The sequence below is a fragment of the Paraburkholderia sp. Clong3 genome, from assembly GCF_050436485.1.
GTDB classification, from domain to species: Bacteria; Pseudomonadota; Gammaproteobacteria; order Burkholderiales; family Burkholderiaceae; genus Paraburkholderia; species Paraburkholderia tuberum.
The window spans coordinates 3,039,005-3,095,649 of sequence record NZ_JBNDMH010000003.1 but is presented as its reverse complement, the minus strand read 5'-3'; the positions used below and the strand labels follow the sequence as shown (position 1 = coordinate 3,095,649).

Annotated in this window: 54 protein-coding genes and 2 pseudogenes (2 of these 56 running past the window's edge); 32 read left to right on the top strand and 24 right to left on the bottom strand. The window is 64.1% G+C overall.

What is annotated here, in order from left to right; translation table 11 throughout:
- The 3 genes and pseudogenes from OKW30_RS37670 to OKW30_RS37660 all read left to right on the top strand — a co-directional run.
- A protein-coding gene (locus tag OKW30_RS37670) for an MFS transporter (RefSeq protein ID WP_187630036.1) crosses the window boundary here: on the top strand, positions 1-643 show its 3' portion. The gene continues 683 nt to the left of window position 1, outside the view; only the last 643 of its 1,326 coding nucleotides appear in the window; the start codon falls outside the window, past its left edge; it ends in the stop codon at positions 641-643.
- A 485-nt stretch (positions 644-1,128) separates the two neighbouring features.
- Positions 1,129-1,683 carry a hypothetical protein gene (locus OKW30_RS37665; protein WP_429349140.1) on the top strand — a complete coding sequence of 185 codons (555 nt, stop codon included), beginning with the start codon at positions 1,129-1,131 and terminating at the stop codon, positions 1,681-1,683.
- A 26-nt stretch (positions 1,684-1,709) separates the two neighbouring features.
- Positions 1,710-2,993: pseudogene (locus tag OKW30_RS37660) on the top strand (glycoside hydrolase family 3 C-terminal domain-containing protein); the annotation flags it as partial.
- Positions 2,994-3,073: 80 nt separating this feature from the next.
- On the opposite strand, the gene OKW30_RS37655 reads toward OKW30_RS37660, so the two are convergent.
- Positions 3,074-3,478, bottom strand: coding sequence for a DUF3224 domain-containing protein (locus OKW30_RS37655; RefSeq protein WP_090808016.1), 405 nt, complete (start codon positions 3,476-3,478; stop codon positions 3,074-3,076).
- Between the two features lie 83 nt (positions 3,479-3,561).
- On the bottom strand, positions 3,562-4,512 hold the full coding sequence (locus OKW30_RS37650) for a LysR family transcriptional regulator (protein ID WP_429349139.1): 951 nt from the start codon (positions 4,510-4,512) through the stop codon (positions 3,562-3,564).
- 82 nt (positions 4,513-4,594) lie between these two features.
- Between OKW30_RS37650 and OKW30_RS37645 the strand changes: the two genes are divergently transcribed.
- Positions 4,595-5,314: an SDR family oxidoreductase gene (locus OKW30_RS37645; RefSeq protein WP_429349138.1), complete on the top strand. Its 720-nt coding sequence runs from the start codon at positions 4,595-4,597 to the stop codon at positions 5,312-5,314.
- A gap of 23 nt (positions 5,315-5,337) precedes the next feature.
- Here the strand turns inward: OKW30_RS37645 and OKW30_RS37640 are convergent, their stop codons facing one another.
- The 3 genes from OKW30_RS37640 to OKW30_RS37630 all read right to left on the bottom strand — a co-directional run bounded on the left by OKW30_RS37640 (position 5,338) and on the right by OKW30_RS37630 (position 8,411).
- Positions 5,338-6,738, bottom strand: coding sequence for a DHA2 family efflux MFS transporter permease subunit (locus tag OKW30_RS37640; protein WP_429349137.1), 1,401 nt, complete (start codon positions 6,736-6,738; stop codon positions 5,338-5,340).
- 64 nt (positions 6,739-6,802) lie between these two features.
- Positions 6,803-8,065, bottom strand: coding sequence for a multidrug effflux MFS transporter (locus OKW30_RS37635; protein WP_184073506.1), 1,263 nt, complete (start codon positions 8,063-8,065; stop codon positions 6,803-6,805).
- Between the two features lie 187 nt (positions 8,066-8,252).
- Positions 8,253-8,411: a hypothetical protein gene (locus tag OKW30_RS37630; protein ID WP_429349243.1), complete on the bottom strand. Its 159-nt coding sequence runs from the start codon at positions 8,409-8,411 to the stop codon at positions 8,253-8,255.
- Positions 8,412-8,516: 105 nt separating this feature from the next.
- Between OKW30_RS37630 and OKW30_RS37625 the strand changes: the two are divergent.
- Positions 8,517-8,795: pseudogene (locus OKW30_RS37625) on the top strand (LysR family transcriptional regulator substrate-binding protein); the annotation flags it as partial.
- A 131-nt stretch (positions 8,796-8,926) separates the two neighbouring features.
- Here OKW30_RS37625 and OKW30_RS37620 read toward each other — a convergent pair.
- Genes OKW30_RS37620 through metC form a run of 4 tightly spaced genes read right to left on the bottom strand, consistent with a single transcriptional unit; the run spans position 8,927 to position 12,330 of the window.
- The gene (locus OKW30_RS37620) at positions 8,927-9,697 is read right to left on the bottom strand and encodes an amino acid ABC transporter ATP-binding protein (RefSeq protein ID WP_429291889.1); all 771 of its coding nucleotides are present in this window, start codon (positions 9,695-9,697) and stop codon (positions 8,927-8,929) included.
- The gene (locus OKW30_RS37615) at positions 9,694-10,344 is read right to left on the bottom strand and encodes an amino acid ABC transporter permease (RefSeq protein ID WP_090808002.1); all 651 of its coding nucleotides are present in this window, start codon (positions 10,342-10,344) and stop codon (positions 9,694-9,696) included. Before OKW30_RS37615 ends, OKW30_RS37620 begins: the two co-directional genes overlap by 4 nt.
- Before the next feature lie 2 nt (positions 10,345-10,346).
- Entirely contained in the window at positions 10,347-11,186 is an 840-nt protein-coding gene (locus OKW30_RS37610) for an ABC transporter substrate-binding protein (protein ID WP_262421566.1), read from the bottom strand.
- A 37-nt stretch (positions 11,187-11,223) separates the two neighbouring features.
- A complete protein-coding gene (gene metC, locus OKW30_RS37605; protein WP_429349177.1) occupies positions 11,224-12,330 on the bottom strand; it encodes a cystathionine beta-lyase in 1,107 nt (368 codons plus the stop codon).
- Positions 12,331-12,523: 193 nt separating this feature from the next.
- Here metC and OKW30_RS37600 point away from each other — a divergent pair, with 193 nt between their 5' ends.
- From OKW30_RS37600 to OKW30_RS37570, 7 genes are all read left to right on the top strand, one after another.
- Complete coding sequence (locus tag OKW30_RS37600) at positions 12,524-12,688, top strand: helix-turn-helix domain-containing protein (RefSeq protein ID WP_429349136.1); 165 nt, start codon at positions 12,524-12,526, stop codon at positions 12,686-12,688.
- Positions 12,689-12,764: 76 nt separating this feature from the next.
- Positions 12,765-13,403 carry a LysR substrate-binding domain-containing protein gene (locus OKW30_RS37595; protein WP_429349135.1) on the top strand — a complete coding sequence of 213 codons (639 nt, stop codon included), beginning with the start codon at positions 12,765-12,767 and terminating at the stop codon, positions 13,401-13,403.
- Between the two features lie 357 nt (positions 13,404-13,760).
- Positions 13,761-14,360 (top strand): cytochrome b, encoded by a 600-nt coding sequence (locus OKW30_RS37590; RefSeq protein WP_090807993.1) that lies wholly within the window; start codon positions 13,761-13,763, stop codon positions 14,358-14,360.
- A gap of 79 nt (positions 14,361-14,439) precedes the next feature.
- Positions 14,440-15,891: a glycosyltransferase family 2 protein gene (locus OKW30_RS37585; protein WP_429349134.1), complete on the top strand. Its 1,452-nt coding sequence runs from the start codon at positions 14,440-14,442 to the stop codon at positions 15,889-15,891.
- Between the two features lie 213 nt (positions 15,892-16,104).
- Complete coding sequence (locus tag OKW30_RS37580; protein ID WP_090807989.1) at positions 16,105-17,295, top strand: aromatic ring-hydroxylating oxygenase subunit alpha; 1,191 nt, start codon at positions 16,105-16,107, stop codon at positions 17,293-17,295.
- A 220-nt stretch (positions 17,296-17,515) separates the two neighbouring features.
- Positions 17,516-17,641, top strand: coding sequence for a hypothetical protein (locus tag OKW30_RS37575; protein ID WP_429349133.1), 126 nt, complete (start codon positions 17,516-17,518; stop codon positions 17,639-17,641).
- Between the two features lie 72 nt (positions 17,642-17,713).
- Positions 17,714-18,148 (top strand): rubredoxin, encoded by a 435-nt coding sequence (locus OKW30_RS37570; protein WP_429349132.1) that lies wholly within the window; start codon positions 17,714-17,716, stop codon positions 18,146-18,148.
- Between the two features lie 33 nt (positions 18,149-18,181).
- Here OKW30_RS37570 and OKW30_RS37565 read toward each other — a convergent pair whose 3' ends face one another.
- The gene (locus OKW30_RS37565; RefSeq protein WP_187630024.1) at positions 18,182-19,036 is read right to left on the bottom strand and encodes an oxidoreductase; all 855 of its coding nucleotides are present in this window, start codon (positions 19,034-19,036) and stop codon (positions 18,182-18,184) included.
- A gap of 229 nt (positions 19,037-19,265) precedes the next feature.
- The gene (locus OKW30_RS37560; RefSeq protein WP_429349131.1) at positions 19,266-20,204 is read right to left on the bottom strand and encodes a LysR family transcriptional regulator; all 939 of its coding nucleotides are present in this window, start codon (positions 20,202-20,204) and stop codon (positions 19,266-19,268) included.
- Positions 20,205-20,324: 120 nt separating this feature from the next.
- On the opposite strand from OKW30_RS37560, the gene lysA reads away from it, so the two are divergent.
- Positions 20,325-21,581 (top strand): diaminopimelate decarboxylase, encoded by a 1,257-nt coding sequence (gene lysA, locus OKW30_RS37555; RefSeq protein WP_429349130.1) that lies wholly within the window; start codon positions 20,325-20,327, stop codon positions 21,579-21,581.
- A 57-nt stretch (positions 21,582-21,638) separates the two neighbouring features.
- Here lysA and OKW30_RS37550 read toward each other — a convergent pair whose 3' ends face one another.
- Positions 21,639-22,559 carry a LysR substrate-binding domain-containing protein gene (locus OKW30_RS37550; RefSeq protein ID WP_429349129.1) on the bottom strand — a complete coding sequence of 307 codons (921 nt, stop codon included), beginning with the start codon at positions 22,557-22,559 and terminating at the stop codon, positions 21,639-21,641.
- Between the two features lie 114 nt (positions 22,560-22,673).
- Between OKW30_RS37550 and OKW30_RS37545 the strand changes: the two genes are divergently transcribed.
- The 3 genes from OKW30_RS37545 (at position 22,674) to OKW30_RS37535 (ending at position 25,769) form a co-directional block, all read left to right on the top strand.
- Positions 22,674-23,441, top strand: coding sequence for a transporter substrate-binding domain-containing protein (locus OKW30_RS37545; RefSeq protein WP_184030587.1), 768 nt, complete (start codon positions 22,674-22,676; stop codon positions 23,439-23,441).
- Positions 23,442-23,478: 37 nt separating this feature from the next.
- Positions 23,479-24,594: a succinylglutamate desuccinylase/aspartoacylase family protein gene (locus tag OKW30_RS37540; RefSeq protein ID WP_429349128.1), complete on the top strand. Its 1,116-nt coding sequence runs from the start codon at positions 23,479-23,481 to the stop codon at positions 24,592-24,594.
- Between the two features lie 257 nt (positions 24,595-24,851).
- On the top strand, positions 24,852-25,769 hold the full coding sequence (locus tag OKW30_RS37535) for a dihydrodipicolinate synthase family protein (protein WP_429349127.1): 918 nt from the start codon (positions 24,852-24,854) through the stop codon (positions 25,767-25,769).
- 109 nt (positions 25,770-25,878) lie between these two features.
- On the opposite strand, the gene OKW30_RS37530 is transcribed toward OKW30_RS37535, so the two are convergent.
- Both OKW30_RS37530 and OKW30_RS37525 read right to left on the bottom strand, forming a co-directional pair.
- Entirely contained in the window at positions 25,879-28,035 is a 2,157-nt protein-coding gene (locus OKW30_RS37530) for a phosphocholine-specific phospholipase C (protein WP_429349126.1), read from the bottom strand.
- Between the two features lie 99 nt (positions 28,036-28,134).
- The gene (locus tag OKW30_RS37525; protein WP_429349125.1) at positions 28,135-28,482 is read right to left on the bottom strand and encodes a hypothetical protein; all 348 of its coding nucleotides are present in this window, start codon (positions 28,480-28,482) and stop codon (positions 28,135-28,137) included.
- Between the two features lie 200 nt (positions 28,483-28,682).
- Here OKW30_RS37525 and OKW30_RS37520 point away from each other — a divergent pair, with 200 nt between their 5' ends.
- The 4 genes from OKW30_RS37520 (at position 28,683) to OKW30_RS37505 (ending at position 36,133) form a co-directional block, all read left to right on the top strand.
- Positions 28,683-30,653, top strand: a complete 1,971-nt coding sequence (locus OKW30_RS37520; protein WP_429349124.1) for an amylo-alpha-1,6-glucosidase — start codon at positions 28,683-28,685, stop codon at positions 30,651-30,653.
- A 51-nt stretch (positions 30,654-30,704) separates the two neighbouring features.
- The gene (locus OKW30_RS37515; RefSeq protein WP_429349123.1) at positions 30,705-33,515 is read left to right on the top strand and encodes an MGH1-like glycoside hydrolase domain-containing protein; all 2,811 of its coding nucleotides are present in this window, start codon (positions 30,705-30,707) and stop codon (positions 33,513-33,515) included.
- Between the two features lie 110 nt (positions 33,516-33,625).
- A complete protein-coding gene (gene zwf, locus OKW30_RS37510; RefSeq protein WP_429349122.1) occupies positions 33,626-35,245 on the top strand; it encodes a glucose-6-phosphate dehydrogenase in 1,620 nt (539 codons plus the stop codon).
- Between the two features lie 63 nt (positions 35,246-35,308).
- A complete protein-coding gene (locus OKW30_RS37505) occupies positions 35,309-36,133 on the top strand; it encodes an ROK family protein (protein WP_187630014.1) in 825 nt (274 codons plus the stop codon).
- Between the two features lie 137 nt (positions 36,134-36,270).
- On the opposite strand, the gene OKW30_RS37500 is transcribed toward OKW30_RS37505, so the two are convergent.
- A complete protein-coding gene (locus OKW30_RS37500) occupies positions 36,271-36,681 on the bottom strand; it encodes a type VI secretion system amidase immunity protein Tai4 (protein WP_429349233.1) in 411 nt (136 codons plus the stop codon).
- 339 nt (positions 36,682-37,020) lie between these two features.
- Positions 37,021-37,590: a hypothetical protein gene (locus tag OKW30_RS37495; RefSeq protein ID WP_429349121.1), complete on the bottom strand. Its 570-nt coding sequence runs from the start codon at positions 37,588-37,590 to the stop codon at positions 37,021-37,023.
- 78 nt (positions 37,591-37,668) lie between these two features.
- On the opposite strand from OKW30_RS37495, the gene OKW30_RS37490 reads away from it, so the two are divergent.
- Positions 37,669-38,235, top strand: a complete 567-nt coding sequence (locus OKW30_RS37490) for a YbhB/YbcL family Raf kinase inhibitor-like protein (RefSeq protein WP_429349120.1) — start codon at positions 37,669-37,671, stop codon at positions 38,233-38,235.
- Between the two features lie 47 nt (positions 38,236-38,282).
- Here the strand turns inward: OKW30_RS37490 and OKW30_RS37485 are convergent, their stop codons facing one another.
- Positions 38,283-39,278, bottom strand: coding sequence for an aldo/keto reductase (locus OKW30_RS37485; protein WP_184057878.1), 996 nt, complete (start codon positions 39,276-39,278; stop codon positions 38,283-38,285).
- Between the two features lie 277 nt (positions 39,279-39,555).
- Between OKW30_RS37485 and OKW30_RS37480 the strand changes: the two genes are divergently transcribed.
- The 5 genes from OKW30_RS37480 (at position 39,556) to OKW30_RS37460 (ending at position 44,370) form a co-directional block, all read left to right on the top strand.
- Positions 39,556-41,736, top strand: a complete 2,181-nt coding sequence (locus OKW30_RS37480; protein ID WP_429349119.1) for a TonB-dependent receptor — start codon at positions 39,556-39,558, stop codon at positions 41,734-41,736.
- 80 nt (positions 41,737-41,816) lie between these two features.
- The gene (locus OKW30_RS37475; protein ID WP_184070451.1) at positions 41,817-42,500 is read left to right on the top strand and encodes a Fe2+-dependent dioxygenase; all 684 of its coding nucleotides are present in this window, start codon (positions 41,817-41,819) and stop codon (positions 42,498-42,500) included.
- Positions 42,497-43,219 (top strand): PepSY-associated TM helix domain-containing protein, encoded by a 723-nt coding sequence (locus tag OKW30_RS37470; RefSeq protein ID WP_429349118.1) that lies wholly within the window; start codon positions 42,497-42,499, stop codon positions 43,217-43,219. The genes OKW30_RS37475 and OKW30_RS37470 overlap by 4 nt, the downstream gene beginning before the upstream one ends.
- A gap of 110 nt (positions 43,220-43,329) precedes the next feature.
- Positions 43,330-44,019 carry a nitroreductase gene (locus OKW30_RS37465; protein ID WP_429349117.1) on the top strand — a complete coding sequence of 230 codons (690 nt, stop codon included), beginning with the start codon at positions 43,330-43,332 and terminating at the stop codon, positions 44,017-44,019.
- Positions 44,020-44,055: 36 nt separating this feature from the next.
- On the top strand, positions 44,056-44,370 hold the full coding sequence (locus OKW30_RS37460; RefSeq protein ID WP_187616160.1) for a high-potential iron-sulfur protein: 315 nt from the start codon (positions 44,056-44,058) through the stop codon (positions 44,368-44,370).
- Between the two features lie 28 nt (positions 44,371-44,398).
- Here OKW30_RS37460 and OKW30_RS37455 read toward each other — a convergent pair whose 3' ends face one another.
- The gene (locus OKW30_RS37455) at positions 44,399-44,749 is read right to left on the bottom strand and encodes a DOPA 4,5-dioxygenase family protein (RefSeq protein WP_090810310.1); all 351 of its coding nucleotides are present in this window, start codon (positions 44,747-44,749) and stop codon (positions 44,399-44,401) included.
- 30 nt (positions 44,750-44,779) lie between these two features.
- Positions 44,780-45,283 (bottom strand): N-acetyltransferase family protein, encoded by a 504-nt coding sequence (locus OKW30_RS37450; protein WP_429349116.1) that lies wholly within the window; start codon positions 45,281-45,283, stop codon positions 44,780-44,782.
- A gap of 292 nt (positions 45,284-45,575) precedes the next feature.
- On the opposite strand from OKW30_RS37450, the gene OKW30_RS37445 reads away from it, so the two are divergent.
- The 6 genes from OKW30_RS37445 (at position 45,576) to OKW30_RS37420 (ending at position 50,199) form a co-directional block, all read left to right on the top strand.
- Positions 45,576-45,848 (top strand): DUF1488 domain-containing protein, encoded by a 273-nt coding sequence (locus OKW30_RS37445; protein WP_090807933.1) that lies wholly within the window; start codon positions 45,576-45,578, stop codon positions 45,846-45,848.
- An 889-nt stretch (positions 45,849-46,737) separates the two neighbouring features.
- Positions 46,738-47,211 (top strand): hypothetical protein, encoded by a 474-nt coding sequence (locus tag OKW30_RS37440; protein WP_184070444.1) that lies wholly within the window; start codon positions 46,738-46,740, stop codon positions 47,209-47,211.
- Positions 47,208-47,333 carry a hypothetical protein gene (locus tag OKW30_RS37435; RefSeq protein ID WP_260336546.1) on the top strand — a complete coding sequence of 42 codons (126 nt, stop codon included), beginning with the start codon at positions 47,208-47,210 and terminating at the stop codon, positions 47,331-47,333. Before OKW30_RS37440 ends, OKW30_RS37435 begins: the two co-directional genes overlap by 4 nt.
- Positions 47,334-47,612: 279 nt before the next feature.
- The gene (locus OKW30_RS37430) at positions 47,613-47,966 is read left to right on the top strand and encodes a YciI family protein (RefSeq protein WP_090807928.1); all 354 of its coding nucleotides are present in this window, start codon (positions 47,613-47,615) and stop codon (positions 47,964-47,966) included.
- Positions 47,967-48,433: 467 nt separating this feature from the next.
- Entirely contained in the window at positions 48,434-48,847 is a 414-nt protein-coding gene (locus tag OKW30_RS37425) for a YciI family protein (RefSeq protein ID WP_018423912.1), read from the top strand.
- A 77-nt stretch (positions 48,848-48,924) separates the two neighbouring features.
- Complete coding sequence (locus tag OKW30_RS37420; RefSeq protein WP_429349115.1) at positions 48,925-50,199, top strand: RNA polymerase sigma factor; 1,275 nt, start codon at positions 48,925-48,927, stop codon at positions 50,197-50,199.
- Between the two features lie 81 nt (positions 50,200-50,280).
- Here the strand turns inward: OKW30_RS37420 and OKW30_RS37415 are convergent, their stop codons facing one another.
- The 5 genes from OKW30_RS37415 to OKW30_RS37395 all read right to left on the bottom strand — a co-directional run.
- Positions 50,281-50,898 (bottom strand): LysE family translocator, encoded by a 618-nt coding sequence (locus OKW30_RS37415; RefSeq protein WP_429349114.1) that lies wholly within the window; start codon positions 50,896-50,898, stop codon positions 50,281-50,283.
- Between the two features lie 52 nt (positions 50,899-50,950).
- Positions 50,951-51,538 carry a DUF4337 domain-containing protein gene (locus OKW30_RS37410; RefSeq protein WP_184030515.1) on the bottom strand — a complete coding sequence of 196 codons (588 nt, stop codon included), beginning with the start codon at positions 51,536-51,538 and terminating at the stop codon, positions 50,951-50,953.
- 124 nt (positions 51,539-51,662) lie between these two features.
- Positions 51,663-52,631 carry a quinone oxidoreductase family protein gene (locus OKW30_RS37405; protein WP_429349113.1) on the bottom strand — a complete coding sequence of 323 codons (969 nt, stop codon included), beginning with the start codon at positions 52,629-52,631 and terminating at the stop codon, positions 51,663-51,665.
- Between the two features lie 140 nt (positions 52,632-52,771).
- Positions 52,772-55,840, bottom strand: coding sequence for an efflux RND transporter permease subunit (locus OKW30_RS37400; protein ID WP_184070436.1), 3,069 nt, complete (start codon positions 55,838-55,840; stop codon positions 52,772-52,774).
- Between the two features lie 16 nt (positions 55,841-55,856).
- On the bottom strand, positions 55,857-56,645 hold the 3' portion of the coding sequence (locus tag OKW30_RS37395; protein ID WP_184070434.1) for an efflux RND transporter periplasmic adaptor subunit. Its footprint extends 363 nt past the window's final position; the window shows 789 of its 1,152 coding nt (coding positions 364-1,152); its start codon lies off the right edge, out of view; it ends in the stop codon at positions 55,857-55,859.

Here is a 56,645-nt window from a genome sequence, read left to right as displayed (position 1 = left end):
GCATGCGGGCCACACGGCCGGCGCGCTCAGCGCGTTGCGCGATCCGCGCGTGCTCGCGCTCGCGCTGATCTACTTCGGCACCTCGGCGGGGCTTTATACGCTCGGCTTGTGGGCGCCGCTGATCATCCGCCAATACGGTTTCGGCACGTTCGAAACCGGGCTGCTCGCCGGCGTGCCGAGCGTGCTCGCGGTGATCGCGATGGTGCTATGGGCGAAGCACTCGGATCGCACCGACGAACGTACGTGGCACGTCGTGATTCCGTGCGCGCTTGCGTGCCTCGGCTTCGTGTTCGCCGGTAATGCGACCACCGCGTTGATGATCGTGCTTGCGCTCGTCGTCGTGAACGTCGGAATCAGCGCCGCGAAGGCGCCGCTGTGGGCGATGCCGAGCATGTTCCTGTCGGGCGCCGGAGCGGCGGCGGGCATTGCCATGATCAACTCGATCGGCAATCTCGGCGGCTTCGTCGGGCCGTTTGCGATCGGCTGGCTCAAGCACGTGACGGGCGGCTATGCGGCGGGGCTTTATGTGGTCGGGGCGACGTTGGCGGTGTCGGCGGTCGTGACGCTGATGTTGAGCCGGCAGACGAAGTCTGCACCTGCCGCGGTGGGCGAACGGCACGGGCATTCGAACGCGCGCAGATAGCAGAGCTTGCGCGTCAGGTCCAGCAGGTAACGGGGCCGACGCTTGAGGTCTAATACACGCTAGCGATAATCCGCCGCGCCTTTGTCCGACATTACCGGTCTCCCGGCCTATACTGAACCGTGCGGCGCACCATTCGCGCTGCTGACTCACAAAGTCACCTCTGTGCGGATTTCCGCGCGAACGCTTTGCGCGTGTCCGCCGACACCTCGCTGCAAATCCAGCCCGGTGCAGCAACTCTCAATGCGAATGTCGGTCTCCGGCGTGCCACCTCCGCGCGCTGATCGAACACCGACGCCAGCCCGCCACCTTTTCGAAGGACGATTGGTCCTAACCGGCCTATCGTCCGTCCTCCGCTCGTTGCATGAGCAGGAATGGCTACGCATGGCTGTATCTGTCAGATCGCTGTAAATGATGTTTTCTCTTAACTTGGGATGTCGAAAGACGGTGCGTACCTGCGCACCTCATTTGATTACAAGGAGACGAACATGAATAGCAAGCGTTTAAGCATGTTGTCGGCAACGGCTATTGCCCTTCTTTCGCTCAATGGTGCGGCTCACGCCGGCAGCGCATGTTCAGCCTCTCTGCTGAACGGCGCATACGGTTTCAGTGCCGTGGGGCAGGTCATCGGACTGATCGACTCAGCGGGGGTGCATCAATTTGTGACCCAATTGGCGCTTAACAATGTCTCCCTGGTGACGTTCGACGGTTCCAAACATTTCACGCGAATTGACGTCGGCACGATCAATGGTGCGCCGAAGAACGGAGTGACCAGTTTCACCGGGGCCCAGAGTGGCGCCTACACCGTGAACCCCGATTGCACCGGAACGATGACTATCAAATACGACAGCGGGGTGGTGCTAGGCCTTGAAATAGTTGTGACCGATGATGCCAGATTGATCAAGGCCATCATCATCAGCGAGACGGTGCCGTCAGTCGGCCCGACCGTCGATGGCGTGAACTGTACTACGACTTCTTGTAGCGAAGCAGTGCAGGTCAGCCTTGAGGGGCGCAAGGTAGAGGCCTTCGGCTTCCGTCATTAGTCTGCGGGAGGGGCGTGACGTCTCACTCGGTGTCGGCAGACACGTGCAGAAGGAGGCTCCAGCGCAAGCTTCGAACGATGATCTGCTACGGCGTCTTCGATTCGCCGCCCACCACCGGCGGCAGCGTCGATCAAACCGCGGGCAATGCGCTCGCGCTGCAGGTCGCGCAACAATCGTCGGTATTGCTGAAGAACGCGGTGGCGAGCGGCGATTCGCAGCCGGTGCTGCCGTTGAACGCGGCGGGGCTGTCGTCGATCGTGGTGATCGGCGGTCACGCGGATGCGGGCGTGCTGTCGGGCGGCGGCTCGGGCGCGGTGCCGGCGGCCGCGGGCAACGCGGTGTCCGGTTGCGTGTCGCCGTCGCCGCTGTTGAGCACCTGCGCGACGTGGTACAAGTCGGCACCGCTGGCCGCGATCCAGGCGAAGGCGCCGAACGCGAGCGTGACCTTCGTCGACGGCACGAACGCGGCGGCAGCGGCTACCGCCGCCGCGAAGGCGGATGTGGCGATCGTGTTCGCGACGTAATGGGAAAGCGAGGGCGCGGATCTGCCGAGCCTGAGCCTGCCGAGCAATACGACCGACACCTATAACCAGAGCTACGATCAGAACGCGCTGATCAGCGCGGTCGCGGCGCAAGCGAAGCGCGTGATCGTCGTGCTCGAGAACGGCAGCCCGGTCCTGATGCCGTGGCTATCCAACGTGCACGGCGTACTCGAAGCGTGGTGTCCGGGCGTGCAGGGCGGCCAGGCGATTGCCGATCTGCTGTTCGGCGCCGTGAACCCGTCCGGCAAATTGCCGATCACGTTCCCGATGCAGGACGCGGATCTTCCGCAACCGACGATCTCGGCCACCGATACCACCGTTACCTACAGCGAAGGGCTCTTCATGGGTTATCGCTGGTATGACGGCAAGCAGATCGCGCCGCTGTTCCCGTTCGGTTATGGGCTGTCCTACACGAGCTACAGCTACTCGGGCCTCAACGCGCAAGTGGATGCGAGCGGCAACGTGAGCGTGACCTTTACCGTCAAGAATACGGGATCGCGCGCGGGCGCGGAAATCGCCGAAGTTTATGCCGCGTTGCCGAGCGGTCTGGGCGAACCGCCGAAGCGTCTGGTCGGCTGGCAAAAGGTCGCGCTGCAGGCGGGGGAGTCGCAGCAGGTCAGCGTATCGATTGCGCCGAAGCTGCTGTCGACGTGGGACGCGACCAACCACGTGTGGAAGCTCAACGGCGGCGTCTATCAGATGATCGCGGGGGCTTCTTCGCGCGATCCGAATGCGTTGACGGCGTCGGTGACGATCGCGGGGCATTGAGCGCTGAGGTTTTGAACTGGAAAGCCTGGTAGCGGGGTACGGGGTCGAGCGCCGTATCCCGCCGGCACGCGTTCGGCATGTCAGTCGCCGGGCAGACGATAAGCGAACTCGTACGAATGCGCGCCGTCGACGATGTCGATCCTGAACTCGCCTTCAATGCCGCTCAGCTCGCCCGTGCCTGAATCCGGCACGACCGTCACCGCCAGCGCCGCTGCGCCGCGATTCATCACGCCGATATGCTGCAGCACGAACGTGCCCTGCTTGCCCGCCAGCGTGCCAGTGACCTGTTCGAGCGCGACATAGCCGGCCGAGCCTTTGACGTTCGTCATCGCGCTCAGCATTTGCCCTTGGGTGGTCGCGGCGAGATCGCCGGAGATCTGCTTGTCGATCGACATGCGGCCGAGCTTCGATTCGGCCTCCGCGTTTTCGAACGGCATCGGTTGAAGGGAGACGATGAAGGTGCCTTTTGCGACGTGGTGAGTCATCGGGATTTCCTCCGGGCTTGAACGGGCGACGGCGAAGCGGCGAAACGAAACGTGACCCTTCCGAACCGTAGCACACGTCGCTGTCAGGGCGCTGCACGCGCAGTGCCGTCGCTCGTGCCGAACGCGTCCGCGAACTCGCACTTCAACCACGCGAGCGCCGGATCCTGGTCGTGCGCCGCGGCCCACATCAGCGAAACCTCGTAGCCCGGCACCTCGAATGGCAGCGGACTCAGCGCGAGACCGAGCGTATCGCGCCAGACGCGGCCGATGAACTCCGGCACCGTCGCGATCGCCGCCGTGCGTTGCACGATGAACGGACTGGTCGCGAAGTTCGAGCTCGAAAACACGACGTCGCGCCTCAGTCCCTGCATCTCGAGTCGTTCATCGATGAAGCCGCGCAGCTCGGCGCTGAACGAAGTCAGCACATGGCGGTGGCGCAGAAACTCGTCCATCGACAAATGCTTGCGGCGCGTCCTGACGAGCCGGGGGTTGTAGACGCTCACGAAGCGCCATGAAAACAGCGGCGTGAGTCGCTGCCACGGCACGCATTCGCGGAATACACCGACCGCGAGTTCGATCGCGCCATCGTCGAGCATCGCAACGGCGCGCGTCGAATCTGTGGAGCGCGCGATCAGCTTCACGCCGGGTGCGGTGTCGGCGAGGCGCGCAATGATCTCGGGCATCAGCAGCAGTTCGAGCGAATCGCTGAGGCCGATGCGGAACACGCGCTGCGCGCGGGCCGGATCGAAGACGGACGGCTGCGTGAGCGCCTGATGCAGCGATTGCAGGAACGGCTCGATCTGCCGCGCGAGTTCGAGCGCGCGCGGCGTCGGCGTCATGCCTTGCGGCGTGCGCACGAACAACTCGTCGCCGAACGTCTCGCGCAAGCGCTTGAGCGCGCCGCTGACGGCCGGTTGCCCAAGAAACAGCCGCTGCGCGGCCCGCGTGACGCTGCGCTCTTCCAGCAGCGCGCGGAAGGTCAGCAGCAGGTTCAGGTCGAAGCGCCGAAAATCATTTTCAATGATGTTCGCCATGACATTAAACGATTTGAGTGATGGGCTCGCACCGCGCATTCTACTGCCACGGGGTCTTCCGTTCACACTCAGGAGCAATGACATGGACTGGCAAAATCAGAAGGTCGTGGTGCTAGGTGGCTCGTCGGGCATTGGGCTCGCGCTGGTGAAGCGGCTCGTGACGGCTGGCGCGAGCGTCGTCGCGGTGGGGCGCGACCGCGCCAAACTGGACGATGCGCTGATTGGCATCGGTGGACAGGTGACGAGCGAGGCGCTCGATTGCGCCGATCGCGCGGCGCTCGAACACTTTTTCGGCGGCCTCGGCCGGGTCGATCATCTGGTGATGACGCTGTCGGGCGGCGAAGGCGCGGGGCCGTTTGCCGAACTGGATCTGGCCGCGCTGCGGCGTGGCTTCGAGGCCAAGTTCTGGCCGCAGCTCGAAGCCGCGCAGACCGCGCTACCCACGCTGCGTCGCGACGGCAGCCTGACGTTTCTGACCGCGATTTCGGCGCGCATCGCGAATCCGGGCACGGCGGGTCTGGGTGCGATCAACGGCGCGCTCGAAAGCATGATCGGCACGCTGGCGCGCGAGCTTGCGCCGCTGCGCGTGAACGCGGTGTCGCCGGGTGTGATCGATACGCCGTGGTGGGACAGATTTCCCGCGAGCGTGAAGAGTGAGCTGTTTCGGCAGCAGAGCGAAACGTTACCGGTGCGGCGCGTCGGGCAGGCCGACGATGTCGCGCACGCGCTGCAGTTTCTGCTGGAGAACACGTTTATGACGGGGGCGGTGATCGAGTGTGATGGCGGCTTGCGGCTACTGTGAAGCACGGGCGCGGGAATGCGTGGTCAGGCGTTCTTCGCCCGCTGAACGCGAACCGGCAGAAACATCGCCGCCGCGAAGCACAACAAATGCAGCCCGGCCAGCAGCACGAACGTCGGCAGAAAGCGGCCGGGCTGTGCACCCGAAACACCGTGCAACGTCGACGCCATCACCATCGAAAGCAGCGTCGTCGCGAACGGACCGCCCACTCTCTGCGCGATGTTCAACGCAGTATTCGCAACCGCGAGCCTTTCTCTCCCGATCGACGAATACGCGGCCGAGATCGACGGCACGCTGATCGTCCCCTGACCGACGCCCGCAAAGAACAGACCGACCGCGGCCCATCCGGCGGAGAACGAATCAACGCTCAGCCACAGAAACACGAGCGTGCTCAGAAACGCCAGCAGTGCGCCGCTCGCCGCGAGCGCGCGGCAGCCGAGCCGCTCGGTCAACCATCCGAGCAGCGGAAACGAGCACATCATGCCGACGCCGGTTGCCGCGAGCAGGCCGCCCGCGTGCGCGGCCGACAAACCGCAGCCCGCGATCAGAAAAAGCGGCACGGCGAGCTGCCGTCCATACATGATCCCGTTCGCGAAGAACTGGGCGAGTGCGGCGACCGAGAACGTACGTGTCGCAAACATGCGCACGTCGATCAGCGCGGTATGGCCTTTGCGCGCCGCGTACAGCACGAAGCCGGCGAGAAACGCGACGCCCGCGAGCAGACACGCCAAGCCCACCGCTCGCGACGCGTCCTGAAGTCCATAGACAAGCGCGACGAGCCCAGGGGAGATCAACGCAAAGCCGGTGAAATCGAACGGTCGCTTCTGCGACTCGGCGGCATCGCGCGGCAGCAGCAACACCGCCGTCGCGACGCCGAAAGCGCCCACCGGAACATTGATGAAGAACAGCCAGGGCCAGCTCGCGTGCGCGAGCACAAGGCCGGCCAGCACCGGGCCGAGAATCGGACCGAGCAGAATGGGTAGCGCGGTGTAGCCCATCACCCGCTCGAGGTTCTTGCCGGCCACGCGTCCGATCATCATTTGTGCCATCGGCGCGAGCACACCGGCAACGAGGCCCTGGAAGATGCGCGCGCCGATCAGCTCGCCGATCGTCTGCGCCGCGCCGCACAGCATCGACGCTATCGTGAACGTCGAAAAGCAGAACAGGTACAGCCGCTTCGCGCCGATGCGGTCGACCAGCCAGCCGTTGAGCGGCAACATCAACGCCATCGCGAGCAGGTAGCCGCTGACGATCCACTGCGCGGTAGCGATCGACGCATCGAGCGTATGGCCGATCGCCGACAGCGACACGTTGACCAGCGTCGAGTCCATCTGCGACATGAACGAGCCGATCGACACGACCGCCGCGACTTTCCACACGGTCGGATCGATCCGCGTGGAAGCGGATGCGGAGGCGTGCTCGCGCATGCCGTTCATCGGTCCGCGCGTGTACAGATGAAGGTCTGGCGTTCGGTCGAGCTCATGTGCCGGCTCACGCCGCCTTGCCGCTCGCGCTCGCCGCGGCCGCAGGCTGTACCTGCTCGAGATGGCGCAGCAGCTTCGTCACCATCACGACGACGACGAACGCGAGGACCACGAAGAACAGCGCGAGCGGTGTGAGCACCTGTACCGACACGAAGCCGGCCAACCCCATCATCGCCGATGAAACCAGCAGCAGCGCGCAGCCGAGAATCGCGCTCGTCAGACCCGCGATGTGCGGGAACAGCGAGTTGCCCTTCGCCATCAGCGTCGGATACATTGCGCCGGCGCAGAAGCCCATCACGAGCACAGGCGTCGCGAGCGTCCACACGCGCAGACCGACCGTCAGCGCGAGCAGCAGCATCGCAAGCGACGCGGCCGCCATCAGCCGTGCGCCGATGCGCAGCCGCTGCTCGGCGCTCGGCAGACCCGGACCGTGCAGGCGATTCGACAGACCGCCAAGAAAGTACATCATGCCGATGCCGAGCGCGAGGTAGCCGAAGAAGGTCGGCGGCTTGTGCAGCGTGGTCTGCACCATGAACGGCCCGACGATGTTGAACACCAGCAGGATGCTGTAGCACAGGCCCTGCGCGAGGAAGCAGCTCTGGAACACGGGGCTCGCGAGCACTTTGCGCGCGTTCGCGGTCAGCGTGCGCGGTTCGAGATGGACGGGCTTCGGCAAGGTCTCGCGATAACGCCACAGCAGCGCCCACATCACCAGCGAATAGATCAGCAGAAACACGAGGCACGCGCGCCAGCCGAACGCGGTCTGCAGATGCGCGCCGATCACCGGCGCGACGATCGGCGCGAGCCCCCACGCGATCGACATGTACGTGAACGCATGCAGCAAGGCCTGACCCGCGAACGAATCGGTGATGATCGCCTTCGCCAGCAGGTTCGTGCTCGCGATGCCGAAGCCCTGCAGTGCGCGGGCGAGGATGAACGTCTCGAGATTGGGCGCCGCGAGCGACAGCAGGCAGCCTACCGTGTAGACCGTCAGACCGAACGCGAGCACGCGCTTGCGGCCATACGCGTCGGCGATCGGACCGAAGATCAGCTGACCGAACGCGTAGGCGGCCATGTAGCCGGTGACGCTGGTCTGGATCGCTTGCGGCGAGGTGCCGAAGTAGCGCGCCATCGCGGGCAGCGCGGGCACGTAGATGTCGATGGCGAGCTGTCCGGCGGACGCGAACAGGCAGATCAGGAATAGCAGGAAGCGCGGCGAGTTCGGGGCGGAGTCGGCGGAAGCGGGGTGGTCGGCGGTGGCGTGGCTCATGGGTGCATCGAAAGGGAACACTGGCGGCGCGGGCATCGGTGCGTTCGGATATCGAACGGAAAAGGCGCGAATGCCCCCGGCATTATCGCCGGGTATTGTGCCCGTGGTATGGCAGGAAATGGGATAGTCCCTGGCGGGGGTGTGGGATGGCGCGGCCGACGAGCGCGCTATCCCGCCGCAACGAGGCTCAGTTCGCGCAGTCCTCGATCGACCGCAGCAACGCGCCCTGGTCTGCCGGGTCCTGGAAGAACGCGACGAAGCTCGCATGCTCGTCGTTTGCGATGCGGCCGGAGCAGTCCTTGCCTTTGAGCGGGGGGCGAGACGCCGTCCAGATCATCGCCGTCACGGCGAGAGCCAGCACGACGCCTGTAAAGACGAGCCCGAGCAGTAACGACCTGGCGTCGTCCGATATTGCGTCTAGCCGATGCGAAGCCTCCCGCGGCTCGCAACTTCTGGTTTGACGACGGAATGGTTCAGCGCGGCGGGGCAGCACCCCACGCCGCGCATCCAGCTCAACTACTCGGATGCGATCAAGAGTCTCGTCGCAGCGGGATACGGCGCCGCGCTGCTGCCGCGGGAACCGAGCCGCTCGTCGGCCGACGCGCGCATCGTCACACGTGCGCTGCGCCCGGCGTTATGGCGACAGCTGGGCCTGGCCTTTCGCGCGGGTCCCGTGGAGCGTCCGACTCAGTATGTGCTCGACGTATTGCGGAGTTTGCGGTTGAGCTAGCGGGCTGTGTTACGTCGCCGACGCTTTCCGCCTCTCCTGCTCCTTGCGATAAAGCACGAACTCTTCCGCCAACGCTTTTGCAACGGAAGCCCTATGCGTGATTCGAGGCGGTGTCGCGGCGTATTCAATACTCAGGTCTCGATCAGATGCAGAAACTGCCTTACCCGTGGACTGCTGCCTTCACCAAAGAAGGCTTGCGGTGTCGTGTCTTCGGCAACCACGCCGCCGTCCATAAAAACAACCCGATCCGCTACATCTCGCGCAAACCGCACTTCGTGCGTGACGATCAGCATCGTCATGCCCGCTTTGGCAACGTCGCGCATGACGGTCAGGACATCCTCCCGCAGCGCTGGATCGAGAGCAGACGTGGGCTCGTCGAAGAAGATGACCTCTGGATCCATCGCGAGCGCCCGCGCGATCGCTACGCGCTGCTTCTGACCGCCGGACAGCCGTGCCGGATATTCGTTGGCTTTTGCGGCCAGGCCAACCCGTGTCAGCAGGTGAATTGCGCGCTCCGACGCTTGCGCACGAGGGACACCCTTGACGCTGACCGGACCTTCCATCACGTTTTCCAGTGCTGTCCTATGCGGAAAGAGGTTAAACGACTGGAACACCATCGCGGTGCGCTGGCGGATCGCGCGGATCTTCTTCTGATTCTGGCGTGACGGTTTTGACAAACCGTTGCATTCGACATCAATGCCGCATACTGTCACGCTGCCGGCATCCGGTACCTCGAGGAAGTTCAGCGAGCGCAGCAGCGTGGTCTTGCCCGACCCGGAGGGACCCATTACAACGACAACCTCGCCTTTCGATACGCTGAAATCGACGCCGCGCAAGACCTGGTTGTCGCCAAATGCCTTCGAAAGTCCACGGACCTCAATCGTCCTGATATCAGTATTCATACAAAACGCCTCGAAATGCGATTCTCGAGGACGGTCTGGACTATCGTGAGAATCTGGTTGATGCCCCAGTAGATCAGGCCGACCATCAGGAACATTTCCATGTAGCGGAAGGTGGAGGCGCCGACCTGGTCGGCGACGCGGGTCAGTTCTACCACCGTAATTGTCGAAGCGAGGGATGTATCTTTGATGAGTGCAATCATGCGGCTGCCGACAGGCGGAATGGCGATGCGTAGTCCTTGGGGAAGAATAACCCGCGACATGGCTTTCCAGTAACCCATGCCCAGCGACATCGCAGCTTCCCACTGGCCCTTGTCCACCGCGTTGATGCCGGAACGGAAGTTCTCGCTCAGATACGCGGCCGAAAACAGCGTGAGCGCGAGGAGCGCGGCGGGAACCGGGTCAAGTGTCAGACCGTACCGGGGCAAACCGAAATAGATCAGCAGTATCTGCACGAGCAGCGGCGTGCCACGGAAGATGGATACATATGCGAATGCGAACGCGCGTAGTGCACCTATGCTGGAGATACGAGCCAATGCGACCAGCAACCCTAGCGTCGAACCGAGCACAAACGACAACAAACCGAGAAAGAGTGTCATCAGCACCGCACTCTTTAACAGCGGAAGCGAGCGCATGAAAAGCTCGATCATGACTACTCCTTGTGCGCCTTCGCTTTGGTGATCGTGCCGGCCATATCGTAATCTTGCCCAACCCACTTCCTGGCAATGGCCTCGATCGTCCCGTCAGCCATCATGTCTGCAATCGCCTTATCGACCGCTGCGAGCAGGGCCGGTTGGCCTTTCTGCAAAGCCGGCGCTGATAGCTGGTAGATCAAGGGTTCGCCCACTTCCTTGACCGGTAAATGGTTGACGTTGGCGTACTTCATGCCGCCGAAGTGCGAGATGATGACTGCGTCGATACGTCCATTGCCCAGATCGCTGAAGACGAGTCCCCCGTTATCGTACGAACGGATGTCGGAGTCATGCAGGTGTGCTCGTGCCCATGTTTCATTGCTCGAGCCAGTGACCACTCCCACTCGCTTGCCTTTAAGGGTTTCCTTGCCCTTGATGTCTGTGTTGCCGGCGGGTACGAAAATGCGGAAATCCTCCACGCCGTATGGAACGCCGAAATCAACCTGTTGTTCCCTTTCAGGTGTAGGTGTGAGATCGTTCATCACAAGGTCGTACTTGCCCGTCTTCAACCCTTCCACGAAGTTCTTGAACGAATCGGCGACGAATACTACGTTCGGCACGCCAATGCGCTTGCCGACTTCCTTTGCAATTGCAACGTCATAGCCGACAGGTTGATTGTTTTCGTCAAGCATGCTCCATGGGGGACTACTCTGGGTGTTGGCCACGCGCAATGTGCCATTCGCCTTCACCTGCGCGAGAAGATCCGCTGCCTGCACAGTAGCGGGTGAACTGAATGCCGCGGAAAGCGTCACGAAACTCGCTACCGTGGCAAAGCGTCTCCATCCCTTGATTGATTTCATCTCGTACTCGCTCCTCCAGGTAAATTGAATTAAAAATCTACGCAGCGGTTGCCCGGGCGCGTCCGAATGCGTCAAGACCGGCATTCAGATCCGCAAGCAGCATCGCCGGGTCCTCCAGCCCGATCGAAAGGCGCACGACAGGCTGGTCGGTAAGCGGGAACGCACGCTCGGCCTGCAACGGGGCCGGGTAGTAGGCAGCGAGGCTATGCACGCCTCCCCAGCTCGCCCCGATGGGGAAATACTGGAGCGTATCGAAGAATGCGTTGAACGCGTCCTCCGCCGCGGGCTGGAGGATCAGGGAGAAGAGACACCCGCTGCTCGCAAAATCCCGCTTCCAGATGGCATGACCGGCATCGGACGGCAGTGCCGGGAACAGCACCTTGCTCACTTCCGGGTGACGTTCGAGTTCCCTCGCAATCTGCAGCGTTGAGGCGCTCTGGGCAGCGAAGCGGACCTTCAGGGTTTGCAGGCCGCGCATGACGAGGAAGCAGTCATCAGGGCTGGTCTGCTGGCCGAGAACGCTCTGCGTCTCGCGCAAGGTCGCGTAGTAATCCGCGTCGTTCATGCTGATGCAGCCCGCCAGTAGATCCGAATGACCACCAAAAAATTTCGTCGCGGCTTCGACGCTGAAATCCACACCATGTTCGAGCGGTTTGAAAGCGAGCGGGCTTGCCCAGGTGTTGTCCATCATCGTCAATACGCCGTGACGTTTCGCGACTTCGACGATCGCCGGAATGTCGGGCATCTCCATCGTCACCGTCCCCGGCGACTCCATGCAGATCATGCGGGTGTTGGGCTTGATGTACTTTTGAATCGCAGCCCCGATTGCCGGCGGATACAGTTCGACCTCGACGTCGAAGTGCGCCAGCCACTTATGCGCGAATGTCTTGAGCGCGCCGTAGCAGGCAGCGGACACCAGCAGGTGATCGCCGCCGCGCACGAAGCCCATCACGGTCGTCATCAGCGCGGATTGACCGGAAGGCGTCACCACGCAATGCGCGCCACCTTCGAGCTCGGCGATGCGGTGCTCCAGTTCACGAGCCGTTGGCGTTCCGGTGATGCCATAGCTGTAACCGTCCGGTTGCCGCTCCTTGCGGCGCGAAAACTCGGCCAGAGAATCGAATACAACCGTCGATGCCCGCATGACGGATGGGGACAGGCTGCGGAACGGCTGCGGCGCTTTCTGGGGATTGCTTGTCATCTTGCTCCCGGCGATGCCTCGTGGTGGATTGGTGATCGAAGTTTACTTTCACCCGGGATTGCATCAACATCGGAAATAATTAGCTCGATAAGTCTAGGTTATGCGAATCAGGGATATTGAAGTGTTCAGGGCGGTCATGAACGCAGGAAGCACGAGCAAGGCGGCGGCCCTGCTCGGCATTTCGCAACCGGCTGTCAGTCAGGCCATCAGGCGTCTGGAAACCATGGCGGACTTCAGCCTGTTCGAGCGGATACGCAGCCGGCTCGTTCCCACCCCAGGAAGCCGTCGCCCTGATGCGTGAGGTTGACCAGTACTTTCGCGGATTCGAGGTCATCGAGCATCGAATCCGTAGTTTGCGGTCCTACGGATTGGGCCGGATGGCGATCGCCTCTCTGCCGGCACTGGGCACAGGCTTTCTGCCACGTGTCATTGCGGCGTTCGATGCCCCGTCCAGAAACGTGCAAATTTCGCTACAGGTGATGAGTTCGCGCGAAGTGCATGAGAAGGTCTCGGCTGGACAGGTGGATTTCGGCCTGATGTCCGACGAGATGTCGATGGCCGGCCTCGAACACTCGGTGTTCGCGCGTATGCGGGCTGTCGCAGTGATGAACTCGCATCATCCTTTGGCCACGCGCCCTGTCATCGCTGTTGCGGACCTGCCTGAATTTCCTTTCATCGCGCTGAATCCCGAAGACAGCACCAGGCTACGCCTGGAAACGCAACTCACGGCACGCGAAATCCGTCTCAAGCCGGTCGTCGAGACGCCGTATTCGCACACGATCTGCGAACTGGCGCTCGCGGGAGTCGGTATAGGAATCGCTCATCCGCTCGTGACGTTGGACTTCGCAGAGCGGGGACTCGTCGTGAAGCCGATCGACATCGAGGTCATGTTCACAGGAGTGCTGGTGTTTCGCCCTGGTACCCCACTCACGGAAACCGCGAGGCAGTTCATGCGGCACATGAGAATGCAGCTCGAACGTGACCAGAAGGCGCTCAAAAGGGCGCTGGCGAATTGATCGGATAGAAATCGGACACGCTTGATCGCTACATCGCGCCTGGCCTCGTCACGTTCGACACCGCGTTCGAGCGACGGCTCGAACGCGCGCAAGCGCAAGGTGAACTCGATGCTGCCGGGCGTCCCGCGCTGATCTGCGGGACGCCCGGCAGAACATGGGCCAAAACACCAGCTAAAAGGCAGCCACGCGAGTGCGATTTGCGCGCGTGTCGTGCCTCCAAAGCCCGAAACATACTGAAACACGCAGGTTGAGCGCTTTGCGGAATAAAACGACACACTTGGGCGTTTGCCTGATACCGGTAGCGTCGATTTTCAAACAGCTTTCACGGCATTCATCGCCCTCGTGAACGGAACCCCCATGAACACCCAAGCGAATTCCCTGACCGATTCGACCGATGCCTCTCGCCCGCCGCGCTATACGCGCACCGCGATGACGCTGCACTGGCTGATCGCGTTGCTGATGTGCGTCAATGTCGTGCTCGCTCTGTCCGCCGATTCGCTGCCCGACGACTGGGTGCGTCCGGTGATCGACACGCACAAATCGATCGGCATCACGGTGCTCGGGCTCGCGCTGCTGCGCATCCTGTGGCGCGTGTCGCACAAGCCGCCGCCGTTGCCGCGCGAGTTTCCGTCGTGGGAAAAGATTGCCGCGCACCTCGCGCACTTCGCGCTGTATTTGCTGATGATTGCGTTGCCGCTGTCCGGCTGGCTGCACGATTCCGCGTGGAAAGACGCGGCCACGCATCCGATGCAGTGGTTCGGCCTGTTCCAATGGCCGCGCTTCGGCTATGTGATGCATCTCGACCCGACACTGAAAGAGACGTTGCACGATCGCTTCGGCGCGCTGCATGCGTGGCTCGGTTATGCGCTCTATGCGTTGCTGGCGATGCATATCGGCGGCGCGCTCAAGCATGAGTGGCTCGATCGCAAATCGGTATTGAAGCGCATGACGCCGTGAAGTCGCGGCGTGTTTTTGATGGCGCGCGAACACAGCTTCGCCAACTAACCGCAACCCAGCTGAACCTGAAACCCTCACCTTGAAGAAGACCCTAGAACAGGCATTCGCCGTCGCGTCGCCGCGCATTCTGCCGCGTCGCGCGACGCTATCGAGCACGCTGATCCATTCCAGCGTCGTCGTGCTGTGGGCACTGCTGTTCGCGCGAGCATTCTTTCTGCGTGGCGCGCTCGCGTGGTCGACCGGTATTGCGTATGTCGTATATGACACGTTGCTGCTCGCGTTCGTCACGTGGAAGTCGTTGCCGCTCACGCGCCGCGCGGCGCCGCTCGAAGCCGACCACGAACGGCGCGAGTTGCCGGGCATGGGTGTCATCGTCGCGTCGCGTAACGAGGCGGCCGTGTTGCCGGTCACGCTCGCCGCGCTGCTGCGGCAAACGCACGGCCCCGCGCAGATCGTGATCGCCGACGACGGCTCCACCGACGCCACCGCCGAGCTGCTCACGCAACGCTTCGGCCTCACGCCCGCCGCCGATGGCGTGCTGAGCGCGCCGAGCTCGCTGCATCCGAGCCTGTTCTGGCTGCGCGTGCCGCACGGCGGCAAGGCCCGCGCGCTGAACGCCGCGATCACCGTGATGACGACCGACACCGTGATGACCGTCGACGCCGACACGCTGCTCGACGACGACGCCACCTACGCGATGCGCGCCGCGTTCGCGAGCGAGCCGTCGCTCGTCGCGGCAGCGGGCATTCTCGTGCCGGTCTGCGGCAAGTCGCTGTCGGGCCGCGTGTTCCAGTGGTTCCAGACCTACGAGTACATGCGCAACTTCATCGCGCGTTTCGCGTGGATGCGCGCGGACAGCCTGCTGCTGATCTCGGGCGCATTCGCGTCGTTTCGGCGCGATGCGCTCGTCGCGGTCGGCGGCTTCGATCCGCAGTGTCTGGTCGAGGATTACGAACTGATTCACCGGCTGCGCCGCTATTCGGTGGATCACGAGCTCGGCTGGGACGTGCGCGTGGTCGGCGAAGCGCATGCGCGCACCGATGCGCCCGGCACCCTCGCGAGCTTTCTGCGCCAGCGCCGCCGCTGGTTCGCGGGCTTCCTGCAGACCCAGTACTGGAACCGCGACATGACCGGCAATCGGCGCTACGGCACGCTCGGCATGCTGATGCTGCCGGTCAAGGCGGTCGACACGATGCAGCCGATCTACGGCCTCACGGCATTCGCATTGCTACTCGGTTTTCTGTTCGGCGGACACGGGGCGATCGTCGTGTCGATCTTCAGCGTGATCGGCCTGAAAACGGCGATCGATCTGGCGTTTTACCTGTGGAGCATCCATCTCTACCGGCGCTGGACCGGCGAGCGCAGTGGCAACAGTCTCGGCATGGCGATGCTCGCGGCCGTTGCGGAGCCGTTCTCGTTCCAGCTCGTGCGTCATCTGGGCGCCGCGCTCGGCTGGCTGCATTTCCTGCGCGGCGGCCGCGCGTGGGGCGTGCAACGGCGCTCCGGGCTCGTCGCGCTCGACGAGGATTGAGCAGCTCGAAGTGCAGATCAATGTTTCCGTAGGGCGGGTGTGGTAAAGGTAGCTCGTCACCCTGATGCGCGCTGCCGCGCAATGTGTGCTGCGACCCATCGCGCATGCCGGCGAAAGTGCCATGCGGCGGCTGCATCAAGTAGACTGGTGAAGATGCCGCACTGCCATGCAGCGCGGCAACCTTCCATCCGCTGGTGCACGGAGGCTTGACCTATGCATGCAGTTCCCCCGCTCGAACAGGAACAGGAATCCGCAGGCGCAACGCTCGCTGCCGCGCCTGCTCAAGCCACTCACGAGGCGCCGGTGCGCGATCTGCGCCGCGTCGCCATTCATCCGGATTACTGGTACCCACTTGCGTGGTCGCATGAAGTGAAGCGCGGCAAGACGCTCGGCGTGACCTTCGCCGGCGATCCGATCGTGCTCGCGCGCACCGGGAGCGGCAAAGTGTTCGCGCTGGAAGATCGCTGCGCGCATCGGCAGGTGCCGCTGCATCAGGGCGTGGTCGACGGCGAATCGATTCGCTGCGGCTATCACGGCTGGACCTACGACTGCTCGGGCAAGTGCATCGACGTGCCGTACCTGGGCCGCGAGCGTCTACCGAACGGTGTGCGCTCGTATCCGTGTCAGGAAGTGGAGGGGCTGATCTTCGTGTTTCCCGGCGACGCCGCGCTCGCGCAGGAGCGGCCGTTGCCGGGCTTTCGCTCGGTGTCCGACCCGAAGTACAAGACGCGCCGTTTCGGCCGTCCGGTCAAGTGTCATTATTCGTTCATGCACGAGAACCTGATGGACATGAATCATCAGTTCCTGCATCGCCGCCAGATGGGGCGCATGCGCGCGCGTTCGCTCGGGCGGCGGCGCGGTGAGGGCTGGGTCGAGGTCGACTACACGTTTGCGCGCATGGAGGGGCAGCAGCCGCTAGGCGAGGCGATGGTGTTCGGCGAGAGGCGCAAGACCGGTGGCTCCGGCGACAAAGACGTCATGACGATCCGCACCGAATACCCGTTCCAGACGCTGCAAATCCGCAACGACGAGCAGACGCTGGTGATGGACCTGTGGATCGTCTATGTGCCGCTCGACCGCGAGCAGCGCACCAACCGAACGTTCGGGCTGCTGTCGATCCGCAAACCCGGCATTCCGGGTGTGATGAATCTCGCATGGCCGCTGCTGGTGTGGTTCACCGAACGCATTTTCAAGGAGGATCGCGAGATCGTCGAGGCGGAGCAGCGCGCCCACGATTCGCAGGGAGCGGACTGGAATCACGAGGTGTTCCCGGTCATCAACGACTTGCGCGCGCTGCTGCGCGAGTGCGGCGCGCCGGACCAGGTGGTCGGCGCGGGCACCGGCGATACGGCGGTGATCCGTTTCTGGGATTCGCGTCACGGCGATCCGCTCGCCAAGACCTGAGCGCGGCGCGGGTCTGTTCACCGGCGCCGCGCGCCCCGTCCCGCCACGGCTTTCCCCCTCGCCGGGAATTAATCCATCTTCCCACGGTAGACAATGCGCGGCGCGCGAGCGGCGATAATATCGCCCGGTACTTTTATTGCGCGCGAGTTTGCGCCAATCGACATTCGTCGCGTCCGCACCCGTGTACCATTGCGCTTTTTCCGAACTTCAAGACTCGCTCGTGACCACGCAACAAACCCCCACCAACTCGCGTCAATCCCTCACTCTTCTGCAGTTGCTTGGCCTGATCGGCGCCGCTGGCCTGATCGCCTCGATCGCGCTGAATCTGCTGGTCCACGCGCACTGAAGCAGCGCCCGCGTCGCGCGGGCAGCCTTGTGCCGGCGCGCGTCGCCGGCTTTCTCGAGATTTTTGATTGCCATGTACAAGAAGGGCGTAGCCGTAGAAATCCAGTTTTCCCCCGAGCGGCTCAACGACGGCGCCGGCGATCCGTACTGGATCGATCTGACCCACGACGAAGCGCAGCGCCTGCTCGACAGCCTGAAGGCGCGGCTCGCGGGAACCGGTAGCGGCACGGTCGCGCCGCTCGTCGTGAGCCTCGATGCGACGGCGCGCACGTGCGCGGCGGATGCCGCTGCGACCGGTACGCCCGATGCGCGGTCGGCCGCGAACGTCGCCACAGCCGACGACCTCAAGCAATGGGTCTGCGTGATCTGCGGCTGGGTCTACGACGAAGCCGCCGGCGTGCCGGAAGAGGGCATCGCGCCGGGCACGCGCTGGGCCGATGTGCCGGCCGACTGGCGCTGCCCGCTGTGCGATGTGGGCAAGGAAGATTTTGCGCTGGTGGAGTTTTAAGCGGCGGGCCGAGGCTCGCCTGATAAACCCGCTCTACACCGTCCCTTCCGGATAATCCGCCCCCTCGCTCGTCGCTCGCCAGGTGTCGAAATCGCCGCGCAGAAAGTCGAGCTTCCTGTACGCGAGATCGAGCGCGGTCTTGCCGAGCAGCAGCCGCAGCGGCGGCGCGTCCGACAACGCCGCATCGATGATCGCCTGCGCGGCGCGCACCGGGTCGCCGGCCTGCTTGCCGCTGCGCGCTTCGGTCTGCTTGCGGCGCTCGCCGGCGGTCGACGCATAGTCGTCGATCAAGGTTGCCGACTGCTTGATCGACGGACCCGCCCAGTTGGTGCGAAACGGCCCAGGTTCGACGATCAGCACGCCGATGCCGAGCGGTTTCACTTCCAGCGCGAGCGATTCCGACAGCCCTTCCACTGCGTACTTCGTCGCATGGTAGTAGCCGGTCGCGGCAAAACTCGCAATCCCGCCAATCGACGACACGTTGACGATCAAACCGCTGCGCTGCTCACGCATGATCGGCAGCACGGCCTTCGTGATGTCGACGAGGCCGAACACGTTGGTCTCGAACATCGCGCGGACTTCGCTGTCCTCGCCTTCCTCGATCGCGGCCAGATAACCGTAGCCCGCGTTGTTGACGAGCGCGTCGATGCGGCCGAAATGGCGCTTCGCCTGCGCGACCACGGTTTCTATCTGCGCGCGATTGGTCACGTCGAGCGGCAGCACCAGCGCGCGCTCGCCGTGCCCCTCTGCGATGTCCTTCACTTTCGATGCATCGCGTGCGGTGACGACCGCGCGCCAGCCGCGTTCGAGCACGAGCTTCGCGAGCTCGCGGCCGAAGCCGGTGGAACAGCCTGTGATCAGCCAGACGGGATTGTCTCGATTCATCATTTGGAACACTCCTGTTGAGGGTCTATGACGTGAAGACTGGGAAACGGCGCTAAAAACGGCGCCCCGATGCGGCGCAGACGCGCGGCGCGTCGGTAATCGGTATGCGGGTGATGTCAGCTCGAAGCGTGCCCGGTTCGCGCGGCGGACGGTTCGGGCGGTGGCCCCGCGCGAACGCGCGTCGCGCTGCGCGGATTCGCCGGGCGATGAAGCGGGGACGCCGCCGTGACTGCTATGAATGCGATGACCGCTTGGGGCTGGTGCGGCGCTTCAATTGTAGTCGCAGCGCGGCGGCTTCGCTTTGCAGTGCGCCGACGAACGCGTCCGCGAGCGGATGCTCGGGCCGGTGCTCGGGACGGATCACGCTGACGCGAAACGGCAGCGACGACGCGAGCGGCCGGATATGCAGATTGTGGCCCGCGAAATCGAGCGCGGTCAGCGGATTGACGATCGCAATGCCGAGCCCTTGCCGCACGAAGCTGCACACGGACACCGCGGTCGGCGTTTCGATCAGCAGGCGGCGCGCGATGTCGGCTCGCGCGAACGCTTCGTCGATTTGCAGCCGGTATGGATCGTTCGCGGACAGGCTGATGAACGCCTGATCGGCGAAATCTTTCAATGCGATCACGCGTTTCGCGAGCAGCGGGTGAGCGTCGGGCAGCACACACACTTCATCGACGGCGATGAGCGGCGTGAGCCGCGTGCCGGGCGGCGGCGCGTCGTGCTCGGTGAGGCCGAGGTCATAGCGCTGCGCGCTCAGCCATTCTTCGAGAAACGGCGACTCCTGCGTCGCGATCGATACGCTGACGCCCGGCTGCACATCGTGAAAGCGTTTGACGGCGCCCGGCAGGATCGAATGCGAAAACAACGGCAGCGCGATCACGGACAGCTGGCCACCCTTGAATTCCCGCAGCGCGGCCGCCGTCGACGCGACGCGTTCGAGCCCGACATACGCACGCTTGATCTCGTCGAACAGCGTCAGCGCGGATTGCGTGGGACGCAGCCGGCCCCGCACTCGCTCGAACAACGCGAAGCCGATGCTCTGTTCCATGCGCGCGAGTTCGCGGCTCACGGTGGGCTGCGACGTGAACAGCATCTCGGCTGCCTTGGTCACGCTGCCGGCCGTCATCAGCGCGCGGAAGATTTCGATGTGCCGGTGCGTGAGCGCCATGGTGGGTCCGTGCTATATCAAAAGTGAATAGGAGAACAATAAATTGGTATTTTACTGAATGATCGCCACGGATCATCATGTCGGCTATCGCTTTCGCAAAGCTTCGACATGCAACCGACTATGACGCCATTCGACTCCCGTCAACTCGCCGACCTCGCGCGCCAGCACGGCACGCCGCTATGGGTCTATGACGCCGACACGATCCGCCGGCGCATCGCGCAGTTGCGCAGTTTCGACACGATCCGCTACGCGCAGAAGGCCTGTTCGAACGTGCACATCCTGAGGCTGATGCGCGACGAAGGCGTGATGGTCGATGCGGTCTCTTTGGGTGAACTCGCGCGCAGTTTTGCCGCGGGTTATGCGGCTCAACCCGCATCGAACGGTGGGGCCGAAGGCGTCGTCTTCACCGCCGACGTGCTCGACCACGCGACGCTGGCCACCGTGCTCGACGAGCGAATCACGGTCAACGCCGGCTCGCCCGACATGCTCGAACGGCTCGGGAGACACGCGAGCGAAGACCATCGCGTGTGGCTGCGGATCAATCCCGGCTTCGGTCACGGCCACAGCAGCAAGACCAACACAGGCGGCGAGCACAGCAAGCACGGCATCTGGCGCGATGACCTGCCACGCGCGCTCGAACTGGTGCGGCGCTATCGGCTGAAGCTCGTCGGGCTGCATATGCATATTGGCTCGGGTGTCGATTACGCGCATCTCGCGAAAGTGTGCGATGCGATGGTCGATGCGGTGTCGCAACTCGATCGGGATATCGAGGCGATTTCCGCGGGTGGTGGTTTGTCGGTGCCGTATCGCGATGGCGAGCTGAGTGTCGATACCGCGCATTATTTCCGGCTGTGGGACGACGCGCGGCGCCGCATCGAAGCACGCGTCGGGCATCGCGTGCGACTCGAAATCGAACCGGGGCGCTTTCTGGTCGCGCAGGCAGGTGTACTCGTCGCCGAAGTGCACGCGCTGAACCGGCGGCCGTCGCGGCAATTCGCGTTGCTCGATGCGGGCTTCAACGACCTGGTGCGGCCGTCTTACTACGGCAGTTATCACGAGATCAGCGTGCTTCGGCGCAACGGCACGCCGAGCGATGCGCCGGCCGGCTCGTTCAGCGTGGCGGGGCCACTGTGCGAAGCCGGCGACGTGTTCACGCAGGCGCAAGGCGGTGTCGTCACGAGCCGGTCGATGCCCGCGCCTCGAGTGGGCGACCTGCTCGTGTTCCATGACACAGGCGCGTACGGCGCGTCGATGTCATCGAACTACAACAGCCGGCCGCTCGCGCCCGAGGTGCTGATCGAGCGCGGCAACGCGCGGCTGATCCGGCGCAGGCAGCGCATCGAAGAATTGATAGCGCTCGAAGCAACGGCGGCTTGAGCGGCGCATTGGAGTTCAACGCTCAACACTCAACGCTCAACGCTCAACGCTCAACGCTCAATGCGCCCGCACCGCGCGCGCGTACGACGCGATCATCGTCGCGAACTCCTGCGCGGCTGGGGTCAGCGGAATCGCGGCGCGTTGCAGCAGACAGACGTTCTGCTGCAACGCGCGCTCGCGCACGGGGATCGTCGTCAGCACGTCCGCGAACGGCCCGCGCTTCGCGATGACCGATGATTCGAGCGACAGGCAATCGGTCGCGGCTACCAGGTGCAGCGTCTCGTACAAGCCCTCGACGGTCGCGACGATCTTCGGCGGCGGCAAGCCGTAGCTGTCGAACAGATGGCTCAACCGGTTGACGTGCGGCTCCTCGGTCAGATTCGGCGAGCGCGTCGTCACCCACGTGCAATCGACGAGTTCGGCGAGCGACTTCGCGCGCGCCTTCGGATGACCGCGCCGGCACACGATTACCGGGTCGGACGGATAGAGCGGCGTGACCGACAGATCGGCGGTGTCGGTCTGCCTCGATACGAGCGCGACAGCGAAATCGAGCGTGCCTTCGCGGATCCACGAAATCATCATGCGCGACGTGCCCGTGCGCAGATGCACGGCGACGCGCTCGAAGCGCGCACGAAATTCCATCAGCACGGGCGCGAACGCGTCGACGAGCGGCTCTGTCGTCATGCCGAACGTGACCTCGCCCACGTAGTCGCCGCGCAGTTGCCGCACGTCCTCCTCGGCACGCTCGCATTCACCGAGGATCGCGCCGGCCCGCTGCAGCAGCCGCTGGCCCAGCGCGGTCAGCGCAATGCCGCGATTGGTGCGCGTGAACAGCGTCGCGCCGAGCATCGATTCGAGGTTCTGCAACTGCTGCGTGATGCCGCTTTGCGCGATGCCGAGCGCGCGCGACGCCGCGCGGATGCTGCCATGCTCGGCGACCGCCGTGAACGCGCGCAGCTGGGAAATCGTCAATGCCATGGCGTCAGGGTTTGATGATCGGTAAAAGTGATCATGATAGTCCGAACGGGACTTCTTTGAGGCGCCACAGCGGCTTACGATCACGCTGTCCTGATCCGCTCATCGTCGCCTTCCATGAAAACTCCACTGATCACTCTCTGCGCCGCGCTGGCTTTCAGCAGCGGCGCGTTCGCCGCTGACGCCAACACGTTGCGCCTCGGCATCGATCCGACCTATCCGCCGATGGACTCGAAGGCGCCCGATGGCAGCCTGAAGGGCTTCGACGTCGATCTCGGCAACGAGATTTGCCGGCGCATCCACGCGCATTGTCAGTGGGTCGAACTCGAGTTTTCGGGCATGATTCCGGCGCTGCAGGCGCGCAAGATCGACGCGGTGCTGTCGTCGATGGCGATCACCGAGAAGCGCGAGCAGCAGATTCTGTTTTCGTCGAAGCTGTTCCAGTTCAAGTCGCGGCTGATCGCGCGGCAAGGCTCGTCGCTCGCGCCTACGGCGAGCGGACTTGCCGGCAAGCAGATCGGCGTGCAGTCGGGCACCCAGTTCGAGGGCTACGCACTGAAGAACTGGACGCCGCTCGGCGCGAACGTGGTCGCCTACAAGAGCCAGGACGAGGTGTTCGCCGATCTGCAGAACGGCCGGCTCGACGGCGCGTTGCTCGGCACCGTCGAGGCCGATTACGGCTTCCTGCGCACGCCCGCTGGCAAGGGCTTCGCGTTTGTCGGCGAGCCGCTTTCGATGGGAGATCGCGGCGTCGGCATCGGCTTGCGCAAGGACGAAACCGCGGTGCAGGCATCGATCAACGCGGCGATCGCGTCGATGCGCAAAGACGGCACCTATGCGCAGATCGCGAAGAAGTACTTCGACTTCGATCCGTACGGCAATTGATGCAGATTTCCAACATTATCTTCACGGCTTTCCATTCATGAACAGGCAATCGATTCCGCTTGTGTCGCCAGCCATCGGCACGCACCGCGAACTGGTGTCGTTTCATTTCGGCCCGGCCAATAGCGGGCAGAAGATCTACATCCAGGCGTCGCTGCATGCCGACGAAACGCCCGCGATGCTGACCACGGTGCTGCTGAAGCGGCGTCTGCGGGAGCTCGAGGAAGCCGGCGCGCTGAGCGCTCAAATCGTGCTCGTGCCGGTGTCGAATCCGGTCGGGCTCAGTCAATACGTGCTCGGGCAGTTCATCGGCCGCTTCGATCTCGGCAGTGGCAAGAACTTCAACCGGCATTTCGTGCAGTTCGCAAAGCTCGTCGCGAATGCGAAAGAGGCGCTCGGCGCCGACGCGAACGAGAACCGCCGCATCGTGCGCGAGCTGCTCGCGGCCGAACTCGCGCAACAGAAGCCGCTGACCGAATTCGAGTCGCTGCAACTGGCGCTCCTGAAGTTGTCGTGCGACGCGGACGTCGTGATCGATCTGCATTGCTCGCTCGAAGCGGCAATGCATGTGTACACGAGCGAATCCGCTTGGGCCGAGTTCGAGCCGCTGTCGCGCTATCTCGGTGCAGAGGCGTCGTTGCTCGCGACCGATTCGGGCGGCGGCGCGTTCGACGAAACCCACAGCCTGCTGTGGTGGACGTTGCAGCAGCAGATGCCGGCGAGCAAGCCGCTGCCGACCGGCGCGATCGCGGTGACGGTCGAATGCCGCGGCCAGCGCGACGTGTCGTATGAAGTCGCGCAGCAGGATGCCGACGCGCTCGTCGACTATCTGGTGTGGCGCGGCGCGATTCGGGGCGAGGCCAAGCCGTTGCCGCCGCTGCTGTCGCCGGCGACGCCGCTCGCGGGCAGCGAGCAGTTCTATGCGCCGGTGAGCGGGATTCTCGTGCACCGCGCGAAGATCGGCGACAAGATCCGCGTCGGCCAGCCGCTGTTCGATATCGTCGATCCGCTGACCGACGAGACGACCACGATCGCGAGCCAGACCGAAGGGGTGCTGTACATGCGGCGCGCGATCCGTTTCGCGACGGCCGGTGCGCCGCTCGGTCGCGTGACCGGCACGCGGCCGATCCGAACGGGCGTATTGCTGGGCGCCTGATCGCGTAACGGCTATGCCGGACTCGGCATCCAGGGGCCGCCTCGACGCCTCACGCGACGGTGCTGACGTGCGCCTCAGCCGCCTTGCTGCGAAGTCGCCGGCGCCGCCCGGCCGGCGATCCGGCGCCTCGCCTGTTGTGCGGATTTAATCTCTTTCAGCCACGAAAAAGCCCAAGCCCGCGTCGGGATAAAGGCCGATACTCGTCGTCATACTCAACGTGTGTCGGCGCGGCCGGCTTTTTGAAGGAGACGGACAAAGTGAGCAAGGCTATCCAATGGAGCGGGGTGTTTCCCGCCGTCAGCACCCAGTTCAAGCCGGATTTTTCGCTCGACATCGACGCGACGCACCGCGTGGTCAGCAATCTCGTCAAGGACGGCGTGTCGGGTCTGGTGGTCTGCGGCACGGTTGGCGAAAACACCTCGCTGAATACGTCGGAAAAACTGCAGGTGATCGAGGCCGCGCGCGACGCGGCTGGCGGCAAGGTGCCGGTCGTCGCGGGTGTCGCCGAGTTCACGACCGAGTTCGCGCGGCAGACGGTGCGTGAAGCCGCGCGTGTCGGCGTCGACGGCGTGATGGTCATGCCGGCGCTCGTCTATTCCGCGAAGCCGCACGAAACCGCCGCGCATTTCCGCTCGGTCGCGACCAGCACCGATCTGCCGGTGATGATCTACAACAACCCGCCGATCTACAAGAACGACGTCACGCCGGACGTGCTGATCGCACTGCAGGACTGCGAGAACATCGTCTGCTTCAAGGATTCGTCGGGCGATACGCGACGCTTCATCGATCTGCGCAACGCGGTGGGCGACCGCTTCGTGCTGTTCGCCGGCCTCGACGACGTCGTCGTCGAAAGCATCGCGGTCGGTGCGCAAGGGTGGGTGTCGGGCATGTCGAACGCGTTCCCGAAGGAGGGCGAGACGCTGTTCCGCCTCGCCACGCAGAAGCGTTTCGATGAAGCGCTGTCGCTGTACCGCTGGTTCATGCCGCTGTTGCACCTCGACGCGCGCCCCGACCTCGTGCAATGCATCAAGCTGTGCGAGGAACTGCTCGGCCGCGGCAGCGCTGTCACGCGTCCGCCGCGCCTCGCGCTGCAAGGCGACGCGCTCGCCGAAGTCAAAGACATCGTCGCCAAGGCGCTCGCCACGCGTCCGGCGCTGCCGGACGTCGGTCTCTAAGCACCGCGGTTCAATACGAGCCTTAAAAAACATCGGCACCCTGTCCGCCACGTAGGCGGGACAGGATGCCGAATCTTACTGCGAGTAAGCAGGGCTGGCGGTGGTTGCCTCAACTCGCGCTCAGCACCGGCGCAACCGCAGCCGGATCGCTGATACTCGGCCGGCCGTTCTCGACGTGACCGGCAAAGCGGCGCGAGAAGCTCGCGTCGTCACTGCTCGTCACCGTCAGGTCGTACCAGTGATGGCTCGACGCAAGCACCCAGTCTTCTTCGATACGCGCATTGGCCGGCACGACCACGGTACGCGGGCGCGCGCCGTACGCGTTGTCGATCACCGTCAGATGCGCGATGCCGCCGCCGCTGTTGGTGAACTTCAGGAACACGTTGCCATTCGCGACGTCGTATTGCGCGGTCACTTCAGGCCGCGCCGGCTGGTTGTCGCCATGACCGTTGCCATGGCCATTCTGCGTGCTTTGCGTGCTCGCCTGGGTGTTGCCCGCGAACTTGCGCACGAAGCCGTTCGGGCCGAACACGTCGAATGCATACACGCCGTTCGTCGTGCTCAGGTCGAACGTGTCGCTGAGCGACTTGCCCGCTTCGACCGTGTAGCGCCACGGACCGTCGGTGCGATTCGTCGCGTACACGTAGAAGTGCGCGCCCTGGTCGCCGGTGTTGCCGATCGTGATTTCGAACGTGTCGTTGCCCGCGTTCGCCGCGCCGTTCACATGCAGTTCGTACGGCAACGCGCGCGCGAAACGGATGCCCGCTTCCTGCGCATCGACCGGAGTCGGCGTCGTCGGCACGGTCGGCTTCGGTTGCGTCTTGCACTGGTTGTCGGCCATGCTCATGTAGTTGCTGGTGTCCGGCAGCGACGGCATCTTCGCATCCGGCGTGCGGAAGTCGAATGCGGTGGTCAGGTCGCCGCACACCGCGCGACGCCATGCCGTGATGTTCGGCTCATGCACGCCGAAGCGCGTTTCGATGAAGCGGATCACGGACGTGTGATCGAACACCTGCGAGCACACGAAGCCACCCTTGGTCCACGGCGACACGATCGTCATCGGCACGCGCGGGCCGAGGCCATACGGATAGCCGTCGGCGGTGTAGCTGCCGCCGCGCAGCGGATTGACGACATTGTGGATCTCGCCGTCGGTCGTCACCGTCGACTTGCCCTGGGTGGAGGTCGTCGGCGGTTGCGGCGGCACGAGGTGATCGAAGAAGCCGTCGTTCTCGTCGTACATGATGAAGAGCACGGTCTTGCTCCACACCTCGGGGTTCGACGTCAGCGCGTCGAGAATCTGCGACGTGTATTCGGCGCCGTACGCGGGCGTGTAGCTCGGATGCTCCGAGTAGGCGGCCGGCGGGCACAGCCACGACACCTGCGGCAGCTGGTTCGCGAGCACGTCGGCTTTCAGGTCGTCGATCGTGCGCACGGTTTGCGCGCGCTGGTAGAGCGGGGAACCCGGCTGCGCGTTGATGAAGTTCGTGAAGTTCTGCAGGATGTTGGTGCCGTAATTGCCGTTCAGCGGATCGGCGCCCGACGTGCCCTGCTGATAGATCTGCCACGAAATGCCCGCGGCCTGCAGACGCTCCGGATACGTGGTCCACGACAGCAACTGATAGTTCGGCGGACCATCGCCGTCGACCCAGTCGTTGTTGTCGAGCAGCGGGCCGCCCATCGTGCCGGTCGGGTCGACCATGCCGGTCATCAGATACGCGCGGTTCGGGTGCGTCGGTCCCGGCAACGAGCAGAAGTACGCATCGCAGATCGTGAACGCGTCGGCGAGCGCGTAGTGGAACGGGATATCGCTACGCAGGTGGTAGCCCATCGTCATGTCCGTCTTGTTGGCGGGCCACTGGTCGTAGCGGCCGCCGTCGATCGCATATTGGGTCTTGTACCACGAGTGATCGAGATCGCCGACGCACTGCGCGCTCGTCGTCGCGGTGTTCAGATGGAACGGCAGCACCGGCTTGGTCGGGTCTTCCTTCGACGGCTGATTCCACACCGGCAGGCCGCTCGGCAGCGGAATCGGGAAGCGGTCGTTATAGCCGCGCACGCCGCGCAGATGGCCGAAGTAGTGGTCGAACGAGCGGTTCTCCTGCATGAACACGACGATGTGCTCGACATCGCGAATCGTGCCCGTGCGCGAAAACGCAGGCACGGCGAGCGCGTTGCGGATCGACTCGGGCAATGCGGTCATCGCGGCGGCGGCGCCCGCGGATGAAGCCACGGTTTGCAGGAAACGGCGACGGCTAGTTGATGTCATCGAATATCACCTTCTGCGTAGGGGAAGAATGGCGCGCGTGAGCGTGCTTTGGGGTGTTTCGTTGTCGGTTACGCGTTGCTCTTGCTGATCAGTTGCGAACTAGTTGTTCGCGCTGTCGCCGGGCGCGTAGCGCATGACCGGCGCGACCTGCTGGCTGTCGGCCGCGAGACTGGCCTGCATGTTTTGCCTGATCGCGTCGGTGGCGGCTGCGCCACTTGCCGCGTTGCTCGCCGTGTTGTTCGCCGTGTTGTCCGCGAATGGCGCTGAGGCGTTGGGAGTCGCCACTGCCGCTGCCGCCATTGCGGGTCGTTGCGCCGCGTCGTTCGGCGCAAGGCTCGTGGTCGTCGCGTTGCTCGTGGAAGAGGAGTCGTCCGCGCCGCAACCGTTCAACGCTATCGTGGCAAGCGCCAGCAATGCGGCGCTCGCGATGCAACTGATTTTTCTCATGTCTGCATCCGGTTCGATGAAAGCGGGTGCAGTCTCCATTCCTTTCAAGAAATAATTGTGAAACGTTTGCGCCCGGCATAACTTTCGATAAATCGTCGGTTGATCGAAAGAAAATGGAAAGTATCGGGAAGGTCAATGTTCATGGCGCTGCCATCTGCGCTATGTTTGCTGCTTTATCATTCGCGCATGAGCACGATTCAATGACTCGCATCGATTCGCCCATCGACATCTCGCAACTCGAAGACGAATGGCTCGAAGCCGACGGCTTCGGCGGCTTTGCTTCGGGCACGCTCGGCATGTTGCGCACGCGCCGCTACCATGCGCTGCTGCTAGCCGCGACGCGCGCGCCGGGCGGGCGCCTGATGCTCGTCAACGGTATCGAGGCGTGGGTCGAGGCGGGCGGCGAGCGCTTCGCGTTGACCATGCAACGCTATGGGCCTGACGTGATCTATCCGGATCTGCGCGGCCGCCTTGCCGGCTTCGACACCGCGCCGTGGCCGACGTGGCGCATTCGACTCGGTGCGCACGCGGCGATGATCGCCGACGTGTTCGTCAGCAAAGCGACGTGCGAAACGGCATTGCGCTGGCGGCTCGAAGGCGGCGAACTCGATGCGCCCGTGCTGAAGATCAGACCGTTGCTGTCGGGCCGTGACTATCATGCGCTGCATCACGAGAATCCGGCCTTCAACTTCGGCGTGCAAGTCAGCGCCGATCAGTCGTGCGCGAGCTGGCAACCGTATGGCGGACTGCCGGTCGTGCGAGCGGCGACGAACGGTGCCTATACGCATGCGCCCGACTGGTATCGCAACTTCTGCTACGTGCGCGAGCAGGAGCGCGGTCTCGATTGCAGCGAAGATCTCGCGACGCCCGGCGTGTTCAGCTTCGATCTCGCGGAGGGCGACGCGGTGATGATTCTGAGCGCGTCGAGCACGTCCGCCACCGAATGCGCGAACGACAAACCCCAAACCACCGCCCACGCCGCCCAACTCGCCCACACCGAACAACAACGCCGCGCCGCACTCGGCTCACGCCTGCAACGTTCGGCCGACGCCTACGTCGTCACGCGCAACGAAGGCCGCACGATCCTCGCGGGCTTTCCGTGGTTCACCGACTGGGGCCGCGACACGTTCATCGCGATGCGCGGCCTGCTGATCGAGTCGAACCGTCTCGACGATGCCGAAGCGATCCTGCTCGAATGGTCGGGCACGCTGTCCGAAGGCATGCTGCCGAACCGCTTCCCCGACTACGGCGACGCGCCCGAATACAACTCGGTCGACGCGTCGCTATGGTTCATCGTCGCGGTTCACGACTATCTGGCGACGCCGCATGCGGGCGCGCAAACGCGCGCGCATCTGCAGCAGGCCGCCGAAACGATCCTGACCGGCTACACGAACGGCACGCGCTTCAACATCGGCGTGTGCGCGGACGACGGCCTGCTGCGCGCCGGCATCCCCGGCGTGCAACTGACGTGGATGGACGCGAAAGTCGGCGACTGGGTCGTCACACCGCGCATCGGCAAGCCGGTCGAAGTGCAGGCGCTGTGGATCAACGCGCTGCGAATCGCGTCAGCATGGAACCCGCAGCGGCGGCAAGCTGCCGAGCTCGCGACGCTCGCGTTTCGCCGGCGCTTCGTCGATCCGGCCACCCAGGCGCTGTTCGATAACGTCGACGTCGATCATGTGCCGGGCACGGTCGACCGCTCGATCCGGCCGAATCAGATCTTCGCGGTCGGTGGCCTGCCGTTTCCGCTGCTCGAAGGCGCGGCGGCGCGCGCGGTGGTGGGTCAGGTCGAAGCGCAATTGCTGACGCCGCTCGGCCTGCGCACGCTCGCGCCGTCCGATCCCGCGTATCGCGGTCGCTACGGCGGCGCGCCGCGCGAACGCGACGGCGCCTATCATCAGGGCACCGCGTGGTTGTGGCTGATCGGCCCGTTCGTCGAAGCGTGGCTGCGAGTGAATGGCGCGAGTGCCGATAATCTCGCGCAGGCGAGGGCGCGTTTTCTCGCCCCGCTGTACGCGCATCTCGATCACGCGGGCCTCGATCACCTGTCCGAGATCGCCGCCGGCGACGCGCCGCACGCGCCCGCCGGCACGCCGTTCCAGGCCTGGTCGCTAGGCGAATTGCTGCGCGTCGAAAGTCTGCTTGCCCGGTTCGAGCGCAACGGCGCGTAAACCGCGCTACGATGTGGGTCCCACCGCCAGGCCTGTTGCAAGGACGTTTTCATGCCACCGCTGCGCGCTGCCAATCTGCTCGCCACGATCGAAGGTTCCCGGCTGCATTCGCCCGAATGCGGCCACTGGCAGCGCTGGGGGCCGTATCTGAGCGAGCGCCAGTGGGGCACGGTGCGCGAGGACTACAGCGCGAACGGCACCGCCTGGGACTCATTTCCGCACGACCATGCGCGCAGCCGCGCCTACCGCTGGGGCGAAGACGGCATCGCCGGTTTCGGCGACGACCGGCTCAGTTGGTGCGTGTCGCTCGCGCTGTGGAACCGCAAGGACCCGATCATCAAGGAGCGCCTGTTCGGCCTGACGAACTCGCAGGGCAATCACGGCGAGGACGTCAAGGAGTTGTACTTCTATCTGGACGGCACGCCCACGCATTCCTACATGCGCATGCTGTACAAGTACCCGCATGCGGCCTACCCCTACCAGGACCTGATCGACGAAAACGCGCGCCGCGGCGGCGATATGCCAGAGTACGAAGTACTCGATACCGGCGTGTTCGACGATCAGCGCTATTTCGACGTCCAGATCGAATACGCGAAGCACACGCCCGACGACATCGTGATGCGCGTGACGATCGAAAATCGCGCGGACGAAGCGGCGTCGCTCGATGTGCTGCCGCAAATCTGGGCGCGCAACTCGTGGTCGTGGAAAGAGAACAAGGACAAGCCGAAGCTCGTCGCCGGTACCGGTCATGACGGCTCGGTGCGTCTGCTTGGCCATCACCATGTGCACGAACCGATCGTCGTGACCGCGTGGTCGAAGGACGCGCCGCAACTCGCGTGGCTGTTCTGCGAGAACGACACCAACGTGAAGCGGCTGTTCGGCATGGACGGCGCGGGCCCGTTCAAGGACGGCTTCAACGACTACCTCGTGCACGGCGACGCGAACGCGATCCGTCACGACGCGGGCACCCGGGCCGCGGCGCATGCGGCGCTCGAGTTCGGGCCGCACGGACGCGCGGTCGTGTATCTGCGCTGGCACCCGCAATCGGCGACCGATGAAGCGCCATTCGATGCCGACGTGTTGATCGCGCGCCGCCGCGCCGAAGCCGACGAATTCTATGGCGCGTTGCAACACGAGATCACCGACCCCGATGCGTGTCTCGTGCAACGTCAGGCGCTCGCCGGCATGCTGTGGTCGAAGCAGTACTACCAGTACGACGTGCAGCGCTGGCTCGACGGCGATCCGCTGCAACCGAGCCCGCCCGCCGCGCGCAAGCACGGCCGCAACACTGACTGGCGGCATCTGTGCAACGCGGACATCGTGTCGATGCCGGACAAGTGGGAGTACCCGTGGTACGCGTCGTGGGACCTCGCGTTTCATGCGGCCGCGTTCGCGCTGATCGATCCGGCGTTCGCCAAGAAGCAGTTGCTGCTGCTCGTGAAGGACCGCTATCAGCACCCGAACGGCCAGTTGCCCGCTTACGAATGGGCATTGAGCGACGCGAACCCGCCGGTCCATGCATGGGCCGCGTGGCGCGTGTACGAGATCGACCGCGCGCTGACCGGCAAGGCGGACCGCGATTTTCTGGAACTCGTGTTTCACAAGCTGCTGCTGAATTTCTCGTGGTGGGTGAATCGCAAGGACGCCGACGGCCACAATATTTTTCAGGGCGGTTTTCTCGGGCTCGACAACGTCGGCATCTTCGACCGCTCGTCGCCGCTGCCCACCGGCGGCCACATCGACCAGGCCGACGGCACCGCGTGGATGGCCGCGTATGCGCTCGACCTGATGCGTATCGCGCTCGAACTCGCCTACGCGAACCATGTGTTCGTCGATATTGGTGTGAAGTTCTTCGAGCACTTCCTGTACATCGCGGAAGCGGTCAGTTGCGACGACGGTTGCGACACGGGCCTGTGGGACAGCGAGGACGAATTCTTCTACGACAAGCTGCGCCTGCCCGACGGCAGCAACTTGCCGATGCGCGTTCGCTCGATCGTCGGACTGATACCGCTGTTCGCCGTGCACGTGCTCGAGGAGCGTCTGCACGGCGGCTTGCCGGGCTTGCGCGAGCGCCTCGTGTGGTTTCTCGAGCATCGGCCCGATCTCGCGAAGCTGGTGTCGCGCTGGAACGAGCCCGGCAAGGGCAACGCGCTTTTGCTTTCGCTGCTGCGCGGGCATCGGATGAAGGCGTTGTTACGGCGTGCGCTCGACGAAAGTGAATTTCTTTCCGATCACGGCGTGCGGGCGTTGTCGCGTTGCCATCGCGATCATCCGTTCGTGTACCAGCACAACGGCAACAGCTTCTGCGTGAAGTATCTGCCGGCCGAATCCGATACCCGCGTGTTCGGCGGTAATTCGAACTGGCGCGGGCCGGTGTGGATGCCGGTCAACTATCTGCTGATCGAATCGCTGTACGAGTTTCATCGCTATTACGGCGATGATTTCCGCGTCGAGTATCCGACCGGGTCGGGCCAGAAGTTCTCGTTGAGCGAAATCGCCGACGAACTCGCGCGCCGCGCGACCACGCTGTTCCTGAAGGACAAAAACGGCGAGCGGCCGGTGATGGGTGCGTATCCGCTGCTGCAGGCGGACCCGCGTTCGCAGGATCTGATCCTGTTCCATGAGTATTTTCATGGCGATAACGGTCGTGGCGTCGGGGCTTCGCATCAGACCGGCTGGACCGGGCTCGTCGCGTTGCTGTTGCAGCCGCGCGCGATGGCGGCATCGGGCAACGTGCCGCTGGCGGGGGAACCGGCGCCGGCGCCCGCGCCGATTCCGGTGCCGACGGCTTCTGCGTCCGCGGTAACGCCGGCGGTGGCGAAAGAACCGGTACCGTCGCTCCCGGCCACGACGACGAAGTAAGCACGCCGCGCGCTCACGCACGAATGCGATTGAACTGTGCGGCAGCGCCCGTGGTCTTTCATGTATCGCCGCGTTCGTTCTACCGGCTTACCGAGGTCCAAGTGAATCCCATGTCGACCACACCGAACCCTTCCGCTTCTCCCGATCAACCCAACGCAACGCCCGCCCTGAGCTGCAAGCTCAGCGCGAACCGATACGACGCCCTGTCGTCGCCGGCCGGCAAGAAGCCCGCGCCGCCGTGCACGCTCGTGATCTTCGGCGCGGGCGGCGATCTGACCAAACGTCTGTTGATGCCGGCGCTCTACAACCTCGCGGTCGATGGCCTGCTCGACGACAGCATGAAGATCATTGGCGTCAATCACGGCGAGCGCGAAACGCGCGAATGGTGCGACGAACTGCATACCTCGCTGCAGAAGTTCGCCGCCGACAAGGCCAGCACCTTTCACGCCGGCAAGCTCGACGACAACGCATGGAACTGGGTCGCGCAGCGCCTCGAATACATGGCGGGCGAGTTCGAATCCGACGATACGTTCGCGAAGCTGAAGCAGAAGCTCGATCAGTCGAAAGGCGGTAACGCGATCTTCTACCTCGCGGTCGGCGCGCGTTTTTTCAAACCGATCACCGACCGGCTCGGCAAAGCCGGCCTGCTGAAGGAAGGCGACGGCGCGAACGGCGGCTTTCGGCGTCTCGTGATCGAGAAGCCGTTCGGCACCGATCTCGCATCGGCGCGCGATCTGAACGCGCACATCCTGTCGTATGCGCGGGAGTCGCAGGTGTACCGCATCGATCATTTTCTCGGCAAGGACACCGTGCAGAGCATCCTCGCGGTGCGCTTCGCGAATGCGATGTTCGAGCCGATCTGGCGGCGCGAGTACATCGACTGCGTGCAGATCACGGCGGCGGAAACGATCGGCGTCGAGGGGCGCGGCAGGTTCTACGAGCAGACCGGCGCGTTTCGCGACATGGTGCCCAACCACCTGTTCCAGCTGCTCGGCATCGTCGCGATGGAGCCGCCGAATTCGTTCGACGCCGAAGCCGTGCGAAACAGGAAGGCCGAGCTATTCGACGCAATCCAGCCGCTGACGTCCGCCGACGTCGTCTTCGGCCAGTACGAAAAAGGGCCCGCCGGCGTGGGCTATCGCGAGGAGCCCGACGTCGCGCCCGGCAGCACGACGGAAACCTACGCGGCGGCGCGCGTGTTCGTCGAGAACTGGCGCTGGGCCGGCGTGCCGTTCTATCTGCGTACCGGCAAGCGGCTCGCGGTGCGCCGCACCGAGGTTTCGGTGCAGCTGAAGCCGGTGCCGTTCCGCCTGTTCCGCGATACGCCGGTCAACGCATTGACGCCGAACGTGCTGACCATTCGCATCGATCCCGAGCACGGCTCGAGCTTCGATTTCAACGTGAAGGTGCCGGGGCCGGTGATGCAGGTCGGTCCGGTACAGTCGTCGTTCAACTATGGCGACTTCTTTGCGGAAAGCGCGAACGTCGGCTACGAGACGCTGCTGTACGACTGCATGTTTGGCGACGCGACGTTGTTTCAGCGCGCCGACAGCATCGAGACGAGCTGGTGCGCGGTCGACGACGTGCTGCATCCGAGGAGTGGCGGCGCGGTTGCCGTGCGCGGCTATGCGGCCGGCAGCGACGGGCCGGCCGAAGCCGACGCGCTGCTCGCGCGCGACGGCCACGCGTGGCGCCCGTTGCAGCAGAAAGCGCCCGGTGGCAAGTCGTAGCGGCACCTTTGAACCAACCCGCAGACACGCATCACAACCGCCTCAATACAATCGGGAGACATCGTGGCAACACGCAACAAGAACGCAGTGAAACGGAATGCGCCGACAAGCGGCAGCGAGCACATCCTCGCGATCGACGTCGGCGGCACCGGCCTGAAGGCCGCGATCATCGACGCCGACGGGCAGATGAAAACCGAGCGCGTGCGCGTTGCGACGCCGCATCCGTGCACGCCGGATCAGCTGGTGGACGCGCTCGCGCAACTCGTGGCTCCGCTCATCGAGCAGGTGCGGCCCGTCCGTATCTCGATCGGGTTTCCGGGTGTCGTGCGCAACAACCGCATTCTGACCGCGCCGCACTTCGGCATCGAAGGATGGCACGACATTGCGCTCGCGGATTCGCTCGCGCAGCGCCTGGGCGGACTGCCGGTGCGGATGATCAACGACGCCGAAATGCAAGGCTTCGCGGCGATCGAAGGCCACGGCCTCGAGTTCGTGCTGACGCTCGGCACCGGCGCCGGCACCGCGATGTTTCGCGATGGCGAGCTGATGCCGCATCTGGAGCTCGCGCATCATCCGGTTAGCAAGAAGGGCATCGCGTACGACGAATACATCGGCGAGGCCGCGCGCGAGCAGATCGGCAACAAGCGTTGGAGCCGGCGCGTCGAGAAGGTGATCGGCATTCTCGAGTCACTGGTCAATTACGACAAGCTGTGGATCGGCGGCGGCAACGCGGCGCGCATCAAGTTTTCGCTGCCGGCGAACGTGGCGACCGTATCGAACGACGCGGGGATCGAGGGCGGCGCGAAATTGTGGCATCCGCTTTCGGTGCGCGAGACGCGACAGTATCCGGAGGCGACGCAGAAGACGGGGCGGTTCAAGCCGAAGTGAGGCGGTGGATTGCCGCTGCCATCACGTATCCAGTGCCGCGGCTCCACGTCCAAGGGTTCATATCAACCCATCAACGATTGCCAAGGCGATCCGTGCCCGAGCACTGGTCAGCGCTTCGACGCTGGACGTGCTCATAACTACTTCGGCTTTGCTGGCAACGGATTATCTTGCCTGTAAGTGCGCCTGGGGTTAATGACCAAACGCTTGACCTGTGCGTCCAATTCCTTACTGTGATACAGGTCCAGACACTTCAGGAAATCGAAACGGACACCTTCAGTTTCCGATTCAACCAGCGGGTTTTGATAATTTCGCGCCAAATAATTGTCCACCAAGGTTTTGATCGCGTCTGGAGCCTTCTCCAAGTCAAAGTAAGTCCAGTCTCGCAATGCACTGACGCTGCTTCCCGCATCCATGGCAGCATCTTTGTCGTTCTTGTAGGCGTTCGCTATACAAGTAGCCAGAACCATGTCTTTGTAATTCTGTGCATAAGTACGTGCTCCAGCTTGGGGAGTCGCACGTTGATCGCCTTTTGCATAGCAAACAGACATGCCGAAGATGAGTGCAAAACCAGTTAGGATGCCAACCCCGACCTTCTTCACGGCAAACTCCAGAAGTTCGCGCGGTCAGTGCGATACTTCGCCTCAGGTTCGTTGAAATAGCAGTGGTCGTAACAGTAGTTTACGCGCAATTCAGTTGTCCATTCTGATCAAGTAAAGTTGACACACCTCTCGCCGTAGATGCCCATCCGTCAACGTTCAAGTGGTTCACACGCAAGCGAGTGAACCGAGTCTTGTGTCGAAATCTACTGTCGTTGCATATGTGTGGCTGCCGCAAACTCGGAGGCAGTGCACGGGGTGACGGTCTCGTTCACTGCTTCCGCGGTTTGTCTAACGCCCGACGTTTGTCGTACTCGCGCGCAAGGTAAATGTTTTGCCGTCGAACGCGTAGTAGTAGGTTCCGTGCTCGGCGCTTTCATTGCGGCTTCCATGAGCGATCAGCAGGCAACTGTCTGCGCGATAGGAAAGCGGCTCCGTGATGTCCAGCGGCCAATCGGAAACCGTGAACGGCAGCGAAGTGACGCGGCCCGAGTTCGTATCGATTGCCGCCGCCATCACGCATCCAGCACCGCATCCCCACGTAGCGAGAACGTAGTGGCCCGCGAAGTTAATCGGCTCCTTTGCGGCTTCACGAAGAATGCTGCGGTAATGACGTGCCGTCGCGTCCGTGAATATCATGCGTGGCATCGCAGCGTGCCTGGACTCGACAGTGGCGGGACAATCCTCAAACCTGGGAACCGATTCCGCAAGGGCCAAACCGGATATTGCGCCGAACATCAATGTGGCAATAAGCCAGGACGAAAGACGCATCGTTTTAATACCAGTGGTGTTGTTGCCAGAATCCTCTGGCCATATTGTTTGATTCGCGTAGCCCCATGCGCAATATGCCGCCTCTTCCATCTCAAAACAACATTCTCGTTATAGTTGCTCTCTGAACTGCAAAGCTCTCAACGGCACGTCCAACCCCGGCGACTCCCAATGACTCGCATCCACCTGAACCTCGCGCGGCGCCTGCTCTCCGTCGGCGCGTGCGCGCTGCTCGCTTACGCGAGCGCGCATGCGTATGCGGCACAGGCCTTCGCGGTGTCGTCGCCGGGACTGGCCGATGGTGGCACGCTCAGCGCAAGCCACGCGGCGAGCGCGAACAATTGCGGCGGCGGCAACGTGCCGCCGGCGCTGCAATGGCATAACGCGCCGGCCGGCACGAAAAGTTTCGCGGTGACGATCTTCGATCCCGACGGCGCGAAAGGCCTCGGCATCGTGCACTGGATCGTCTATGGCATCGCGCCTACCACGACCGGACTCGCCGAAGGCGAAGCCGCGCCGGCGGGCAGCGTCGCCGGCACGAATCGCACCGGCGGCCCCGGCTATTACGGCCCGTGTCCGCCCGTCGGCGAGGTACCGCATCACTACGTGGCGCAGGTCTATGCGCTCGATCTGCCGCCCGGCGCATTGCCGGCCGGCTTGACGCGCGACGCGTTCCACGCCGCGATCAAGGATCACGTGCTCGCCGCGACGAGCACCGTGCTGCGCTACGGACGATGAAGACGCGCGGCCGAACGCCGGGCCGCGCCTGATCTGCCGGCGGCCGCCTAGCGCGCCGCGTCCCCCCAGCGATACTGCACGCTCGCTTCATCGAGCTGGGTCTTGATCGCGGCGTCGAGCGTGAGCCCGGCCGCCGCGAGCGTATCGCTCAACTGCTCCGCGCGGCTCGCACCAATGATCGCCGACGTTATCAGCGGATTCGCGAGCACCCACGCAAGCGACACCTTCGCCAGCGATTCGCCGGTCGGCGCGACGATCGCCTTCAGCCTTTCGATCGTGTCGAACTCGCGCTCATGCCAGTAGCGCTCCTGATACATCGCGCCAGCCTTGCCGACGCTTTCGGTGAAGCGCCCTTCGGCGGGCGTCGCGTCGAGCCGGTGCTTGCCGCTCAGCAGTCCGCCTGCGAGCGGGTTATACGGCATCACGGCCAGCTGCTCCTCGGCGGCCAGCGGCAGCAGTTCGCGCTCGATCTGGCGAAACAGCAGGTTGTAGCGCGGCTGGACCGACACGAAGCGCGCGACGCGGAGCACGTCCGCGCGCCCCAGTGCGCGCGCGAGCCGGTAGGCGAGAAAGTTCGACACGCCGATATAGCGCGCCTTGCCCGAGCGCACGATCGCATCGAGCGCTTCGAGCGTTTCGTCGAGCGGGGTCTTCGCGTCGTCGGAATGGAGCTGGTACAGGTCGACGTAGTCGGTGCCGAGGCGCTGCAAGGACGCGTCGATCGCATCGAGCAGGTGCTTGCGCGACGCGCCCTGGTCCCACGCGGCGGGCCCCATCTTGCCGACCGCCTTGGTCGCAACGATGAAGCGCTCGCGTTTACCCTTCAGCCAGCGTCCGACGATTTCCTCGGTGCGTCCGGCCAGATTTTCGTCGCCGCCGAGCGGATAGACGTTCGCGGTATCGATGAAATTGACACCGGCGTCCGCGGCCGTGTCGAGGATGCGGTGCGATGCGGCTTCTTCGGTTTGCAGCCCGAAGGTCATGGTGCCGAGACACAGGCGAGAAACGGTCAGGCCGGTGCGGCCGAATTGGCGATATTGCATAAAGTCGACTCCAGAGGGAAGGAAAGCGCTGCCGAAGCGATGAAACTACATTGTTGAAAAAAGGATAAACCGAGTCGCGATTCGGTGTGCCTGACGCACGCCGGGATTGCTGACTTCCAGTAGATGTGAAATGATATCGATTCTCATTTAAACCTAGCCAGCCATCCCGTCATCTCCATCTCTCACAACGGAGAGCGGCAGCCAGCCATTTGCGGCTTTGTCATGAATTCGACGTCAGTGATGCGAATTTGACAAACGCATTTCTGACGGGATTTCCATGCTCAATCACACGCCGCTCGCGACAGCACTAGCGCTCGCTTTTGCCATTCCTTTGGCGACCCCGGCGCTCGCGCAAAGCGCGCCGCAGAACGCACAAACCAGCGCACGGAACGACACACCCGCCGCCGCGCAGACGCTGCCGACCATCGGCGTGCAGGCTCAGGCCGTTCAGCAGGACTTCCAGGCCGACCGGGCGACCGTCGGCGCCAAGACGCCGACCGCGCTGCGTGACATTCCGCAGACCGTCACCGTAATCAATCGCGACCTGCTCGCCTCGCAGGGCGCGACGTCGTTTGCGGACGCGCTGCGCAACGCGCCCGGCGTGACGATCGGCGCGGCCGAAGGCGGCCAGATCGGCAACAACATCAATCTGCGCGGCTTCACCGCGCAGAACGACATCTATCTGGACGGCTTTCGGGACCGCAATCAGTACTACCGCGACACGTTCAATCTTGAATCGCTCGAAGTGCTGTACGGTCCGTCGTCGATGCTGTTCGGCCGCGGCTCGACCGGCGGCGTGATCAATCAGGTCAGCAAGAAGGCGAACCTGACGGACTCGGCGGAAGTCTCCGGCATGATCGGCACCGACGACCGCTACCGCTCCACCGTCGACGTGAACCACAAGCTCACCGACACCTCGGCGATCCGCCTCAATGCATTCGGCCAGAGCCTCGGCTCGACGCGCGACGTGATGAAGAACAAGGACTTTGGCGTCGCGCCGGAACTGCGCTTCGGCATCGGCACGCCGACCGAGATCACGCTATCCGCGCTGATCCAGCACAACCACGACATGCCCGACTACGGCATCCAGGCGCTGAACGGCCGCCCGTCGCCGGTACCGAAGAACACGTTCTACGGTTTGACCAGCGACCGCACGATCCAGGACGTGCAGATCTTTACCGCGGCGATCAAGCACAAGTTCTCCGAGGACCTGACGCTGACGAACCAGACGCAGATCTCGCACTCCATGACCGACGCGCGCGAAACCGCGCCGCAAGCGGTGCTGACCGGACCGCTGTCGTCCAGCACAGCGTTGACCAACGGCAACTTCACGACGCTGTCGCCGTCGCAACTGTTCATCAAGCTGCAGAGTCATGACCGCGTGATCCAGAATCATGCGATCTACAACGACACGATGCTCGAATACAAATTCGACACCGGACCGATCAGGCACGACCTGATCGCCGGTGTCGAAGTGGGCCACGACAGCTATACGAACCAGGCGTACACGCGCAACAACCTGCCGATCGTGCCGATGCTCAATCCGCCGATCATGGGCACGCCGTCGAACGTGACGACGACGGTCGGCAACTACGCCGATTCGAGCGCGAACGAAATCGCCGCTTACCTGAACGACACGATTACACTGACGCCGCACTGGAAGCTGATCGGCGGTGTGCGCTGGGATCGTTTCTCGGCGGGAATCCGCAATACGATCAGCGCGCCGGCTTATGCGAGCCAGACCAACTACTTCACGAGCGTGCGCGCGGGCGTCATCTATCAGCCGACCGACTGGCAGTCGTACTACGTGTCGTACGGCACGTCGTTCAACCCGTCGCTCGAAAACCTGACGGTCACGAACCTCACTCAGAACCTCGCGCCGGAATCGACGAAGTCGTATGAAATCGGCGGCAAGTGGGATCTGTTCGGCGGCAACATATCGGTGACCTCGGCGATCTTCCGCGAGGAAAAGGACAACGCGCGCACGCAGGTGTCACCGACCGAGTACCAGCTGGCCGGCAACGTTCGCGTCGACGGCTTCCAGGCGGGCGTGACGGGACACATCACCGACAAGTGGCAGATGTTCGGCGGCTACACGTACATGGATGCGACGATCCTGAAAGCGGCCGACGGCACGCAGGGCCACACGCCGGCCAACACGCCGCGCAACACGCTGACGTTCTGGACCACGTATGCGATCACGCCGCACTGGGAAATCGGCGGCGGTCCGATCTACATGTCGCCACGTTATGCGTCGAATACGAACTACGTGAAGGTGCCGGGCTACACGCGTTGGGACGCGACCGCGGCCTATCACGCGAAGAAGTACGACGTGCGCCTGAACCTGCTGAACCTGACCAACAAGTACTACTACGACGCGTTGATTCCGTCGGACGGCGGACGTTCGGTGCCGGGCATCGGCCGCACGCTGCTCGCGACGTTCAACTACCGCTTTTGATACGCGCTTTTGATACGCACTGAGCGCATGCGCACGGCTTGCCGCTTCTGCAAACGGCAAGCCGACGCGAAGGACACACTATGTTGCTGCACATTCAGAAGGTACTGGACGCCGGGCAGTTGCGCTTCATGCGCGAGCGGCTCGATCGAGCCGGCGACGCGTGGGTCGATGGCCGCGCGACCGCGGGCTATCAGGGCGCGCCGGTCAAGCGCAATCAGCAGATCGCCGAGCACTCGACGCTCGCGCGCGAACTCGGCGATGTGATTCTCGCGGCGATCGAACGCAATCCGCTGTTCATCAGCGCGGTGCTGCCCAACCAGGTCTATCCGCCGCTCTTCAACCGCTACGAGGGCGGCATGCAGTTCGGCAGCCACGTCGATGGCGCGGTGCGCGTGCTGCCGAACGGCGTGAAGCTGCGCACCGACGTGTCGGTGACGCTGTTTCTCAGCGCGCCCGACGAATACGACGGCGGCGAACTCGTGATCGAGGACACCTACGGCGTGCAGCAGGTGAAACTGCCGGCCGGCGACATGATCGTCTATCCGGCGACGAGTCTGCACCAGGTGACGCCGGTCACGCGCGGCGCGCGGGTGGCGAGCTTCTTCTGGGTGCAGAGCCTCGTGCGCAGCGACACGCATCGCGCGCTGCTGTTCGACATGGACACCGCGATTCAACGGCTCAATGCCACCCATGCCGACGAAGCTGCGCGACGCAGCCTCGTCGGTTGTTATCACAATCTGCTGCGCACCTGGAGTGAAACGTGAGCGTATCGGACACCCTCGACATTCAACCGCCCGCGGCCGGCGAACATGACGCGCAGGAGTCGCGTCGGCTCGATGACCATGAACTGAAATCGCGCCAGCAGCGCTCGCGTCGCGCGACCTTCATCAAGTGGCTGCGCAAGGTGCATGGGTGGGTTGGACTGTGGGGCGCGGCGCTCGGTCTGCTGTTCGGCACGACGGGCTTCTTTCTGAATCATCGCGGCGGCCCGCTGCGCGTCTCGACCGGCGAGCCGCAGGTGTCGGTGATGCAGGTGCCGCTGCCGCAACCGGCGCCGCAAACGCCGCGCGAGCTCGCGAAGTGGCTCAAGCAGGAGCTGAAAATCGCCGGCAATCCGGGGCGCGTGCAGAAGGAAACCGAGCATCCGGTGGCGTGGGGCGATCGCAGCGTCGTGCAGCCCGAGCACTGGCAACTGAATTTCGCGTCGCCGAAGGAAAACACGTCGGCCGAATACTGGGTCGGTAACCACACCGTGACGATCAAGCGCAGCGCGAACACCTTTCTCGCGATGCTGACGAACCTGCACAAGGGTGTGGGCTTGAGCGTCGGTTGGGTGCTGCTGATCGATACGCTCGCGGGCAGCCTGATCCTGCTGTCGTTGACGGGCGTGCTGTTGTGGACCGAGTTGAACAAGCGCAAGACGGTGGGGCTCGCGCTCGTGGTCGGATCGATTGCGGCGGCGGTGGTGTTGGGGACGATGTAAGGGCGCAGCGCAACGCTTCGGGCGACGCCTGCGCGCTGGCGGGCAGGCTTTGAGCGGTCCGCGCTAGAATCGTCGCAGACCTACTCCGCAGGCTCTGCCGCCATCCGCCGATGACCTCTCCCGCGAACCCCGTCGACACCGCGCTGACCACGCGGCGCTCGGTGCGCGCCTTTCTGCCGACACCGGTGCAGCGCGCCGACATCGAAGCGATTCTCGAAGCCGCCAGCCACGCACCGTCGGGCACCAACACGCAGCCGTGGAAGGTGTACGTGCTGACGGGCGAATCGCTCGCGCGTCTGTCGCGCGATCTGCTCGCGGCCTACGACGATCCGCAGCGCGACGAGCTGTACCAGGAGGAGTACGCGTACTATCCGCGCCAGTGGCAGTCGCCGTTCATCGACCGGCGTCGCAAGATCGGCTGGGACATGTATAGCCTGCTCGGCATCGAGAAGGGCGACAAGGCGCGCATGCACGAACAGCACTCGCGCAACTTCCGTTTCTTCGACGCACCCGTCGGCCTGCTGTTCACGATCGATCGCAGCCTCGAGCGCGGCAGCTGGCTCGACTACGGCATGTTCCTGCAGGCGATCATGACGGCCGCGCGCGGCCGCGGTCTCGACACCTGTCCGCAGGCCGCGTTCATGCAGTTTCATCGACTGATTGCCGAACATCTCGGCTTGCCCGAAAACGAGCAATTTGTGTGCGGCATGTCGCTCGGTTTCGGCGACCCCAACGCGCCGGTCAATGCGCTGCGCCCCGAGCGCGAGCCGGTCGAGCACTTCGCGCGCTTTCTCGATTGAACGCATCCCTCAGTCCCCACCCAGAGGCAAACGAAAATGAAAACATCGCGGCGCCATTTCCTGTTGGTCAGCGCGGGCGTCGGCTCGTCGCTCGCGCTGTCTCGGCTCGCGTTCGCCGCGACCGTTCCCAATGCGCTCAGCGAGAGCGATCCGCAGGCGCAGGCGGTCGGCTATACCGAAGATGCGTCGAAGGTCGACAAGGCCAGATTTCCGAACTTCGCGGCCGGTCAATCGTGCGCGAACTGCTCGCTGTTCCAGGGCAAGGCATCGGACGCATACGGCGGCTGCACGCTGTTCGGCACTAAACAGGTCGCGTCGCGCGGCTGGTGCAGCGCGTATACGAATATGTGAGCACGCCGCCGTAGCGTTCGCCGCGGTGCTATAGCAGCGCCTTCAGCACGAGTTCGTGCGAGTGCCCGATCCACACGGCAGCGTCGCGATGATCGCGCAGCGCGTCGCCGGTGTTCGGATGCAGAAAGACATCGAGCGCGCCGTGATTGAGCGTGAGCCAGCCGACCACGTCGGCGAACTGCGTGTGCGCGAAGGCGAGCTGATACGACCACATCGGATGCGGCCCGACCGGCCGTTCGTGGAAGCGCCCGATCTGCAGTTTGTCGCCCCAGTGCGCGTCGATCTGCTCGCGAAACGCCCAGGCGGCATCGCGGCTCGCCGGGTCGAAGTAGATGTGCGCGTGCCAGCTTTGTATCGCTGAAGCAGCGCGAAAAGTCATATCAGGGTTCATTGCCAGGCTCGTTCCGTATCAGTCTTTATCCGACATTCGTTCTGCTTCGCTTTCCGCCGGCGCGCGCGCTGCAAGGCGCATGTGAAACTGTGTCTGATCCTCGCCGACGATCTCGAAGCCAAGACGATCGTACAGCCGTTTGGCGGGATTGCCCTTGAGCACCTGCAAGCTGACCGGCAACGCTTCGGCCGCGGCGGCGCGCAGGATCGTGCGCAGCGCTTGCTCGCCGATGCCGCGACCCTGTAGCGCCGGCGCGATCTGCAACTGCACGACGAACCATTCGACGTCGTTGCGATGCGCCTTCAACAAGCCCGCGGGCGCGCCGTCGATGCAGACCACCTGCGCCGCGTCGTAGCGATGCAGCAGACGCGCGCGATGGGCGTCGTCGTCGGTCGGCTCGCCGGCGCGCGCCAGGTGTTCGGTCATCGTCGTCTTGCGCAGTTCGAGCAGGAAGGCTTCGTCGTCGGGTTGCGCGGGGCGCAAGGTCAACCCGGATCGTCGGTCGGGCAGTTGGGCGGACATGTCGGGAAGGTGGTGGCGCGCGATGATCGTGCGAAGCGCGAGTAAGAATTGTCGTCGATTGTCGCGCCGGCTGCGCCTTTTTACCACGCGGCTATGTTGCAGTTTTCTCACTTTGCGATGCAGGGCGAACGCTCGATGCGGCGAGGCGCCGCTTGCTGCGTTGTGTGGCATGCGCTTTGCTCAAGGTTGATTCACTTTTCGCGGGCACGGTCGTCGACCCATCGCGGCCGCGCTTATCCGGGGACGTTCGCATTATGCGGCGAACGTCGTAATCAACGTTGCGAGGTGGGCTATGACGATGATCGAGGTGGTACCCAGCGTCTCGGCAGATGGACGCGCGGTGATTTTCCAGCTTTCGTCGCAGGGACGAGACCTTGAATGCGCGGTCACGCGCGAGGCGCTCGAGCAGCACTTCTGGCTGCAACGCGGCGCGGGTGAGGCGCGCGTTCTGAAGACGTTCGCGGATGGGCGCAAACGTATTACGGCGATCGCCGAACGAAAAATGCTTGCGCGTCCCGGTGAGAAGGTCTTGCTGACGATCGACGATTTCTCCACACGCGGTTGACGTGCGTGGCGTGGCGCGCGTCATCGCTCGAAGCTGCACACGCGATGACGCCGGCGCGACAGCACCGGCTCCGCTCGGTCTGAATGCGGCCGGCTTCGCACTTCGCGTTTTTTCTCTCAGGCTTTCGCAGCACCGTTTCGGTGCAATCGCTGATTTCACATCGAGCGCTCCGTGGGGCCGCTGTTACATCGATTCGCCAAATTAACCCACCAAAGCGCTTCGGTTCGCTGAATTGCTTTCGCGCGTGCGCGCATACACTCTTTTCCATGGAGCGAGGAACCACCGACCTCCATCGATGCGATCTTCCCCTCGTGTCGGATTTGAACCGTACCGTTGAGAGTAAGTAGTCTGCAGTTCGCAGTTTGCAGTGCGTATCTGGCAGTTTGCAGTCCGCAGTTGACGCAATACAAGCGCGCAATGCCTCGAGCACGAGCGCGAAGCAACAGGGGTAGCGGCCAGAAGTAGCAGATAGCGAGGACCGGCCCACATGCAGTCGCAATTGAAGTGGTAGTTTGAATCGGCAGTTTGAAGCTTCCTGTCGAGCGGTAGAAATTGCCGGTGCAGTACACGTAAGCAATAGCTTTGCAGGTTAGGTGGTTATAGGTTGGCAGGCATCCACGCGCCTGCTCGGCCGTTCCATCCTGTCAGCCCTGTTCCTCGCGGAACAGGGCTTTTTTTCGTCGCAACGAAGCGGGCTTCTTGTTTCTGGCGGCTTCGAACCGATATGCGGACATTGCGTTCTTCGATACGTTCGAAGAACGGGCGCGTCGCATGGCGTGCGCATGGGGTGAACTGTTGGGCGCGAAATACGTCGGACGTTTGAGCGCGGCGTTTGCCGCCGTCGCGTGCCGAAGTCCGGGCGCGCTGCCGAAAGAAGGAGGTTGAATCGATGTCCAGCAAGTCGCGAGTTCACAAGCCCGGCCGCACGGCCATGTCCCCGTTGTTGCGTTCTCTGACCCAGAGCCGCACCGCGCACGCGCCGGTCACGCAGACCACGCTGTTGCAGGCCTACGCCGCGCTCGATGCATTCCGCCGCGGCCACGGCGCGCGCATTCTGCACACGACGCTGAGCCGGCATTTGCTGGTGTCGCAGGAACTTGTGCATGCCGGACGGGGCGCCGCCGCACGCGCCGACATCGAAAGCGCGCATGCGGCGATGGTGCGGCTCGATGTGCGCGAGCGCCAGACTGGCCGCTGGTCGCTCGAAGACGACGACTACGCAAGTCTGTGCGCGGCGCTAGCGATTTTCGACGGACAGTTGTCGGCGGCGTCGCTGAGCGAGCTGGCGAGCGCGGAAGCGAAAATGATCGAAGGTTTGATGCGTTCCGCGCGACTGCGGGCGCTGGCGGAAGCGGCGGTTTGAGCGGCACGCATCTGGCGGCGCGCATTTCGAAAGCGTCGCGGGTCACCGGCGCTGCGCTCAACGCGCTATCGGCGAGCCCGAGCGAGTGGCTGCCCGCTGCGCTGCGTTCGTCGAACGGCTGATACGACCGTTTCAGCGCGGACGTAAATGGATTACGGACACATTGAAAGCGGCTTCGACGTGTCGCGCGAGGCCGGCCGGTGCGCGTGGCGCGGCTTGTTACGAGTGTCCGTAGAAGTCCCGCCGGGCGCGTTTGCCGCTGCGATTCCCGCTTGCTAGACTGGCTGCGCCTGCTTGCCGCCTACCTGCTTGCGTACCTCCTGCATACCGCCGAGGCGAGGCGTCGCTGGCGTCGTTGCGATGCCGACTCGCGCATACAACCGAGCCCTATCGGAGACATGATGTCCTACATGCTGCTGATCGTCGAACCCACGGACCAACGCGAGGAGCGCGCCGAAGCCGCGGGCCGCGACCTCTACGACCAGATGGTGCGTTTCTCCGAGAACCTGAAAGCGCGCGGCAAGCTGCTCGCGGTCGAGTCACTGACTTCGCAGAAGGACGCCGTGCGCGTGCAGGTCCGCCATGGCCAATCGAAGCTCGTCGACGGGCCGTTCGCCGAGGCGAAGGAGATGATCGGCGGCTTCTTTCTGTTGAACTGCGACAGCCGTGAAGAGGCCGTGGCGATCGCGCAAACCTGCCCGGCGGCGTCGTGGTGCACGGTCGAGGTGCGCAAGCTCGGACCGTGCTTCATCTAGGGCCTGTTCACGCTAATAACGGGCTTGCGAACGTGCCTTTGCGCGCGTAGTGCAAGGAGAGAGGAGCGCCGTTTGGCCGAGCCAAACAAGCGACGACCGACGCCGCAATACGGGCGGAAAGGCACGTTCCCCTGTTTTAAAAAAACCTTCAAGGGGCTGGCCGCCAGAAGGGCCGATCGCCGCGTCATGCTCCTTGCGAATACGTCGAGTATTCGCTGCGTCGCAATCCTTGCGCTCGGCCCTTCTGGCGGCCAGCGCAAGCCCGTTATTAGCGTGAACAGGCCCTAGGCACGCGTGACTCCTACTTCACCAGCTTCGGTGTTTTCCCTGGGATGTCGGGACCGCCGCGCGTGTCGATCGGACCGTGCATCGCGCGTCGTGTGAGTAAGGGGCGAGCCGGCGTGGCCCCGCCAGGCGATTCACAAGAATCCACTCACGACCAACCACTAACAACAAGGAGCAACGACATGCGATTCATGATCATCGTAAAAGCCACGGCCGCGAGCGAAGCCGGCGAGATGCCCGAACCGTCGCTGATCGCGGCCATGGGCGCCTACCACGAAGAACTCGCGAAGGCCGGCGTGCTGCTCGACGCGACGGGCCTGCAGCCGAGCTCGAAAGGCTGGCGCGTGCGCTATAGCGGCGGCAAACGGAGCATCGTAGACGGGCCGTTCGTGGAGACCAAGGAGCTGATCGCGGGCTACACGTTGATCCAGGTGCGCTCGCGCGACGAGGCGATGGAATGGGCGCGGCGTTTTCCGGCGCCGTTCGGTGAGCACGCCGATGGCGAAATCGAAGTGCGGCAGCTGTTCGAACTCGACGACTTCGAGCCGGGGCCGGAAGTCGAGCGCTTTCACAAGCTCGAAGAAGATCGCCGCTGATTTGATGGACTACGTCTGGGAGCCCGCATACATGGTCCTGAACGCGCAACCGCCGGCAGCAGGTGAAGGCTGACGCCGTGACGATACAGGCCACCCATCGTGCGATCGACGCTGTCTGGCGGATCGAATCCGCGAAGGTCATCGCTCACGTCGCGCGGATCGTGCGCGACGTGGGACTCGCCGAGGAACTCGCGCAGGATGCGCTGGTGGCCGCGCTCGAGCATTGGCCGGACGCGGGCGTGCCCGACAACCCCGGAGCGTGGCTGATGACGGCCGCGAAGAACCGCGCGCTCGATCGCCTGCGTCAGGAAGCGCTGCATGCGCGCAAGCGCGAGGAGCTCGGCCACGATCTCGACGCGATCGAAGCGCACGTGGTGCCCGATTTCGTCGATGCGCTCGACGCCGCGCGCGCCGACGACATCGGCGACGATCTGCTGCGGCTCATCTTCACCGCGTGCCATCCGCTGCTGTCGACCGATGCGCGCGTCGCGCTGACGCTGCGCCTGCTCGGCGGCCTCACCACCGACGAAATCGCGCGCGCGTTTCTCGTGCCGGAGCCGACCATCGCGCAGCGGATCGTGCGTGCGAAACGCACGCTGTCGGCGGCGCGCGTGCCGTTCGAGGTGCCGCAGGCGGACGCGCGCGCGGGGCGGCTCGCGTCGGTGCTGCAGGTGATCTACCTGATTTTCAACGAAGGTTATGCGGCCACGGCCGGCGACGACTGGATGCGCCCGACGCTATGCGAGGAGGCGTTGCGGCTTGGGCGCGTGTTGAGCGGACTCGTAGCCGACGAGAGCGAGGTCCACGGTCTTGTTGCGCTGATGGAGATTCAGGCGTCGCGTACGCACGCGCGCACCGACGCCCAGGGGCGTCCGGTACTGCTGCTCGATCAGGATCGCAGCCGCTGGGACCCGCTGCTGATTCGCCGCGGCTTCGCGGCGCTGGACAACGCGCATGCGCTCGGCGGCGAGAGCGGGCCGTATGCGTTGCAGGCGGCGCTCGCCGCGTGCCATGCGCGAGCGCGCCGCGCCGAGGACACCGACTGGGCGCAGATCGTCGCGCTCTACGATGCGCTGGCGCAGGTCGCGCCGTCGCCGGTAGTGGAGTTGAATCGCGCGGTCGCGGTGGGGATGGCGTTCGGGCCGGCGGCCGGACTCGAGATCGTCGATGCGCTCGCCGCCGGTTCGGCGCTCGCGAATTATCACTGGCTGCCGAGCGTGCGCGGCGATCTGCTGGTCAAGCTTGGACGCGTCGATGAAGCCCGCGTGGAGTTCGAGCGCGCCGCGGCGATGACGCGCAATACGCGCGAGCGCGAGTTGTTGCTGGAGCGTGCGCGCGGGCTCGCGGATTGAGGCTGGCACATTCGTGCTGGCACATTCGTGCTGGCACATTGGTGCTGGCACATTAGTGCTCACGCACACGTCAGTGCCGCCTCAACGAATCAGCTGCCGCACCCCCAACGCAACGATCAAGCCGCCGCACACACGATCCACCCACATCTTGCCGCGCCGATAAGCCGACGCGATGCGCTGATGCGACAGCGTCAGCGCGACGAACCCATACCAACTGCTCGCGACGACGAACACCATGCCGAGCATCGCGGCGAACGTGCCGGTACTCACATGCGCTGGCGCCGCCGACGAAAACACCGCGGCAAAAAACGCCATCGACTTCGGATTCGCGATGTTGGTCGCGAAGCCCTGCGCGAACGCCTGCCTGAAGCCGCCCGCCGGTGCCTTGACGAGCACCGCTTGCCGCGCCGCCGAGGCATTGAAGATCAGCCGCCCGCCGAACCACAGCAGGTAACACGCGCCCACGATCCTGACCACGAGCGCGAGCCACGGGAACGCGGCGAACACGATGCCGACGCCAAGAATCGCGCAGCTGGCCCAGAACAGATTGACGAGCACGATGCCGGCGACCATCGCGAGCGCTTCGATGCGCGTCGCCGAAGCCGCCTTGTGCGCGACCGCGACGAAGTTCGGGCCCGGACTCACCACGCCCGCGACATACACGGAAAACACGCCGACCACGGCGGACCCATCGATCACGACCCACTCCCGATTGCAAGGCTCTGGGTGAAAGGTAACGCGAGCATCCCGCTCATAGCCCGAAAAACGCCGCGCCCGCGGTCAAGACGCCCACTCCCGCGACGAGGTACGACAGATTGCGCAGCCAGTTCTTGCGCGTGAGCAGCGTGATCGCGCACAGCGCAATCGCGACCTGAATCAGCAGCGTCGCCTGAGCCCAGCGATGATGGCCGTGCAACAGCGTTTCGCTGCGCGTATCGGCGGCGACGACCTGTTTTTCGATCGCTTCTGCGTTCGCGCGGATCGGCTCCTTCTGCTGCTTGTATTTCTCGACGTCGGCGACGAACTTCGCGTGCGCGTCGCTATTGGGCGCCGACAGCGCCGCGCCGAGTTCCGCGAGGTTTTCCTTTTCGCCCTTCGCCTGGTAGTAGCTCCACTGGTTCGACGCTTCGGTCTTCTTGATCGCGGCTTCGTTCTTGAAGAACAGCGCGAGGTTTTCGGCGTTGCCGCTCTGGTACGCGCACAGCGCGCCGATCGTCGCGAGGATCGCGGTCATCACGGCCATGCGGCTCGCGAACGGATCGGCGTCGTGATGCGCGGCGTGGCCGGCGTGTTCGACGGCATGATCGTGCGGACCGTGCACTTCATATTCTTCAGACATCAGATTCTCCGAGGCAATGCTTTTGTCGTTTTCGCCGGACGGCGCGGGCGCCCGGCGGCCTCAATCTTAGCGTGTCGCCGACGCCCGGAGGCCGCAGCTTCAATGCACTGTGTCAGAGGGACGGTTATTGCATGCGAATCACGACGCGCCCGCGCGTGCCGGCGGCGACCGCCTCGTAGGCTTCGCGCGCGCGGGCGAGCGGGAATTCCTGCGCGATCGCCGGGCCGCTCAGCTTGCCGTTGTCGAAGCCGTCGACGAGCGCCGTCATCAGCGGCGCCGATTCCGCGACGCCGAGCTTCGCGCTGTCGACGCCGAGCAATTGCGTCTCGTTGTGATAGAAGTCGATCAGGTCGAACTCGACGCGGCGCTTGCCGGTCCCGCTGATTTCGAGCACGCGGCCGCGCCGCTTCGCGAGACTCAGCGCGGTCTCGAACGCGACACCGCCTACCGTGTCGTACACGACTTCCGCGCCCGCGCCTCCGGTCAACTCGCGCACGCGTGCGGCCGCGTGTTCGTCGAACGCCACGTAGGCGTCGATCAGGCGGCCCGCGGGCGTGGCGGGATCGAGCGGCCGGCGGTCGACGGCGATCACGCGCGCGCCGCGTGCTTTCGCGATCTGCACGACCGCGCCACCGACACCGCCGCTCGCGCCAAGCACGGCAATGGTCTCGCCGGCCTGCAGCTTTGCGTATTCGACGCTGCCGAGCCACGCGACCACGAAGTTCACGCCGATCGCCGCCGCCTCGACGTGGCTCAACGCCACGGGCTTGCGCGACAGCGCCGCGACCGGAATGCTGAGGTACTCGGCGTGCGTGCCGTCGCGCGTGAAGCCGATGTCGCCGCCGGTCCCCCACACCTCAGCGTCGAGCCACGCGGCCGGGCCGTCCACCACCACGCCGCTGAAGTCGCGCCCCGGCGTGCGCGGCAGCACCGTATGTTCGAAATGGCCGGACACGTTCTTCACGTCGCTCGGATTGACCGAGGCCGCCATGACCCGCACGACCGCATGCTCCGCGTCGGCCTGCGGCGTCGGCAGATCGACGTATTCGAGCACTTCGGGGCTGCCAAAAGATTTGAACTGAATCGCTTTCATCGTGCGTGGCTCCGGTTGGTCTTGCGCCGCGTTGCGCAGCGAATGCACCGTAGTCTAAGTGATGCGAGTAAAGGCATCAGGACGACGGCTTTCAGATTTCGGACAACAACCCGCGCGCCGGGTACGCGATCACCCAGGCTCTAACCCGCCTGACCCGCCTCGTCGGCCTTCGGCGCCTGAGCATGCCGCTGGTGTTCGGCGGCCAGAAACATGTACATCGCCGGCACGACGAACAACGTGAACAGCGTGCCGATCGACATCCCGGTGAAGATCACGAGCCCCATTGCGTTGCGGCCCGCCGCGCCCGCGCCCGACGCGATCACGAGCGGCACCACACCGAGCACCATCGCCGCGGTCGTCATCAGGATCGGGCGCAGCCGCACGCCCGCCGCTTCCTCGACCGCTTCGCGCTTCGCGCGACCTGCGCGCTGCAGTTCGTTGGCGAACTGCACGATCAGAATGCCGTGCTTGCTGACGAGCCCCATCAGCGTGACGAGGCCGACCTGCGTGTAGATGTTCAGCGTCGTCAGGCCGATGTTGATGAAGATCAGCGCGCCGAACAGCGCCATCGGCACCGAGATCAGGATCACGATCGGATCGCGGAAACTTTCAAATTGCGCCGCGAGCGCGAGGAACACGATGATCGTCGCGAGCAGCAGCGTGATGACGAAGCCGCCCGACTCCTGCACGAACTGGCGCGACTCTCCCGAGTAATCGGCTGAATAGCCGGCCGGCGCGACCTGCGCGGTCGCCTTGCGCAGAAAGTCGAGCACCTGGCCTTGCGACACGCCCGGCACGATCACGCCGGAGATCGTCGCCGAGTTCAACTGCTGGAAGTGGTTGATCGATTCGGGCACGACGCTGTGCCGCAGATGCGCGATCGTCGACGCCGGAATCACGTTGCCGTCCGGCGTGCGCAGATAGTAGTCGAGCACTTGCGACGGATTGAGCCGGTCGATCTGCAACACCTGCGGAATCACCTTGTACGAGCGTCCCGCAATCGAGAAGTAGTTGACGTAGCCGCCGCCCAGCGCCGACCCGAGGGCCTGTCCGACGTCGCTCTGCGACAGCCCGAGCGAGGCCACCTTGTCGCGATCGACGACGAGCGTCACTTCCGGCTTGTCGATTTTCAGGTCGTTATCGACGAAGAAGAACATGCCGCTCGCGCGCGCTTTTTCCAGCACTGCTTGCGACACCTCGTTGAGGTTTTCGAACGGCTCGGTCGTGCTGATCACGAACTGCACCGGCAAGCCCTGTGCGCCCGGCAGCGGCGGAAACTGGAACGCCGCGACGCGCGCGCCCGCGATCTGATTCCACTTCTGCTGCAACTCCTGCTGCAGCACGGTCGCGTTCTTGCCGCGCTGATCCCAGGTCTTGAACAGCACGCCGCCGATGCCCCGGTTGACAGTCGGCGAGCCCGTGAGCTGGAACATCTGCGAATATTCGGGCAGTGTCTTCGAAGCATCGAACACCTGGTCCGCGTAGGTCTGCATCTGCTGGATCGTCGCGTTGGGCGGCCCGATGATCTGCGAGAGCACGATGCCCTGGTCTTCCTGCGGCGCGAGTTCCGACTTCGAGGTCATGAACAGATACACCGTGCCGCACAGCAGCAGCGCGCCCATGATCACGAACACGGGCCAGGTATCGAGCGTCGCGTGCAACAGGCGGCCGTAGCCGCGATGCACGCGCTCGAACTGGCGGTCGACGAAACGCGCGAAGCGGCCCGACTCCTGCGCGGCGCGGAAGAAGCGCGAGCACATCATCGGCGACAACGTGAGTGCGATCACGCCCGACACCGTCACCGCGCCCGCGAGCGTGAACGCGAATTCGGTGAAGAGCGCGCCCGTCAGCCCGCCCTGGAAGCCGATCGGCGCGTACACGGCGATCAGCACGACGGTCATCGCGACGATCGGGCCGCCCAGTTCGCGAGCGGCGATCAGCGCGGCGTCGAACGGTGTCCTGCCTTCGTGCTTCATGTGCCGATCGACGTTCTCGACGACGATGATCGCGTCGTCCACGACGAGCCCGATCGCGAGCACGAGTGCGAGCAGCGTGAGCAGATTGATCGAATAGCCGAGCACCTGCATCACGAAGAACGTGCCGATCAGCGACAGCGGCATCGCGATCAAGGGCACGATCACCGCGCGCAAGCTGCCGAGAAACAGGAAGATCACGACGGTCACGATCACGAGCGCTTCGACGAGCGTTTTGATCACTTCCCTGATCGCGGTGTTGACGAAGTCGGTCGCGTCATAAACGATGTCGCCCGTCATGCCGGTCGGAAACTGCTTCTGCAGATCTGGAAACACGGTTTTCACGCGCTTGGCCACATCGAGAATGTTCGCGTCCGGTGCGACCTTGATGCCGATGAACACCGACCGCTTGCCGCTGAACGCGACGTTGAAGTCGTAGCTGTCGGCGCCGAGCACGACGTTCGCGACATCCTCGAGGCGCACGATCGAGCCGTTCTTCTGCTTGACGACGAGCTGCTTGAAGTCGTCGACGGTATGCAGGTCCGTGCCCGCTTCCAGGTCGACGCTGACCATTTGCCCCTTCGTCGTGCCGAGCGTGGCGAGATAGTTGTTGTTGCCGAGCGCGGTGTACACGTCACTCGCGCTCACGCCGTGCGCGGCGAGCCGCGCCGAGTCGAGCCACGCGCGCATCGCGAATTGCCGGCCGCCGAGCACTTCGGCGGTCTGCACGCCCTGGATCGAATCGAGCTTGGGCTTGACCACGCGCAGCAGGTAGTCGGTGACGTTGTTGCTTGGCAGCACGCTGCTGTAGAAGCCCATGTACATCGCGTCGGTGGTCTGCCCGGTCTGCACCGTCAGCACCGGCTGCTGCGCCTGCGGCGGCAACTGGTTGCGCACCGAGCCGATCTGCGTGTTGATCTCGGTCAGCGCGCGGTTCGCATCGTAGTTCAGACGCAGCGTCGCGATGATCGTCGACACGCCCGTGATGCTCGTCGACGACATGTAGTCGATGCCCTGCGCCTGCGCGATCGCCGCTTCGAGCGGCTGCGTGATGAAGCCGGCGATGGTGTCCGAGTTCGCGCCATAGTAGGCCGTCGTGATCGTGACGACCGCGTTCTCGGTCTGCGGATACTGGCTGACCTTCAGCACCGCGAGCGCGCGCAACCCGAGCACGAGGATCAGCAGGCTCACGACCGAAGCGAGTACCGGCCGGCGGATGAAGATGTCCGTGAACATGATCGGGCGGCCTCGCTTATTGTTCCTGCGGCGTCGGATTCGGACTGTCCGACGGCTGCACGCGGTTGTCGATGATCAGCGGCGTGCCGTTCTTGAGCTTGATCTGGCCGCTCGTCACGACCTGCGTGCCGTCGTCGATGCCCTTCAGAATCGCCACCTGGTCGCCGCGCGTCGGCCCCGGCGTTACGAACACCTGCTGCGCGACGGGCAGCGTCTTGCCCTGCGCGTTGGGCTGCGTGCCGGGCTTCACGATGAACACGGTCGCGCCGTACGGGTTGTAGGTGATCGCCGTTTGCGGCAGGGTCAGGTAGCGCTGTTCGGCGCCCGAGTCGATCTTCACGTTCGCGTACATGCCGGGCAGCAGCTTGCGCTCGCGATTGTCGACGCTCGCCTCGATCTGCACGTTGCGCGTCGCGCTGTCGACTTTCGGGCTCACCGACTGGATCTTGCCGGTGAAGGTTTTCCCGCTGTACGCGTTGGTGTCGACGCTGACGGTCGCGCCGATCGCGAGCTGGCCGAGCTGTTGTTGCGGTACCGAGAAGTCGGCGTAGATCGGATCGATGGCTTGCAGCGTGACGATCGCGTCGCCGGGATTCAGGTATTGCCCCGGATTGATCGTCGTGATGCCGAGGCGCCCCGCGAACGGCGCACGAATCGTCTTCTTGTCGACGAGCGCCTGCTGTTGCGCGACCTGCGCCTTCTTGCCCTTGAGGTCGGCCGCATCGGCGTCGAGCTGCGCCTTCGCGATCGCCTTGATGTCGTACTGCGCGCGGTCGCGCTCGTAGACCGTCTGCGCGAGTTGGGC

Bases quoted from the DNA above. Each gene is read 5' to 3' on its own strand.
- OKW30_RS37665 (WP_429349140.1), top strand. From the start codon at position 1,129: ATGAATAGCAAGCGTTTAAGCATGTTGTCGGCAACGGCTATTGCCCTT.
- OKW30_RS37655 (WP_090808016.1), bottom strand. From the start codon at position 3,478: ATGACTCACCACGTCGCAAAAGGCACCTTCATCGTCTCCCTTCAACCG.
- OKW30_RS37650 (WP_429349139.1), bottom strand. From the start codon at position 4,512: ATGGCGAACATCATTGAAAATGATTTTCGGCGCTTCGACCTGAACCTG.
- OKW30_RS37645 (WP_429349138.1), top strand. From the start codon at position 4,595: ATGGACTGGCAAAATCAGAAGGTCGTGGTGCTAGGTGGCTCGTCGGGC.
- OKW30_RS37640 (WP_429349137.1), bottom strand. From the start codon at position 6,738: ATGCGCGAGCACGCCTCCGCATCCGCTTCCACGCGGATCGATCCGACC.
- OKW30_RS37635 (WP_184073506.1), bottom strand. From the start codon at position 8,065: ATGAGCCACGCCACCGCCGACCACCCCGCTTCCGCCGACTCCGCCCCG.
- OKW30_RS37620 (WP_429291889.1), bottom strand. From the start codon at position 9,697: ATGAATACTGATATCAGGACGATTGAGGTCCGTGGACTTTCGAAGGCA.
- OKW30_RS37615 (WP_090808002.1), bottom strand. From the start codon at position 10,344: ATGATCGAGCTTTTCATGCGCTCGCTTCCGCTGTTAAAGAGTGCGGTG.
- OKW30_RS37610 (WP_262421566.1), bottom strand. From the start codon at position 11,186: ATGAAATCAATCAAGGGATGGAGACGCTTTGCCACGGTAGCGAGTTTC.
- metC (WP_429349177.1), bottom strand. From the start codon at position 12,330: ATGCGGGCATCGACGGTTGTATTCGATTCTCTGGCCGAGTTTTCGCGC.
- OKW30_RS37600 (WP_429349136.1), top strand. From the start codon at position 12,524: ATGAACGCAGGAAGCACGAGCAAGGCGGCGGCCCTGCTCGGCATTTCG.
- OKW30_RS37595 (WP_429349135.1), top strand. From the start codon at position 12,765: ATGGCGATCGCCTCTCTGCCGGCACTGGGCACAGGCTTTCTGCCACGT.
- OKW30_RS37590 (WP_090807993.1), top strand. From the start codon at position 13,761: ATGAACACCCAAGCGAATTCCCTGACCGATTCGACCGATGCCTCTCGC.
- OKW30_RS37580 (WP_090807989.1), top strand. From the start codon at position 16,105: ATGCATGCAGTTCCCCCGCTCGAACAGGAACAGGAATCCGCAGGCGCA.
- OKW30_RS37570 (WP_429349132.1), top strand. From the start codon at position 17,714: ATGTACAAGAAGGGCGTAGCCGTAGAAATCCAGTTTTCCCCCGAGCGG.
- OKW30_RS37565 (WP_187630024.1), bottom strand. From the start codon at position 19,036: ATGATGAATCGAGACAATCCCGTCTGGCTGATCACAGGCTGTTCCACC.
- OKW30_RS37560 (WP_429349131.1), bottom strand. From the start codon at position 20,204: ATGGCGCTCACGCACCGGCACATCGAAATCTTCCGCGCGCTGATGACG.
- lysA (WP_429349130.1), top strand. From the start codon at position 20,325: ATGACGCCATTCGACTCCCGTCAACTCGCCGACCTCGCGCGCCAGCAC.
- OKW30_RS37550 (WP_429349129.1), bottom strand. From the start codon at position 22,559: ATGGCATTGACGATTTCCCAGCTGCGCGCGTTCACGGCGGTCGCCGAG.
- OKW30_RS37545 (WP_184030587.1), top strand. From the start codon at position 22,674: ATGAAAACTCCACTGATCACTCTCTGCGCCGCGCTGGCTTTCAGCAGC.
- OKW30_RS37540 (WP_429349128.1), top strand. From the start codon at position 23,479: ATGAACAGGCAATCGATTCCGCTTGTGTCGCCAGCCATCGGCACGCAC.
- OKW30_RS37530 (WP_429349126.1), bottom strand. From the start codon at position 28,035: ATGACATCAACTAGCCGTCGCCGTTTCCTGCAAACCGTGGCTTCATCC.
- OKW30_RS37525 (WP_429349125.1), bottom strand. From the start codon at position 28,482: ATGAGAAAAATCAGTTGCATCGCGAGCGCCGCATTGCTGGCGCTTGCC.
- OKW30_RS37520 (WP_429349124.1), top strand. From the start codon at position 28,683: ATGACTCGCATCGATTCGCCCATCGACATCTCGCAACTCGAAGACGAA.
- OKW30_RS37515 (WP_429349123.1), top strand. From the start codon at position 30,705: ATGCCACCGCTGCGCGCTGCCAATCTGCTCGCCACGATCGAAGGTTCC.
- zwf (WP_429349122.1), top strand. From the start codon at position 33,626: ATGTCGACCACACCGAACCCTTCCGCTTCTCCCGATCAACCCAACGCA.
- OKW30_RS37500 (WP_429349233.1), bottom strand. From the start codon at position 36,681: ATGTCTGTTTGCTATGCAAAAGGCGATCAACGTGCGACTCCCCAAGCT.
- OKW30_RS37495 (WP_429349121.1), bottom strand. From the start codon at position 37,590: ATGGAAGAGGCGGCATATTGCGCATGGGGCTACGCGAATCAAACAATA.
- OKW30_RS37490 (WP_429349120.1), top strand. From the start codon at position 37,669: ATGACTCGCATCCACCTGAACCTCGCGCGGCGCCTGCTCTCCGTCGGC.
- OKW30_RS37485 (WP_184057878.1), bottom strand. From the start codon at position 39,278: ATGCAATATCGCCAATTCGGCCGCACCGGCCTGACCGTTTCTCGCCTG.
- OKW30_RS37480 (WP_429349119.1), top strand. From the start codon at position 39,556: ATGCTCAATCACACGCCGCTCGCGACAGCACTAGCGCTCGCTTTTGCC.
- OKW30_RS37475 (WP_184070451.1), top strand. From the start codon at position 41,817: ATGTTGCTGCACATTCAGAAGGTACTGGACGCCGGGCAGTTGCGCTTC.
- OKW30_RS37465 (WP_429349117.1), top strand. From the start codon at position 43,330: ATGACCTCTCCCGCGAACCCCGTCGACACCGCGCTGACCACGCGGCGC.
- OKW30_RS37460 (WP_187616160.1), top strand. From the start codon at position 44,056: ATGAAAACATCGCGGCGCCATTTCCTGTTGGTCAGCGCGGGCGTCGGC.
- OKW30_RS37455 (WP_090810310.1), bottom strand. From the start codon at position 44,749: ATGACTTTTCGCGCTGCTTCAGCGATACAAAGCTGGCACGCGCACATC.
- OKW30_RS37450 (WP_429349116.1), bottom strand. From the start codon at position 45,283: ATGTCCGCCCAACTGCCCGACCGACGATCCGGGTTGACCTTGCGCCCC.
- OKW30_RS37445 (WP_090807933.1), top strand. From the start codon at position 45,576: ATGACGATGATCGAGGTGGTACCCAGCGTCTCGGCAGATGGACGCGCG.
- OKW30_RS37440 (WP_184070444.1), top strand. From the start codon at position 46,738: ATGTCCAGCAAGTCGCGAGTTCACAAGCCCGGCCGCACGGCCATGTCC.
- OKW30_RS37430 (WP_090807928.1), top strand. From the start codon at position 47,613: ATGTCCTACATGCTGCTGATCGTCGAACCCACGGACCAACGCGAGGAG.
- OKW30_RS37425 (WP_018423912.1), top strand. From the start codon at position 48,434: ATGCGATTCATGATCATCGTAAAAGCCACGGCCGCGAGCGAAGCCGGC.
- OKW30_RS37410 (WP_184030515.1), bottom strand. From the start codon at position 51,538: ATGTCTGAAGAATATGAAGTGCACGGTCCGCACGATCATGCCGTCGAA.
- OKW30_RS37405 (WP_429349113.1), bottom strand. From the start codon at position 52,631: ATGAAAGCGATTCAGTTCAAATCTTTTGGCAGCCCCGAAGTGCTCGAA.
- OKW30_RS37400 (WP_184070436.1), bottom strand. From the start codon at position 55,840: ATGTTCACGGACATCTTCATCCGCCGGCCGGTACTCGCTTCGGTCGTG.